This window comes from Streptomyces sp. NPDC104313 (assembly GCF_055583985.1).
This window is the reverse complement of record NZ_JBVJMW010000001.1, coordinates 114,191-170,524: the sequence shown is the minus strand read 5'-3', so window position 1 is coordinate 170,524 and position 56,334 is coordinate 114,191. Positions and strand designations below refer to the sequence as shown.

General features: G+C 72.1%; 55 protein-coding genes and 1 pseudogene (2 of these 56 only partly in view). 36 read left to right on the top strand and 20 right to left on the bottom strand.

Features of this window, described 5'->3' with window-relative positions; translation table 11 throughout:
• The 3 genes from ACZ60Q_RS00780 to ACZ60Q_RS00770 all read right to left on the bottom strand — a co-directional run.
• Positions 1 to 424, bottom strand: partial view of a DsbA family protein gene (locus ACZ60Q_RS00780; protein WP_469626374.1) — the 5' portion only. It extends 392 nt beyond the left edge of the window; only the first 424 of its 816 coding nucleotides appear in the window; its start codon is at positions 422 to 424; its stop codon lies beyond the left edge, outside the window.
• Between the two features lie 67 nt (positions 425 to 491).
• On the bottom strand, positions 492 to 1,217 hold the full coding sequence (locus tag ACZ60Q_RS00775; protein WP_469627942.1) for a hypothetical protein: 726 nt from the start codon (positions 1,215 to 1,217) through the stop codon (positions 492 to 494).
• A 98-nt stretch (positions 1,218 to 1,315) separates the two neighbouring features.
• On the bottom strand, positions 1,316 to 2,641 hold the full coding sequence (locus ACZ60Q_RS00770) for a DUF2252 domain-containing protein (protein ID WP_469626372.1): 1,326 nt from the start codon (positions 2,639 to 2,641) through the stop codon (positions 1,316 to 1,318).
• Positions 2,642 to 2,855: 214 nt separating this feature from the next.
• On the opposite strand from ACZ60Q_RS00770, the gene dnaE reads away from it, so the two are divergent.
• Entirely contained in the window at positions 2,856 to 6,392 is a 3,537-nt protein-coding gene (gene dnaE, locus ACZ60Q_RS00765; protein ID WP_469626369.1) for a DNA polymerase III subunit alpha, read from the top strand.
• Positions 6,393 to 6,490: 98 nt separating this feature from the next.
• Here the strand turns inward: dnaE and ACZ60Q_RS00760 are convergent, their stop codons facing one another.
• The gene (locus ACZ60Q_RS00760) at positions 6,491 to 6,670 is read right to left on the bottom strand and encodes a hypothetical protein (protein WP_469626366.1); all 180 of its coding nucleotides are present in this window, start codon (positions 6,668 to 6,670) and stop codon (positions 6,491 to 6,493) included.
• Positions 6,671 to 7,008: 338 nt separating this feature from the next.
• Between ACZ60Q_RS00760 and ACZ60Q_RS00755 the strand changes: the two genes are divergently transcribed.
• The 4 genes from ACZ60Q_RS00755 (at position 7,009) to ACZ60Q_RS00740 (ending at position 11,164) form a co-directional block, all read left to right on the top strand.
• Entirely contained in the window at positions 7,009 to 8,283 is a 1,275-nt protein-coding gene (locus tag ACZ60Q_RS00755; protein ID WP_469626363.1) for an NYN domain-containing protein, read from the top strand.
• Between the two features lie 117 nt (positions 8,284 to 8,400).
• On the top strand, positions 8,401 to 9,384 hold the full coding sequence (locus tag ACZ60Q_RS00750; protein WP_469627939.1) for an ABC transporter ATP-binding protein: 984 nt from the start codon (positions 8,401 to 8,403) through the stop codon (positions 9,382 to 9,384).
• A gap of 106 nt (positions 9,385 to 9,490) precedes the next feature.
• The gene (locus ACZ60Q_RS00745; RefSeq protein WP_469626360.1) at positions 9,491 to 10,333 is read left to right on the top strand and encodes an ABC transporter permease; all 843 of its coding nucleotides are present in this window, start codon (positions 9,491 to 9,493) and stop codon (positions 10,331 to 10,333) included.
• 90 nt (positions 10,334 to 10,423) lie between these two features.
• Complete coding sequence (locus ACZ60Q_RS00740) at positions 10,424 to 11,164, top strand: ABC transporter permease (protein ID WP_469626358.1); 741 nt, start codon at positions 10,424 to 10,426, stop codon at positions 11,162 to 11,164.
• Between the two features lie 106 nt (positions 11,165 to 11,270).
• Here ACZ60Q_RS00740 and ybaK read toward each other — a convergent pair whose 3' ends face one another.
• From ybaK to ACZ60Q_RS00720, 4 genes are all read right to left on the bottom strand, one after another.
• A complete protein-coding gene (gene ybaK, locus ACZ60Q_RS00735) occupies positions 11,271 to 11,771 on the bottom strand; it encodes a Cys-tRNA(Pro) deacylase (protein ID WP_469626355.1) in 501 nt (166 codons plus the stop codon).
• Positions 11,772 to 11,787: 16 nt separating this feature from the next.
• The gene (locus ACZ60Q_RS00730; protein WP_469626353.1) at positions 11,788 to 12,552 is read right to left on the bottom strand and encodes an LON peptidase substrate-binding domain-containing protein; all 765 of its coding nucleotides are present in this window, start codon (positions 12,550 to 12,552) and stop codon (positions 11,788 to 11,790) included.
• A 5-nt stretch (positions 12,553 to 12,557) separates the two neighbouring features.
• Positions 12,558 to 13,598 (bottom strand): hypothetical protein, encoded by a 1,041-nt coding sequence (locus tag ACZ60Q_RS00725; protein ID WP_469626350.1) that lies wholly within the window; start codon positions 13,596 to 13,598, stop codon positions 12,558 to 12,560.
• Between the two features lie 219 nt (positions 13,599 to 13,817).
• Complete coding sequence (locus tag ACZ60Q_RS00720) at positions 13,818 to 15,419, bottom strand: oxidoreductase (RefSeq protein ID WP_469626348.1); 1,602 nt, start codon at positions 15,417 to 15,419, stop codon at positions 13,818 to 13,820.
• Between the two features lie 185 nt (positions 15,420 to 15,604).
• Between ACZ60Q_RS00720 and hisD the strand changes: the two genes are divergently transcribed.
• Genes hisD through hisF form a run of 8 tightly spaced genes read left to right on the top strand, consistent with a single transcriptional unit; the run spans position 15,605 to position 21,437 of the window.
• Complete coding sequence (gene hisD / locus ACZ60Q_RS00715) at positions 15,605 to 16,927, top strand: histidinol dehydrogenase (RefSeq protein ID WP_469626345.1); 1,323 nt, start codon at positions 15,605 to 15,607, stop codon at positions 16,925 to 16,927.
• On the top strand, positions 16,924 to 18,123 hold the full coding sequence (locus ACZ60Q_RS00710) for a histidinol-phosphate transaminase (RefSeq protein ID WP_469626343.1): 1,200 nt from the start codon (positions 16,924 to 16,926) through the stop codon (positions 18,121 to 18,123). The genes hisD and ACZ60Q_RS00710 overlap by 4 nt, the downstream gene beginning before the upstream one ends.
• Positions 18,120 to 18,716 carry an imidazoleglycerol-phosphate dehydratase HisB gene (hisB, locus tag ACZ60Q_RS00705; protein WP_093686685.1) on the top strand — a complete coding sequence of 199 codons (597 nt, stop codon included), beginning with the start codon at positions 18,120 to 18,122 and terminating at the stop codon, positions 18,714 to 18,716. Before ACZ60Q_RS00710 ends, hisB begins: the two co-directional genes overlap by 4 nt.
• The gene (locus tag ACZ60Q_RS00700) at positions 18,713 to 18,880 is read left to right on the top strand and encodes a hypothetical protein (protein WP_003969742.1); all 168 of its coding nucleotides are present in this window, start codon (positions 18,713 to 18,715) and stop codon (positions 18,878 to 18,880) included. Before hisB ends, ACZ60Q_RS00700 begins: the two co-directional genes overlap by 4 nt.
• Before the next feature lie 10 nt (positions 18,881 to 18,890).
• A complete protein-coding gene (gene hisH, locus ACZ60Q_RS00695) occupies positions 18,891 to 19,532 on the top strand; it encodes an imidazole glycerol phosphate synthase subunit HisH (RefSeq protein WP_469626340.1) in 642 nt (213 codons plus the stop codon).
• A complete protein-coding gene (priA, locus tag ACZ60Q_RS00690) occupies positions 19,532 to 20,257 on the top strand; it encodes a bifunctional 1-(5-phosphoribosyl)-5-((5-phosphoribosylamino)methylideneamino)imidazole-4-carboxamide isomerase/phosphoribosylanthranilate isomerase PriA (RefSeq protein WP_469626337.1) in 726 nt (241 codons plus the stop codon). The genes hisH and priA overlap by 1 nt, the downstream gene beginning before the upstream one ends.
• Positions 20,254 to 20,685 carry a RidA family protein gene (locus ACZ60Q_RS00685; protein ID WP_469626334.1) on the top strand — a complete coding sequence of 144 codons (432 nt, stop codon included), beginning with the start codon at positions 20,254 to 20,256 and terminating at the stop codon, positions 20,683 to 20,685. The genes priA and ACZ60Q_RS00685 overlap by 4 nt, the downstream gene beginning before the upstream one ends.
• Positions 20,682 to 21,437 carry an imidazole glycerol phosphate synthase subunit HisF gene (gene hisF / locus ACZ60Q_RS00680; protein WP_469626332.1) on the top strand — a complete coding sequence of 252 codons (756 nt, stop codon included), beginning with the start codon at positions 20,682 to 20,684 and terminating at the stop codon, positions 21,435 to 21,437. Before ACZ60Q_RS00685 ends, hisF begins: the two co-directional genes overlap by 4 nt.
• 575 nt (positions 21,438 to 22,012) lie before the next feature.
• Here hisF and ACZ60Q_RS00675 read toward each other — a convergent pair.
• Both ACZ60Q_RS00675 and ACZ60Q_RS00670 read right to left on the bottom strand, forming a co-directional pair.
• On the bottom strand, positions 22,013 to 22,252 hold the full coding sequence (locus ACZ60Q_RS00675) for a hypothetical protein (RefSeq protein WP_469626329.1): 240 nt from the start codon (positions 22,250 to 22,252) through the stop codon (positions 22,013 to 22,015).
• Positions 22,249 to 22,452, bottom strand: coding sequence for a hypothetical protein (locus ACZ60Q_RS00670; protein ID WP_469626326.1), 204 nt, complete (start codon positions 22,450 to 22,452; stop codon positions 22,249 to 22,251). Before ACZ60Q_RS00670 ends, ACZ60Q_RS00675 begins: the two co-directional genes overlap by 4 nt.
• Positions 22,453 to 22,621: 169 nt before the next feature.
• Here ACZ60Q_RS00670 and ACZ60Q_RS00665 point away from each other — a divergent pair, with 169 nt between their 5' ends.
• The 5 genes and pseudogenes from ACZ60Q_RS00665 to ACZ60Q_RS00645 all read left to right on the top strand — a co-directional run bounded on the left by ACZ60Q_RS00665 (position 22,622) and on the right by ACZ60Q_RS00645 (position 26,611).
• Positions 22,622 to 23,368, top strand: coding sequence for a DUF6879 family protein (locus tag ACZ60Q_RS00665; protein ID WP_469626323.1), 747 nt, complete (start codon positions 22,622 to 22,624; stop codon positions 23,366 to 23,368).
• 12 nt (positions 23,369 to 23,380) lie between these two features.
• A complete protein-coding gene (locus ACZ60Q_RS00660; protein ID WP_469626320.1) occupies positions 23,381 to 24,232 on the top strand; it encodes a helix-turn-helix domain-containing protein in 852 nt (283 codons plus the stop codon).
• Positions 24,233 to 24,340: 108 nt separating this feature from the next.
• Positions 24,341 to 24,583, top strand: a pseudogene (locus tag ACZ60Q_RS00655) (helix-turn-helix domain-containing protein); the annotation flags it as partial.
• Positions 24,584 to 24,712: 129 nt separating this feature from the next.
• A complete protein-coding gene (locus tag ACZ60Q_RS00650) occupies positions 24,713 to 25,300 on the top strand; it encodes an ArsR/SmtB family transcription factor (RefSeq protein WP_469626317.1) in 588 nt (195 codons plus the stop codon).
• A 30-nt stretch (positions 25,301 to 25,330) separates the two neighbouring features.
• Entirely contained in the window at positions 25,331 to 26,611 is a 1,281-nt protein-coding gene (locus ACZ60Q_RS00645; protein WP_469626314.1) for an MFS transporter, read from the top strand.
• A gap of 24 nt (positions 26,612 to 26,635) precedes the next feature.
• Here the strand turns inward: ACZ60Q_RS00645 and ACZ60Q_RS00640 are convergent, their stop codons facing one another.
• Complete coding sequence (locus ACZ60Q_RS00640; protein ID WP_469626311.1) at positions 26,636 to 27,268, bottom strand: TIGR03085 family metal-binding protein; 633 nt, start codon at positions 27,266 to 27,268, stop codon at positions 26,636 to 26,638.
• An 84-nt stretch (positions 27,269 to 27,352) separates the two neighbouring features.
• Between ACZ60Q_RS00640 and hisI the strand changes: the two genes are divergently transcribed.
• The 11 genes from hisI (at position 27,353) to lgt (ending at position 36,474) form a co-directional block, all read left to right on the top strand.
• Complete coding sequence (gene hisI / locus ACZ60Q_RS00635) at positions 27,353 to 27,733, top strand: phosphoribosyl-AMP cyclohydrolase (protein WP_469626308.1); 381 nt, start codon at positions 27,353 to 27,355, stop codon at positions 27,731 to 27,733.
• 9 nt (positions 27,734 to 27,742) lie between these two features.
• Entirely contained in the window at positions 27,743 to 29,236 is a 1,494-nt protein-coding gene (locus ACZ60Q_RS00630) for an anthranilate synthase component I (protein WP_469626306.1), read from the top strand.
• Between the two features lie 14 nt (positions 29,237 to 29,250).
• Positions 29,251 to 29,925, top strand: coding sequence for a TIGR02234 family membrane protein (locus tag ACZ60Q_RS00625; protein WP_469626303.1), 675 nt, complete (start codon positions 29,251 to 29,253; stop codon positions 29,923 to 29,925).
• Positions 29,926 to 30,035: 110 nt separating this feature from the next.
• A complete protein-coding gene (locus ACZ60Q_RS00620) occupies positions 30,036 to 30,287 on the top strand; it encodes an HGxxPAAW family protein (RefSeq protein WP_469626299.1) in 252 nt (83 codons plus the stop codon).
• 95 nt (positions 30,288 to 30,382) lie between these two features.
• Positions 30,383 to 31,057 (top strand): DUF2752 domain-containing protein, encoded by a 675-nt coding sequence (locus ACZ60Q_RS00615; protein ID WP_469626295.1) that lies wholly within the window; start codon positions 30,383 to 30,385, stop codon positions 31,055 to 31,057.
• Positions 31,058 to 31,192: 135 nt separating this feature from the next.
• Positions 31,193 to 32,002, top strand: coding sequence for an indole-3-glycerol phosphate synthase TrpC (gene trpC / locus ACZ60Q_RS00610; protein WP_469626292.1), 810 nt, complete (start codon positions 31,193 to 31,195; stop codon positions 32,000 to 32,002).
• A gap of 18 nt (positions 32,003 to 32,020) precedes the next feature.
• Positions 32,021 to 32,233 carry a tryptophan biosynthesis modulator TrpM gene (gene trpM, locus ACZ60Q_RS00605; RefSeq protein WP_469626288.1) on the top strand — a complete coding sequence of 71 codons (213 nt, stop codon included), beginning with the start codon at positions 32,021 to 32,023 and terminating at the stop codon, positions 32,231 to 32,233.
• Positions 32,234 to 32,378: 145 nt separating this feature from the next.
• Positions 32,379 to 33,665: a tryptophan synthase subunit beta gene (gene trpB, locus ACZ60Q_RS00600; protein ID WP_469626285.1), complete on the top strand. Its 1,287-nt coding sequence runs from the start codon at positions 32,379 to 32,381 to the stop codon at positions 33,663 to 33,665.
• A complete protein-coding gene (gene trpA / locus ACZ60Q_RS00595) occupies positions 33,662 to 34,474 on the top strand; it encodes a tryptophan synthase subunit alpha (RefSeq protein WP_469626282.1) in 813 nt (270 codons plus the stop codon). Before trpB ends, trpA begins: the two co-directional genes overlap by 4 nt.
• Positions 34,475 to 34,548: 74 nt before the next feature.
• The gene (locus ACZ60Q_RS00590) at positions 34,549 to 35,397 is read left to right on the top strand and encodes a DsbA family protein (RefSeq protein WP_469626279.1); all 849 of its coding nucleotides are present in this window, start codon (positions 34,549 to 34,551) and stop codon (positions 35,395 to 35,397) included.
• A gap of 96 nt (positions 35,398 to 35,493) precedes the next feature.
• Positions 35,494 to 36,474, top strand: a complete 981-nt coding sequence (gene lgt, locus ACZ60Q_RS00585) for a prolipoprotein diacylglyceryl transferase (protein WP_469626277.1) — start codon at positions 35,494 to 35,496, stop codon at positions 36,472 to 36,474.
• A gap of 59 nt (positions 36,475 to 36,533) precedes the next feature.
• Here lgt and ACZ60Q_RS00580 read toward each other — a convergent pair whose 3' ends face one another.
• Genes ACZ60Q_RS00580 through ACZ60Q_RS00550 form a run of 7 tightly spaced genes read right to left on the bottom strand, consistent with a single transcriptional unit; the run spans position 36,534 to position 44,416 of the window.
• Positions 36,534 to 37,400, bottom strand: coding sequence for an HpcH/HpaI aldolase/citrate lyase family protein (locus tag ACZ60Q_RS00580; protein WP_469626274.1), 867 nt, complete (start codon positions 37,398 to 37,400; stop codon positions 36,534 to 36,536).
• Positions 37,397 to 38,596: a CaiB/BaiF CoA transferase family protein gene (locus ACZ60Q_RS00575; RefSeq protein WP_469626271.1), complete on the bottom strand. Its 1,200-nt coding sequence runs from the start codon at positions 38,594 to 38,596 to the stop codon at positions 37,397 to 37,399. Before ACZ60Q_RS00575 ends, ACZ60Q_RS00580 begins: the two co-directional genes overlap by 4 nt.
• Positions 38,593 to 39,477: a ribokinase gene (gene rbsK / locus ACZ60Q_RS00570; protein WP_469626269.1), complete on the bottom strand. Its 885-nt coding sequence runs from the start codon at positions 39,475 to 39,477 to the stop codon at positions 38,593 to 38,595. The genes ACZ60Q_RS00575 and rbsK overlap by 4 nt, the downstream gene beginning before the upstream one ends.
• A complete protein-coding gene (locus ACZ60Q_RS00565; protein ID WP_469626266.1) occupies positions 39,474 to 40,877 on the bottom strand; it encodes an ADP-ribosylglycohydrolase family protein in 1,404 nt (467 codons plus the stop codon). Before ACZ60Q_RS00565 ends, rbsK begins: the two co-directional genes overlap by 4 nt.
• A complete protein-coding gene (locus ACZ60Q_RS00560; RefSeq protein ID WP_469626263.1) occupies positions 40,874 to 42,067 on the bottom strand; it encodes an ADP-ribosylglycohydrolase family protein in 1,194 nt (397 codons plus the stop codon). Before ACZ60Q_RS00560 ends, ACZ60Q_RS00565 begins: the two co-directional genes overlap by 4 nt.
• A complete protein-coding gene (locus ACZ60Q_RS00555; protein WP_469626260.1) occupies positions 41,994 to 43,241 on the bottom strand; it encodes an ADP-ribosylglycohydrolase family protein in 1,248 nt (415 codons plus the stop codon). The genes ACZ60Q_RS00560 and ACZ60Q_RS00555 overlap by 74 nt, the downstream gene beginning before the upstream one ends.
• Positions 43,238 to 44,416, bottom strand: a complete 1,179-nt coding sequence (locus ACZ60Q_RS00550; protein ID WP_469626257.1) for an ADP-ribosylglycohydrolase family protein — start codon at positions 44,414 to 44,416, stop codon at positions 43,238 to 43,240. The genes ACZ60Q_RS00555 and ACZ60Q_RS00550 overlap by 4 nt, the downstream gene beginning before the upstream one ends.
• Before the next feature lie 323 nt (positions 44,417 to 44,739).
• Here ACZ60Q_RS00550 and ACZ60Q_RS00545 point away from each other — a divergent pair, with 323 nt between their 5' ends.
• From ACZ60Q_RS00545 to ACZ60Q_RS00535, 3 genes are all read left to right on the top strand, one after another.
• Positions 44,740 to 45,471, top strand: a complete 732-nt coding sequence (locus ACZ60Q_RS00545) for a VIT1/CCC1 transporter family protein (protein ID WP_469626254.1) — start codon at positions 44,740 to 44,742, stop codon at positions 45,469 to 45,471.
• A 584-nt stretch (positions 45,472 to 46,055) separates the two neighbouring features.
• Entirely contained in the window at positions 46,056 to 50,615 is a 4,560-nt protein-coding gene (gene gltB, locus ACZ60Q_RS00540; protein ID WP_469626251.1) for a glutamate synthase large subunit, read from the top strand.
• Complete coding sequence (locus ACZ60Q_RS00535) at positions 50,608 to 52,068, top strand: glutamate synthase subunit beta (RefSeq protein WP_469626250.1); 1,461 nt, start codon at positions 50,608 to 50,610, stop codon at positions 52,066 to 52,068. Before gltB ends, ACZ60Q_RS00535 begins: the two co-directional genes overlap by 8 nt.
• Positions 52,069 to 52,249: 181 nt before the next feature.
• Here the strand turns inward: ACZ60Q_RS00535 and ACZ60Q_RS00530 are convergent, their stop codons facing one another.
• Positions 52,250 to 53,161: a rhomboid family intramembrane serine protease gene (locus ACZ60Q_RS00530; RefSeq protein ID WP_469626248.1), complete on the bottom strand. Its 912-nt coding sequence runs from the start codon at positions 53,159 to 53,161 to the stop codon at positions 52,250 to 52,252.
• Between the two features lie 143 nt (positions 53,162 to 53,304).
• Here ACZ60Q_RS00530 and ACZ60Q_RS00525 point away from each other — a divergent pair, with 143 nt between their 5' ends.
• From ACZ60Q_RS00525 to ACZ60Q_RS00510, 4 genes are all read left to right on the top strand, one after another.
• Complete coding sequence (locus tag ACZ60Q_RS00525; RefSeq protein WP_469626245.1) at positions 53,305 to 54,054, top strand: vWA domain-containing protein; 750 nt, start codon at positions 53,305 to 53,307, stop codon at positions 54,052 to 54,054.
• The gene (locus ACZ60Q_RS00520) at positions 54,051 to 54,614 is read left to right on the top strand and encodes a HutD/Ves family protein (RefSeq protein ID WP_469626243.1); all 564 of its coding nucleotides are present in this window, start codon (positions 54,051 to 54,053) and stop codon (positions 54,612 to 54,614) included. Before ACZ60Q_RS00525 ends, ACZ60Q_RS00520 begins: the two co-directional genes overlap by 4 nt.
• A gap of 99 nt (positions 54,615 to 54,713) precedes the next feature.
• Entirely contained in the window at positions 54,714 to 55,187 is a 474-nt protein-coding gene (locus ACZ60Q_RS00515) for a GNAT family N-acetyltransferase (protein ID WP_469626240.1), read from the top strand.
• A gap of 128 nt (positions 55,188 to 55,315) precedes the next feature.
• Positions 55,316 to 55,849 (top strand): pyridoxamine 5'-phosphate oxidase family protein, encoded by a 534-nt coding sequence (locus tag ACZ60Q_RS00510; protein WP_469626237.1) that lies wholly within the window; start codon positions 55,316 to 55,318, stop codon positions 55,847 to 55,849.
• Between the two features lie 23 nt (positions 55,850 to 55,872).
• On the opposite strand, the gene ACZ60Q_RS00505 is transcribed toward ACZ60Q_RS00510, so the two are convergent.
• Positions 55,873 to 56,334, bottom strand: the end of a protein-coding gene (locus ACZ60Q_RS00505) for an acyl-CoA dehydrogenase family protein (RefSeq protein ID WP_469626235.1). Its footprint extends 525 nt past the window's final position; only the last 462 of its 987 coding nucleotides appear in the window; its start codon lies beyond the right edge, outside the window; the stop codon is at positions 55,873 to 55,875.

Here is a 56,334-nt window from a genome sequence, read left to right as displayed (position 1 = left end):
CGGTGTTGTCGATGAAGGTCGCGCCGACGTACTTGACCTTGTACTTGCCGGCCTCGACGTCCTTCGAGAGGGTCTCGCCGATGCCCTGCTCGAAGGTGGCGCAGACCGGGCAGCGCGAGTCCTCGTACAGCTCCAGGGTCTTCTTCGCGCTCGGCTCGCCGATCACCACGGTGGTGCCGTCGTCGCCCGAGGTGTTCTTCGGCGCGGTGACGTTCTTCGCGTCGGCGGCCGCCTCCCAGGCGTCCGGCTTGTTGAGCTGCGTCACGCCGTAGCTGATGCCGCCGACCACGGCGAGGGCGGCGACGACCGAGACCGCCACGACGACCTGCTTGCGGGTGCGGTCCTTCTTCGCCTGACGCTCGCGCTCGACGCGCAGCCGCTCGCGGGCCGCTGCCTTGTTCGCCTGGTTGTTGCGCTTGCTCATGTTCGTTCTCCGTGAGTACGTGTGTGGGGAGTGGGCGGGGTGCTGCCGTCGTCGCGTCGCCGTGCCCTCAGGCAGCGGCGTACGTCGCGGGCGGCGGGCCCCTGCGTCCCACACAGTGCACGAGGAAACGCGCGGTCAGCGGCGGGTGCGGACGCCCGGCGGGCCGGGAGCGGCGGGCCGCGGCCCGGACGCCCGCGCGCACCACGGCGACCGCGGTCAGCAGCGGCCGGAACGCCAGCAGGGCCGCCGCGCGCAGCAGCCCGGCCAGGGCCGCCTCGCCGCGCCGCAGCCAGGCCGCGGCGAGCAGCCCGACCGCCACATGGGCGACGAGCAGCAGCCAGGGCACGGCCGGTGCCGGCTGCGCCAGCAGCGCCGCCGCACGGTCGCCCGCACCGGTGATATCGGCCGGCGGGGTGCCCACCGCGCCGATGCCCGCGATCCGGGCTCCGCCCGTGCCCACCTCCCCGCCGCACAGGACGTCGAAGCCCACCGCGCGCAGCGTGCCCGCGACCGGGCCGCCGGCCGCCCCGTAACAGAGGTGCTGGCCCGTGGTGAAGAGCGTGTCGGCGGCCAGCTCCAGCGGGACCAGCAGGCCCGCGATCGCCCCGAAGCCGCGCTCTCGCCCGGCCAGCGCGTACGCCACCGCGAAGACCGCGGCGGCGAGCAGCGCGACCGCGGTCAACGGCAGAGGGACCCGGGAGAGGAGCACATGGGACGCCGTGGACAGGGTCACGACGAGCGCGGTGAAGACCGCCGCGCGCGCGACCCTGAGCTGCGTCCCTGAGATGTCCATCGCCGGAAAGTGTGTCATGCGCCGAGGTAAGCGGACCTTAAAAGAGGCTGAGAGCCCCCGCCGGGCACGGCCCGGGGACCCCTCTCGGCTCCTGGGCCCTACAGCCCGGGGATCCGGCCGTTGCGGAAGAGGTCCACGAAGATCTGGTGGTCCGCGCGGGCCCTCGCCCCGTAGCTGTGGGCGAAGTCGACCAGCATCGGCGCGAAGCTCTCCTCGTCGGCCGCTATGGCTGCGTCGATCGCCCGCTCGGTGGAGAACGGCACCAGCGAGTGCCCGCTCTCGTCGTCGGCCGCCGCGTGCATCGTGGCCGTCGCCCGGCCCAGATCCGCGACGACCGCCGCTATCTCCTCCACCTCGTCGATGTCGGACCAGTCCAGGTCGACCGCGTACGGCGAGACCTCGGCGACCAGCTGACCCGAGCCGTCCAGCTCGGTCCAGCCCAGCCACGGGTCCGCGTGCGCCTGGAGCGCCCGCTGGGAGATCACCGTGCGGTGCCCCTCGTGCTGGAAGTACTCCCGCACGGCGGCGTCCGTGATGTGCCGGGAGACCGCCGGGGTCTGCGCCTGCTTGAGGTAGATCACCACATCGTTCTCCAGGGCGTCGCTGTTGCCCTCCAGAAGGATGTTGTACGAGGGCAGCCCGGCGGACCCGATGCCGATGCCCCGGCGGCCCACCACGTCCTTGACCCGGTAGGAGTCGGGACGGGTCAGGCTGGACTCCGGCAGCGTCTCCAGATAGCCGTCGAACGCGGCCAGCACCTTGTAGCGCGTCGCCGCGTCCAGGTCGATCGACCCGCCGCCGTCCGCGAACCGGCGCTCGAAGTCCCGGATCACCGTCATCGAGTCGAGCAGCGAGAAACGCGTGCGCGACCGGGCGGCGCGCAGCGCGCCCAGCAGCGGTCCGTCCGCGGTGTCCAGCGTGAACGGCGGCACCTCGTCGTTCTTCGCGCCCGTCGCCAGTGCGCGGATCCGCTCGCGGTAGGAGACAGCGAAGACCGTCACCAGCTCGCTGATCTGCTCGTCGGCCAGCGCCTTCGCGTAGCCGATCAGTGCCACGGAGGCGGCGAAGCGCTTCAGGTCCCAGGTGAAGGGGCCCACGTACGCCTCGTCGAAGTCGTTGACGTTGAAGACGAGGCGGCCGTTGGCGTCCATGTAGGTGCCGAAGTTCTCCGCGTGCAGATCGCCGTGGATCCACACCCGGCCGGTGCGCTCGTCCAGGAACGGGCCGCCGTGCCGCTCCCGCTCCAGGTCGCCGTAGAACAGGCAGGCCGTGCCCCGGTAGAAGGCGAAGGCCGAGCCCGCCATCTTGCGGAACTTGACCCGGAAAGCGGCCGGATCGGCGGCCAGCAGCTCCCCGAAGGCGGTGTCGAAAACGGCGAGAATCTGCTCCCCGCGCCGCGCTGCGCCGGTCTGCGGTTCCGACATTTCTTGCTGCCTCCTGCTGTAGCTGCTGTGTCTGGCCGAACCCGGGGCCCACGTGGCCGGGCCCTGACCGAGTGCATGACAAAACGGACACGTGTCCCGTCCTCTCCAACGCTCGGCGGAAGCCGGGAGTGCCCGTCGTCCGACTCCGTCACGTCGTAGACTTCCACGCTGTCCCCCCGTCCGTCATCGCCCGACATCCCGGAGGCCCGACGCCGTGACCAAGCCGCCCTTCACGCACCTGCACGTTCACACCCAGTACTCGCTGCTGGACGGTGCGGCGCGGCTCAAGGACATGTTCGAGGCCTGCAACGAGATGGGCATGTCGCACATCGCGATGACGGACCACGGCAACCTCCACGGTGCCTACGACTTCTTCCACTCGGCGACGAAGGCGGGCGTCACGCCGATCATCGGCATCGAGGCGTATGTCGCCCCGGAGTCGCGCAAACACAAGCGCAAGGTGCAGTGGGGGCAGCCGCACCAGAAGCGCGACGATGTGTCCGGATCCGGTGGTTACACCCACAAGACGATCTGGGCGTCCAACAAGACCGGACTGCACAACCTCTTCCGGCTCTCCTCCGACGCGTACGCCGAGGGCTGGCTCCAGAAGTGGCCCCGGATGGACAAGGAGACCATCTCCCAGTGGTCCGAGGGCCTCATCGCCTCCACCGGCTGTCCCTCGGGCGAGGTGCAGACCCGGCTGCGGCTCGGCCAGTTCGACGAGGCGGTCCAGGCGGCCTCCGACTACAAGGACATCTTCGGGGCGGACAAGTACTTCCTGGAGCTGATGGACCACGGCATCGAGATCGAGCGCCGGGTCCGCGACGGGCTGCTGGAGATCGGCAAGAAGCTCGACATCCCGCCGCTCGTGACGAACGACTCCCATTACACGTACGCCAACGAGGCCACCGCCCACGACGCCCTGCTCTGCATCCAGACCGGCAAGAACCTCTCGGACCCCGACCGCTTCCGCTTCGACGGCACGGGCTACTACCTCAAGACGACGGACGAGATGTACGCCGTCGACTCCTCCGACGCCTGGCAGCAGGGGTGCGCCAACACCCTTCTGGTGGCCCAGCAGATCGATACCGCCGGCATGTTCGAGGCGAAGAACCTCATGCCGCAGTTCGAGATCCCGGACGGCTTCACGGAGATCACCTGGTTCCAGGAGGAGGTCCGGGTCGGCATGGGCCGCCGCTTCCCGAACGGCGTCCCCGACGACCGGCAGAAGCAGGTCGAGTACGAGATGGACATCATCATCCAGATGGGGTTCCCGGGGTACTTCCTGGTCGTCGCCGACTTCATCATGTGGGCCAAGAACAACGGCATCGCGGTGGGCCCCGGCCGTGGTTCCGCGGCCGGGTCGATCGTCTCGTACGCGATGGGCATCACCGACCTCGACCCGATCGAGCACGGGCTGATCTTCGAGCGGTTCCTCAACCCCGAGCGCGTCTCCATGCCCGACGTCGACATCGACTTCGACGAGCGCCGGCGCGTCGAGGTGATCCGGTACGTGACCGAGAAGTACGGCGCCGACAAGGTCGCCATGATCGGCACCTACGGCAAGATCAAGGCCAAGAACGCCATCAAGGACTCCGCCCGCGTCCTCGGCTACCCCTACGCGATGGGCGACCGGCTCACCAAGGCCATGCCCGCCGACGTCCTCGGCAAGGGCATCGACCTCAACGGCATCACCGACCCCAAGCACCCGCGCTACGGCGAGGCGGGCGAGATCCGGGGGATGTACGAGAGCGAACCGGACGTCAAGAAGGTCATCGACACCGCCAAGGGCGTCGAGGGCCTGGTCCGGCAGATGGGCGTGCACGCCGCCGGCGTCATCATGTCCAGCGAGCCGATCGTCGACCACGCGCCGCTCTGGACGCGACACACCGACGGCGTCACCATCACGCAGTGGGACTACCCGCAGTGCGAGTCGCTCGGCCTGCTGAAGATGGACTTCCTCGGCCTGCGCAACCTGACGATCATGGACGACGCCATCAAGATGGTGAAGTCCAACAAGGGCATCGACCTGGAGATGCTCTCCCTCCCGCTGGACGACCCCAAGACCTACGAACTGCTCTGCCGCGGCGACACGCTCGGCGTCTTCCAGTTCGACGGCGGGCCGATGCGCTCCCTGCTGCGCCAGATGCAGCCCGACAACTTCGAGGACATCTCCGCCGTCTCGGCCCTCTACCGGCCGGGCCCGATGGGCATGAACTCGCACACGAACTACGCGGAGCGCAAGAACGGCCGCCAGGAGATCACCCCGATCCACCCGGAGCTGGAGGAGCCCCTCAAGGAGGTCCTCGGCCTCACCTACGGCCTGATCGTCTACCAGGAGCAGGTCCAGAAGGCCGCCCAGATCGTCGCCGGTTACTCGCTGGGCGAGGCCGACATCCTGCGCCGCGTGATGGGCAAGAAGAAGCCCGAGGAACTGGCGAAGAACTTCGTCCTCTTCGAGGCCGGCGCCAAGAAGAACGGCTTCTCCGACGCCGCGATCAAGGCGCTGTGGGACGTGCTGGTCCCGTTCGCCGGGTACGCCTTCAACAAGGCGCACTCCTCCGCGTACGGGCTGGTCACCTACTGGACCGGATACCTCAAGGCGAACTACCCCGCCGAGTACATGGCCGCCCTGCTGACCTCGGTCAAGGACGACAAGGACAAGTCCGCCGTCTACCTCAACGAGTGCCGCCGCATGGGCATCAAGGTGCTCCCGCCCAACGTCAACGAGTCGCTGTCCAACTTCGCAGCCCAGGGCGACGACGTGATCCTCTTCGGCCTGACCGCCATCCGCAACGTCGGCCAGAACGTCGTCGACTCGATCATCCGGTCCCGCAAGGCGAAGGGGAAGTACAGCACCTTCCCCGACTTCCTCGACAAGGTCGAGGCGGTCGTCTGCAACAAGCGCACCGTGGAGTCGCTCATCAAGGCCGGCGCGTTCGACGAGATGGGACACACCCGCAAGGGCCTCGTCGCCCACCACGAGCCGATGATCGACAACGTGGTGCAGGTCAAGCGAAAGGAGGCCGAGGGGCAGTTCGACCTCTTCGGCGGCGGCGAGGAGGAGAGCGGCGAGCCCGGCTTCGGTCTCGACGTGGAGTTCTCCGACATCGAGTGGGAGAAGGCCTACCTGCTCGCCCAGGAACGGGAGATGCTCGGCCTGTACGTCTCCGACCACCCGCTGTTCGGCCTGGAGCACGTGCTGTCCGACAAGGCCGACTCCTCGATCTCCCAGCTCATGAGCGGGGACTACGGTGACGGCGCCATCGTCACCGTCGGCGGCATCATCTCCGGCCTCCAGCGCAAGATGACCAAGCAGGGCAACGCCTGGGCCATCGCCACCGTGGAGGACCTGGCGGGCTCCATCGAGTGCATGTTCTTCCCCGCCACCTACCAGCTGGTCTCCACCCAGCTGGTCGAGGACACCGTCGTCTTCGTGAAGGGGCGGCTCGACAAGCGCGAGGACGTGCCCCGGCTGGTCGCCATGGAGATGCAGGTCCCCGACATCTCCAACGCCGGGACCAACGCGCCCGTCGTCCTCACCATCCCCACCGTGAAGATCACCCCGCCCATGGTCACCCGGCTCGGTGAGGTGCTCAGCCACCACCGGGGCGACACCGAGGTGCGGATCAAGCTCCAGGGTCCCCGCAAGACCACGGTGCTCCGGCTCGACCGGCACCGGGTCAAGGCCGATTCGGCTCTCTTCGGCGACCTGAAGGTGCTGCTCGGCCCTGCCTGCCTGGCCGGCTGAGCGCGCGGCACCGAGAACGGCAGGAGGGGCGTCCCGCACATGCGGGACGCCCCTCTCGCTGTCCTCAACGCCTGTCTCTACCGCGTGTGGCCGACGGGTTAGTTGTGGCCGAAGCGTCGCTGATGCTTGCGCGCCACGTCGGACGGGCTGCCCTGGGGCTGCGCCTGCGGCTGGTTCTGCGACTCGTACGCCGTCGACTTGGCCTGCTCCGCGCTCCGCTCCGACGCGGACGCGCGGTCGTGCTGGCTGCCCTGCTTGCGGTTCTTGTTCTTGGCCATGGTGAATGCCTCCTGTGGGGAATCCTGGGGGGCCAGGACCGCTGTCAGATTCACATAGCGCCGCAAACACCGCATGTTGGATCATTACCGTGTGTAGTGGTTCCACCGTGGGGCCCCGTTCCGCCGCCTCCCCCCGGCCTTTCCGCGTCCTGTCCGTCCCTCCTCCCTTTCCTTTCCCTCTCCCTTCTTCCCCTCGTTTCTTTCCGGATCCGCCACGCCGATGATCCAGTTCCGGCCGTTAACCCCCGCACGGTCGGGCAGACTCGAAGGAAACCCTGGGGAAGCGGACCCGGTCATCGAGGAGCGGGCCGCTGAACCGTTCCCGAATTCGGAAGAGGGTGGAACGCGTGGACCGTTGCGTCGTCCTGGTGGACGCCGGCTACTTGCTGGGCGCAGCCGCGAGTCTGCTGGCCGGAGAGCCCGCCCGTTCCCGCATCACCGTCGACCACGCGGCCCTCATCCAGGGGCTGCGCGAGCGCGCCGAGGCCGACACCCAACAGCCCCTGCTGCGCATCTACTGGTTCGACGGCGCCCCCGACCGGGTGCCCCAGCCCGAGCACCGCCGGCTCCGCGTGATGCCCCGCGTGACCGTCCGGCTCGGCGCCCTGACCCGCAGCGACGGACGCTGGGCGCAGAAGGGCGTCGACGCGGCCATGCACGCCGAGCTGACCGAACTGGCCAGGAACCGGGCCTGCTCGGATGTGGTCCTGGTGACCGGTGACGGCGATCTGCTGCCCGGTCTGATGTCCGCCAAGGAACACGGGGTCGCCGTCCACCTCTGGGCCGTGCAGGCCGCCGACGGCGACTACAACCAGTCCGAGGACCTCGTCGCCGAGGCCGACGAACGGCGGGTCCTCGACCGGGCCTGGATCACCAAGGCCGTACGCGCCAAGGACCTCGGCGGCACCTGCGCCCCGCCGCCCGTCCCGCGCCCCGACATCGCCGCGATCCTCTCCGCACCGCTGCCGGAGGCTGCCCTCGCCGCCTCCGCCGAACGCGCCCTGGAGGCCCAGGCCGCCGCGGCCCGGGGCGGCGCCGCCCCCGCCGAGAACACCGCGGTCGCCCCGTCCGACACCCCGTCCGACGCCCAGTCCGCCTCCGGCCACAAGGGCGTTCCCACCCCCAAGGACCTGGCCGCACTGCGAGCCCACGCCACCCACCCGGACCGTCAGCACCCGCCCCAGCCCGCGACCGCCACGCTGCGCTGGTCCTCCGACAGGGGCTGGGTGGAGCGCGGCGGCCCCCTCGGCGAGCCGGCGGAGACCGCGTCCCTGCCGACCCTCGCCCAGGTCACCAGCGCCGAACAGCGCTGGGCGGACCGGGAGGAGGACATCACCACCGTCGGTGGCGACCCCTTCGAGGTGGGCCAGGTCTTCGCCCGCCGCTGGATGGAGCGCCTGCCGGAAACCGTTCACCTGCAGAAACTCTCCACCATGTACCCGCGCATCCCGCACCGGATCGACGGCGAACTGCTGCGGTACGCCGCCCGCTTCGGGCTCCTGGCCCACAAGGACGACCAGATCGACGAGCACGACCGTTATGCGATCCGGGCCGGCTTCTGGCGGGAGATCGATGTCCGGGCCGCCGCCGAGCACGTACCGGCGGGGGAGTAGCCGGCCGCGCCGCCCGGCGCCGCGGGGTGGCCCCGGACGCGAACCGGGGCGTGTGACCCCGTACTCTCGTACCTCGTGAGTACGGGCACAGCACAGGCGCAGAGGGACACCGGCACCGTGTGTGCGGTGCGCGATCTGGTCAAGACCTATCCCGCCGTCCGGGGCCGCCGGGGCACTCCCGCGACGCCCGAGATCCGAGCCACGGACAGCATCAGTCTGGACGTCGAGCGCGGTGAGATCTTCGGCCTGCTCGGCCCCAACGGGGCCGGCAAGTCCACACTGGTCCGCCAGCTCACCGGGCTGATGCGGCCCGACTCCGGCAGCGTCGAGGTGCTGGGCCACGACCTCGTACGCCACCCCGAGCGGGCCTCCCGGCTGATCGGCTACCTCGGGCAGGAATCCACCGCCCTCGACGAGCTGACGGTCTCGCTCGCCGCGGAGACCACCGGACGGCTGCGTGGTCTCGGCGCCCGGGAGGCGCGCGCCGAGCGCGACGCCGTCCTGGAGGAACTGGGCCTCACCGCGATCGCCGGGCGGCCACTGAAGAAGCTCTCCGGCGGTCAGCGCCGGCTCGCCTGTTTCGCCGCCACCCTGGTCGGCGACCGGCCCGTCCTCGTCCTCGACGAACCGACCACCGGAATGGACCCGGTCGCCCGCCGCGCCGTCTGGGCCGCCGTCGACCGCCGCCGGGCGGAGCGCGGGGCCACGGTCCTGCTGGTCACCCACAACGTGATCGAGGCCGAGACCGTCCTCGACCGGGTCGCCGTCCTCGAACGCGGCCGGGTCATCGCCTGCGACACCCCCGCCGGGCTCAAGGAACAGGTCGCCGGGGAGGTCCGCGTCGAGCTGGTGTGGCGTGAACGGGCCCCGCTGGACGTCCCCGAGGTGGCGGCTCTGCGGCCGTCCGCCCAGGAGTCCGGGCGGCGCTGGGTGCTGCGGCTCGGGCCGGACGAGGCGCGGGCCGCGGTCGCCGCGGTGACGGGCGGCGCGGCCTTCGCCGCGCTCGACGATTTCACCCTGACCACGCCCAGCCTGGAGGATGTCTATCTCGCGCTCGGGGGAGACGCGGCCAATGCGACCAAGGGGCTGGTTAAGGCGTGAGGGGCGTGGGAAGTGTGAACGCGGTGAGTGCGGTGAACGTACGCGGCAGGTTGGACGTGTTGGACGTGTTGGACGTGTTGGACGTGTTTCAGGGGGGCGGCCGCAGGTGACGAGCATCATTCCGGCCAGGACCGCACCGCCGTGCCCCCGGCCCGCGCCCGGCCCCTCCGGTACGGGCCCCGCCCGTACCGTCGCCGCGCCCCTCGCGCCGCGCGCCCGGCTGCTGCCCTCGCTGGCCGCCGTCTACCGCGCCCAGCTCTCCCGGGCGCGCGTCGCCCGGATCCCGCTGCTCTTCGTGGCGACCTTCCAGTCCGTCGGGATCATGGTCCTGATGCGGGGCGTCGTGGACGGCGGCGCGGAGGCCCGCGCGGTGGTCGCGGGATCCACCGTCCTGGTCGTCGCGTTCGTCGCGCTCAATCTGCTCGCCCAGTACTTCGGGCAGCTGCGTGCGGGCGGCGGGCTCGACCACTACGCCACCCTGCCCGTGCCGCCCGCCGCTGTGGTGCTCGGCGCGGCTGCCGCCTATGCCTCGTTCACCGTGCCCGGCACGGTCTTCACCGCGATCACCGGAAGCGTGCTGTTCCAGCTGCCGATGACCCATCTGTGGGTCCTGGTGGCCGTCGTCCCGCTCTCCGGCGCGGCCCTGGCCGGTCTCGGCGCCGCCCTCGGGCTGCTCGCCCCGCGCCCGGAGCTGGCGACCCTGCTGGGCCAGCTGGGGATGTCAGCCGCCCTGCTCCTCGGGGTGCTGCCGGCCGACCGGCTGCCGGAGCCGGTGGGGTGGGCGCGCGACCTGCTGCCCTCGACGTACGGGGTCGAGGCGCTGGCCCGGTCCTTCGACGCCCGCCCGGACTGGGGGCTCATCGCCTTCTTCCTCGCGATCTGCGCGGCGGTGGGGGTTCTCTCGCTGGCCGTGGCGACGTGGGCGTACCGGCGGGCCGCCGTACGGTAGTGGCCCCCGGCCACCCAGGACTTCCCGGGTCCGCCGGGCCGGCGGGCACGGGTGCGGCCGGGTGCGGCATCCGGTGAGGCGCCTCACAGGGTGGCCTGGCACGATGGCACGGTGACCGCACCTCTGACGCCGCCCCACCAGCCCGGCCCCCACGACCCGTGGCAGGCCCCGCCTTCGGGCTCCCACCCCGCGCCCCCGGTGGGCGATCCGGACGCCCCGGACGCGGCCACGGAGCTCCGTCAGGCCGCCGTCGTCGTCGTCCTGGTCGCGCTCGCGGGCATCGCGCTCGGGCTGTTGTGGCTGTGGCTCGCGCCGCGCGTTCCGCTGGTCTCCGACGACACGGCGGTCTTCCTCAAGAACAGCGAGGGCGAGGAGGCGATCGGGGCGGATGGAACGTTTGTCCTGCTGGCCATCGGCTTCGGCGTGCTCTCGGCCGCCGCCGTCTTCTGGCGGCTGCGCCGCGGGGGTGTCCTCGTGGTCGCGGGACTGGCGCTGGGCGCGCTGCTCGCCTCGCTGGTGGCGTGGCGGGTCGGCGTCTGGCTGGGACCTTCGCCCGATGTGGTGGGGCGGGCCCGGGAGGCCGGCCAGGGTGTGACGTTCGACGCGCCGCTGGAGCTGCACTCGGTGTGGGTGGCGGTGCTGGCGTGGCCGTTCGCGGCGATGGGGATCCATCTGCTGCTCACGGCGGCGTTCGGGCCGCGGGACGTGGAGCCGGACTGGTCGGGGTACGCGGAGTATCACGGAGGGCCGGTGCAGGGGCCCCTGGCGGGGCCGGGGTCTTCGTCGTCGGGGCCGACGGCCGGGACGGGCACGGGGGACGGGCGCGTCTAGGGTCGCCCGCGGCGGGCTTGTTCCCCCCGCCCGCCTCTTCCCGGTACCGGGGCGCCGCCCCGGAGCCGGCTCATCGAGCGCCGGAAAGGCTGAGCCGTGGGCCCACTCAGCCCGTACGCGCGATCTCCGCGAACGTCGCCCCCGTCAGCTCCGCCAGGTCCGTCGCCGCCAGTTCGACCTCCAGGCCTCGGCGGCCCGCCGACACACAGATCGTGGCGTGGGCGCGCGCCGACGCGTCCAGCACCGTGCGCAGCCGCTTGCGCTGGCCCAGAGGGGAGATACCGCCGCGTACGTAGCCCGTGGCGCGTTCGGCGGCGGCCGGGTCCGCCATCGCGGCGCGCTTGCCGCCCACCGCGGAGGCCAGGGCCTTGAGGTCCAGGGAGCCGGCCACCGGGACCACCGCGACCGTCAGAGCGCCGTCCACGTCCGCCACCAGGGTTTTGAAGACCCGGTCGGGGGAGACGCCCAGGGCCTCGGCGGCTTCCTCCCCGTAGGAGGGGGAGGCCGGATCGTGGTCGTAGGCGTGGACCGTGAAGGCGGTACCCGCCGCGGTCAGGGCGACCGTGGCGGGGGTGCCGCCCGACTGCTTCTTGGGCTTCTTCGCCACCGGGAGGGGTCCTCGATCAGTTGGGGTGGGTGGGGGCCCGGGTCAGGTCGGTCGCGGGCAGCGAGGGCAGGTGCCGGATGACCGCGGTCTCCTTGCGCAGCAGGGTCAGCTCCTCGCGCAGTCGGGTCGCCGTGTCCGGGGCCTGGAGCAGGCGCTGCTTGGTCGGGACGTCCAGGACCGTGGCCGCCGCGACCAGGTAGGAGATCACGGACGGGTCGTCGGGGAGGTCGGCGCCGGTCGCCAGCGACCGTTCGCTCGCCCCGGCCAGCCGCTTCTGATAGGCGCGGAAGGCCCGCAGGACGCCCTCGGCGAGCGCTCCCGCCTCGTCGGCCTCGTCCTCGCCCGGCGGTTCCTCGGCCAGCTCCTCGACCTCGGCGGTCAGATAGGGGCCGCTCGCCTCGACGGACAGCAGCCTGACCCGGGTGGTGCCGGTGGCCAGGACCTCGAAGCTGCCGTCGGCGCGCTCGCGGACCGTCGCCGCGTCGGCGACGCAGCCGACCCGGTGGAAGGTCTGGATCGGGTCGGGGCCGAAGCCCTCCGCCGGAGCGCGCTCGGGGGGCGGGGCGGCCGCGACGGTCTCCGGCATACCGGTGGCCGTCGGGGCGATCTCGCGGCCGTCGCGGATCGCGACCACGACGAAGCGGCGAGGTTCGTCCTCGTCGCTCTTCAGCAGCTCCCGCATCATGGCGCGATATCGCTCTTCGAAGACGTTGAGCGGCAGCACCAGGCCGGGGAACAGCACCGCGTTGAGCGGGAAAAGGGGAAGGCGGGCGGTGGTCACAACGGTCAAGCGTAATGGCCCCGGGGGCGGCCGTGGTCGGCCCGGTCGCCAGGCGGGGGCAGGGAGGCCGTCCGGAGCCGTGCGCTGTCCCGCGCTTCCAGGAACCGGCCGAGCGCGTCCTCGGACACCGACGACCACGGGAACGACGTCGCGTGCAGGCCGATCAGGTTGAACTGGTGCAGGGCCTCCGCCCACCGGCCCCGGGCGAGCAGGACGTACGCGAGGAGATTGCGGACCTCGGCCGGCCAGGGATCGCCGGGCCGGTAGGCGGCGGAGAGCCTGATCGCCAGGTCGGACGCCGTGTCGATCCGTTCCTCCAGTACGGAGGTGGTGCGGCCCGCCGCCGGGGTGTCCAGGAGCAGCGCGAAGGCCGCCCGGACCGGGAGGGCCTGCACCAGGGAGTCGGGCAGCGCGTCCTCGGCGGCCTGCTCGGCGAAGTCGAAGCACTCGCGGTGCGAGCCGTACCAGGCGGCGGAGAGGTAGCGCAGAGCCGCCACATGGCAGCCGTAATGGTGCGCGGAGCGCCGTACGGCCTGCTCCCACAACGCTTCGAAGGCGGTGTGCGTGGCGTGGGTGCCGCGTGCGTGGTCCAGGGCCAGCCGCCACGGCACGGGGTCGCGCGGGTCCGCGTCGGCGGCGGCGGTGATCAGCGGGCCGACCTCGCGGAGCCGTTCCGCGCGGGCGGGCGACTCCCAGGCCCGGTGGACCGACAGCTCCGCCTTGACCAGCAGCGCGTCCGGATCGCGTGGGGCGGCGGCCAGCCAGTCGACGAGCCAGCCGTCCCGGCCGCGGGCGAAGACGACGAGCCGGCCGAGGTAGCGGTCCCGGTTCTCCCAGTCGGCGGCGTCCCGGGTGGTGGCGAGCAGCTTGGCGGCCGGTTCGTAGTCGCCCAGGGCAGCGGAGACCAGCGCGGGGGAGAGCCGCTCGTCGGGGGCGTCGAGCAGCACCGCGTCATCCGCGGGCAGTCCGGCGGACAGCGGAGGGCTGTGCCGGATCATGCGCGCGGTACTGAGCAGAGCGCGAAGGAATGCCATGGTGCAGACCATTGAAAAGCGCTGGTGAGGGCCGCGCCAGAGATGTGCTGTGAAGCTTCTGTGCCGAGTGGATGGGTTGTATCGGACCAGGTCAAGAAAGGGCAAAGGAAATGCCCTTCGCTGGCTTGATCGCACCCTCCCGTGATGATCGCCCCTCCCTCCGGTCGCGCGGTGCGGGCGGCCGGGTCCCTGTCCCCGACCGCCCACGGCCGGATGGAGAGCCCTTCGGGGTCAGCCCCTGCGCAGCATCCGGGACGCCCCCGCTGCCACGGTGGTGGCCAGAACCCACCCCACCAGTACCAGACCGGCCGCGGCCCACTGCCAGGCGTCCTCCATCCGCCAGTACCCGTCCTGCCCGAGGTTGATCACCGGAATCAGCAGATCCAGCGCGTACAGGGCGGGATTCCACTGCGGATGCTCCTCGCCCTTGATGGAGGACGGAACGTGCTGTGCGAACGCCGCCGTGCCCGCCGCCCACAGCACCGCCATCCACACCGCGGCCCGCCCAGGCCGGTAGCCGTACGCCACCGTCCAGTCCTGGAGATAGCCCCAGGCCTTCGCGGCGGGCGGCAGTGTCTCGCGGCGGCGACGCTGCTTGGCCAGCAGCACCTCGCGCGCGTCCGCGTCCTCGCCGCAGCTGCGCATCACCGTGGCCAGCCGCTCGTACGGCTCGGGGACGTACTCCGGGGTCGCGGCGAGCACCCATTCCAGCCGCCGGGAGAGCGGGAAGTGGCCGTAGGGGACGAGGTTCTCGTAGACGAAGCCGCCCATCGCCAGACCGCCCGGGCCCGGCCAGCTCGTCGACAGGTCGATCAGGGTCACCACCTTCGCGCCGTTCAGGACGACCCGGCCCTCCTCCGGGCGCTCCGCGTTGAACCGCAGCTCCGGCGTCACGATCCGGCGCAGCGACAGCTCCTCCTGCCGGGTCATGGTGAACCGGGCCTTGTGCAGGTCCACCGCGTCCCCGAACCGCCCGTCGTCCAGCCGCACCCCGCCCCGGCACTCGAAGATCTGCGAGCGGGTGCCGCGGGCCGGCGTCGGGGCGTAGACCACGCCGTACGGGGGAGTGGTGCCCTGGTTCCCCGTGTCGACGCTCACCCACGCCTCGGTCATGTAGAGCGTGCGCTCGACCGTCAGCTGCGGGGCGTTCAGCGCGCGACGGTCCTCCGCGGCCCGCAGCCGGCTGCCGCGCAGGCTCAGCGAACCGCCCACCTTCGCCCCGCGCAGGCTCAGCTCGCCGAGCGTCTCGATCATCTCGGCCTGGAGGTCCTGGGCGACCGCCATACCGTCCCCGACGACGGCCCGCCCGTGCCGGTCCGGGCCGACACTGAGCTGGTTGATCAGCAGGTCCGTGCCGATCTGGGCGTCGGTCAGCCGGATTCCCCGGTCGATCCGGCAGCGCGGCAGATGCAGATCGCCCTCCGTGCGCAGCCGCGCGGCCTCCAGCCGGGGCAGCGCGCACCCCACCAGCCGCAGGGTCGTGAAGTGGCACTCGGGGAGCACCACCTCCTGCTCGAAGCGGCAGCCGGTCAGCTCCACGTACGGAGCCACCCGGCCGCCCGCCAGATCCAGCTTCCCGGTGATCCGCACCCCCCGGAGCTTCAGCGCCGCCACCCGGCCGGGCCGGGCCGGCGGACCGCTCAGCAGCAGCCGCGCCACCGTGCGCGCGCCGACACTCCGCTCGGGCCCCCACACCTGCGGGGCGAACGGATCGTTGTGGGCCGGGTCGTAACTGCGTAGGTCGTAGGTGGTCCCATTGCGGAAGGACTGCCACATGCCCAGCTCCGCTGCGCTGAGGCCGTCCGGGATGTCGCCTTCGTGCGGCTCGGTCACGGCCGCTCCCTCCGTGCACACATGCTGTAGTGCTGTTCTTCCCTCCGTGTGACGCCATGAAAGCTAGTGGTCAGCAGTGACAGCCGGACATGGCCGAGACGCGTATCGGCCAGTGGTGCGGGCGACCGGTATCAGCCAGTGATACGGGCGACCGGCCGCTCGGAGCGGTCTGAGAGAATTGCGGTGTGATCTCTCGAATCGATCTGCGCGGTGACGTCCTCCCCGAGGGCGCCGCCCTGCGCGACCTGCTGCCCCGTGCCGAGTTCGACGTGGAAGCCGCCCTGGAGACGGTGCGGCCCATCTGCGAGGACGTACGCCATCGCGGCACCGCGGCAGTGATCGACTGGGGGGAGAAACTGGACGGTGTCCGGATCGAGTCGGTCCGGGTGCCCGCCGACTCCATCTCCCGTGCCCTGAAGGAGCTGGACCCGGCCGTCCGGGCGGCCCTGGAGGAGTCGGTCCGCCGCGCCCGCCTCGTCCACCGCGAGCAGCGCCGCACCACGCACACCACCCAGGTCGTCCCCGGCGGCACCGTCACCGAGAAGTGGGTGCCCGTCGAGCGCGTCGGGCTGTACGTCCCCGGCGGCCGCTCGGTCTACCCCTCCTCCGTCGTGATGAACGTCGTCCCGGCCCAGGAGGCGGGCGTCGAGGGCATCGCTGTGGCCTCCCCGCCGCAGAAGGACTTCGGCGGGCTGCCGCACCCCACGATCCTCGCCGCCTGCGCCCTGCTCGGCGTCGACGAGGTGTACGCCGCCGGCGGCTCCCAGGCCGTCGCGATGTTCGCGTACGGCACCGAGGACTGCCTCCCGGTCAACCTGGTCACCGGCCCCGGCAACATCTACGTCGCCGCCGCCAAGCGCCTCCTCAAGGGCCGCATCGGCATCGACGCCGAGGCCGGGCCCACCGAGATCGCGATCCTCGCCGACGCCACCGCCGACCCGGTGCACGTGGCCGCCGACCTGATCAGCCAGGCCGAGCACGACCCGATGGCCGCCGCCGTCCTGGTCACCGACTCCGAGGAGCTGGCCGCCGCCACCGAGGCCGAGCTGGTCCCCCAGGTCGCCGCCACCAAGCACATCAAGGACCGGGTCGAGCCCGCCCTCGCCGGCCGCCAGTCCCGAATCGTCCTGGTCTCCTCCCTCGACGACGGACTCAAGGTCGTCGACGCGTACGGCGCCGAGCACCTGGAGATCCAGACCGCCGACGCCGCGGCCGTCGCCGACCGGGTCCGCAACGCCGGAGCGATCTTCGTCGGCCCCTTCTCGCCCGTCTCGCTCGGCGACTACTGCGCCGGCTCCAACCACGTCCTGCCCACCGGCGGCTGCGCCTGCCACTCCTCGGGCCTGTCCGTGCAGTCCTTCCTGCGCGGTATCCACATCGTCGACTACAGCCGCGACGCGCTCGCCGAGGTCACCCACCACGTCGTGACCCTCGCCGAGGCGGAGGACCTCCCCGCCCACGGCGCGGCCCTCAAGGCAAGGTTCGGCTGGAAGGTTCCACAGCAGTGACGTACGACAGCACCTCCCGCGACTCCGGGGACTCCCGTGACTCCCGCGACTCCGGGGACTCCCGCGACTCCGGGGACGGGCTTCCCACCCGCAACCCCTGGGACGAGCTCCCCATCCGCGACGAACTGCGCGGCCAGTCCCCGTACGGAGCCCCCCAGCTCGACGTCCCCGTACGCCTCAACACCAACGAGAACCCCTACCCGCTCCCCGAGGCACTGGTCGACCGGATCGCCGAGCGGGTCCGCGAGGCCGCCCGCGGCCTCAACCGCTACCCCGACCGGGACGCCATCGAGCTCCGCACCGAACTGGCCCGCTACCTGACCCGCACGGCGGGACACGAGGTCAGCACCGCCCACGTGTGGGCCGCCAACGGCTCCAACGAGGTCCTCCAGCAGCTGCTCCAGACCTTCGGCGGACCCGGCCGCACCGCGCTCGGCTTCGAACCCTCCTACTCCATGCACGCCCTGATCTCCCGGTCCACCGGCACCGGCTGGATCTCCGGACCGCGCGACGACGACTTCACCATCGACGTCGAGGCCGCCCGCGCCGCCATCGCCGAGCACCGCCCCGAGGTCGTCTTCATCACCTCGCCCAACAACCCCACCGGCACCGCCGTCGACGCGGAGACCGTCCTCGCCCTGTACGAGGCCGCACAGGCCTTTGGGCCCTCGATGGTCGTCGTCGACGAGGCCTACGGCGAGTTCAGCCACCACCCCTCGCTGCTCCCGCTGATCGAGGGCCGGCGCAACCTGGTCCTCTCCCGGACCATGTCCAAGGCGTTCGGCGCGGCAGGCCTCCGCCTCGGCTACCTCGCCGCCGACCCGGCCGTGGTCGACGCGGTCCAACTGGTGCGGCTGCCGTACCACCTCTCCTCCGTCACCCAGGCCACCGCGCTCGCAGCCCTGGAGCACACCGATACGCTGCTCGGATACGTCGCGCAGCTCAAGAGCGAGCGCGACCGGCTGGTGGACGAGCTGCGCGCCACCGGGTACGAGGTCACCGACTCGGACGCCAACTTCGTCCAGTTCGGCCGCTTCGACGACAGCCACGCCGTCTGGCGGCGGATCCTCGACCGGGGCGTCCTGGTCCGGGACAACGGCGTACCGGGATGGCTGCGGGTCTCCGCGGGAACACCGGCAGAGAACGACGCGTTCCTCGATGCGGTACGCGAACTGAAGAAGGAGCACGACGCATGAGCCCCCGCGTAGGCCGCGTGGAACGCACCACGAAGGAAACATCCGTGCTCGTCGAGATCAACCTCGACGGCACCGGCAAGGTCGATGTCGCCACCGGGGTCGGCTTCTACGACCACATGCTCGACCAGCTCGGCCGCCACGGCCTCTTCGACCTCACGGTCAAGACCGAGGGCGACCTGCACATCGACAGCCACCACACCATCGAGGACACCGCCCTCGCGCTCGGCGCCGCCTTCAAGCAGGCCCTCGGCGACAAGGTCGGCATCTACCGCTTCGGCAACTGCACCGTCCCGCTGGACGAGTCGCTCGCCCAGGTCACCGTCGACCTCTCCGGCCGCCCCTACCTCGTGCACACCGAGCCCGAGAAGATGGCGCCGATGATCGGCGAGTACGACACGACGATGACCCGGCACATCCTGGAGTCCTTCGTCGCCCAGGCGCAGATCGCCCTGCACGTCCACGTGCCGTACGGGCGCAACGCCCACCACATCGTCGAGTGCCAGTTCAAGGCCCTCGCCCGCGCCCTGCGCTACGCCTGCGAGCACGACCCGCGCGCCGCCGGCATCCTGCCTTCCACGAAGGGCGCCCTGTGACCGGCCTCAACACCATCCTGATCGTCGTCGGCCTCTTCCTGGCCGGCGGCGTCTACTCCTTCGCGAAGCAGGGGATGCCCAAGGGCGTCATCGTGCTGCTGTCGATCGGCTCCGTGATGTGCCTGGTGGCGGGCATCCTGCGGATCCAGGGACTGTGGGACTGAGAGGCACGCTGTGACAGACACCAAGAAGGTCGTCGTCTTCGACTACGGCTTCGGCAACGTCCGATCCGCCGAGCGGGCCCTCGCCCATGTCGGCGCGGACGTCGAGATCACCCGCGACTACGACCGCGCGATGAACGCCGACGGGCTCCTCGTCCCCGGCGTCGGCGCGTTCTCCGCCTGCATGGACGGCCTCAAGAGGGCCCGCGGCGACTGGATCGTCGGCCGCAGGCTCTCCGGCGGGCGCCCCGTCATGGGCATCTGCGTCGGGATGCAGATCCTGTTCGAGCGCGGCATCGAGCACGGCGTGGAGACCGAGGGCCTGGACGAATGGCCCGGTACCGTCGGTCCCCTGAAGGCCGATGTCGTCCCGCACATGGGGTGGAACACCGTCGAGGCACCCGAGGACTCCCGGCTCTTCGCGGGCCTGGACGCCGACGCGCGGTACTACTTCGTGCACTCCTACGCGGCCCACGACTGGTCCCTCGAAGTGACCAACGCCAAGATCCGTGCCCCCAAGGTCACCTGGGCGACGCACGGCGAACGGTTCGTGGCCGCCGTGGAGAACGGTGCGCTGTGGGCCACCCAGTTCCACCCCGAGAAGTCCGGCGACGCCGGCGCCCAGCTGCTGACCAACTGGATCGAGACGCTGTAATGCCGAAGCTTGAACTGCTCCCCGCCGTCGACGTCCGCGACGGCCGGGCCGTCCGTCTCGTGCACGGCGAATCCGGCTCCGAGACCTCCTACGGCTCCCCGCTGGAGGCCGCCCTCGCCTGGCAGCGCGCCGGCGCCGAGTGGCTGCACCTCGTCGACCTGGACGCCGCCTTCGGCACCGGCGACAACCGCGCCCTGATCGCCGAGGTCGCCGGGGCCATGGATATCAAGGTCGAGCTGTCCGGCGGCATCCGCGACGACGCCTCGCTCGCCGCCGCCCTCGCCACCGGCTGCCGCCGGGTCAACCTCGGCACCGCCGCCCTGGAGACCCCCGAGTGGGTCGCCAAGGTCATCGCCGAGCACGGCGACAAGATCGCCGTCGGCCTGGACGTCCGCGGCACCACCCTGCGCGGCCGGGGCTGGACCCGCGACGGCGGCGACCTCTACGAGACCCTCGCCCGCCTCGACGCCGAGGGCTGTGCCCGCTACGTCGTCACCGACATCGCCAAGGACGGCACCCTGGAGGGCCCGAACCTCGGCCTGCTGCGGGACGTCTGCGCCGCCACCGACCGCCCGGTCGTCGCCTCCGGCGGGGTCTCCTCGCTCGACGATCTCCGCGCGATCTCCCTCCTCGTCCCCGAGGGCGTCGAGGGCGCGATCGTCGGCAAGGCGCTGTACGCGAAGGCGTTCACGATGGAAGAGGCTCTCAGGGCGGTCGCCGCATGACCGATTCCCCCGACACGGCAGGCGCTGCCGCTGGATCCGCCGTACGCCGGATCTCCACCGGCGCGCCCTGGGAGGAGAAGTTCGGCTACTCGCGCGCGGTCGAGCTCCCCAACGGCCTCGTCCTGGTGGCCGGCTGCACCTCCATGATCAACGGCCAGATCTCCGCAGGCTCCCCCTACGAGCAGGCGATCACCTCCTTCGACGTCGCGTTCGCGGCGCTGGAGCAGGTCGGCCTCACCCGCGACGACGTCGTCCGCACCCGGATGTACATCACGCACGCCCGGGACGTGGAGGACGTCGGCCGCGCCCACAAGGAGCTGTTCGACGCCGTGCGCCCCGCCGCCTCCATGATCATCGTGTCCGGTTTCGTGGACCCGAGCCTGGTCGTCGAGGTCGAGGTCGAGGCCTACCGGGGAGGCGCGAAGTGAGCCTCGCCGTACGGGTCATCCCCTGCCTGGACGTCGACAACGGCCGGGTCGTCAAGGGCGTCAACTTCCAGAATCTGCGGGATGCGGGCGACCCCGTGGAGATGGCCAAGCTGTACGACGCCGAGGGCGCGGACGAGCTGACCTTCCTCGACATCACCGCCTCCAGCGGCGACCGCGAGACGACGTACGACGTGGTCCGCCGCACCGCCGAGCAGGTCTTCATCCCGCTCACCGTCGGCGGCGGCGTCCGCACTCCGGACGACGTCGACAGGCTGCTGCGTGCCGGGGCCGACAAGGTCGGCGTCAACACCGCCGCCATCGCCCGTCCCGACCTCATCCGCGAGATCGCCGAACGCTTCGGACGCCAGGTCCTGGTGCTCTCGGTGGACGCCCGACGCACCCCCCGGGGCACGTTCGAGGTGACCACGCACGGCGGCCGCAAGGGCACCGGCATCGACGCCGTCGAGTGGGCCCACCGGGCCGCCGAGCTGGGCGCGGGCGAGATCCTGCTCAACTCGATGGACGCCGACGGCACGAAGGACGGCTACGACACGGAGATGATCGAGGCGGTACGGGGGCACGTCACCGTCCCCGTCATCGCCTCCGGTGGCGCGGGCCGGCTCGCCGACTTCGCCCCGGCGATCGAGGCGGGGGCCGACGCGGTGCTCGCCGCCTCCGTCTTCCACTTCGGCGACCTGCGGATCTCCGAGGTCAAGGGCGCGCTGCGGGAAGCGGGCCACCCGGTCCGCTGAGCCCTTACGGCGGTATCACCGGTCCGCCCCCACCTCTTTCCGGAGGTGCCTCCCTGGCTCCGATCCGCTTCCGCGTCGCCGCTTGACACCCGCACAGCCCCGGAGAGTCGTCTCTCCGGGGCTGTCGCGTGTGCACCGGGCGTCGATGGCCGTCAGCGCCGTCAGCGCCGTCAGCGCCGTCAGCGCCGTCAGCGCGAGGAGCATGGACCCGGCGAACGTACCGCCCCCGTACAGGACGGCAGTGGCCTTGGGTGCGCCTGGCGTGTGGATGAGGAGCCCAGCCACCATGGCGACGATCACTGAAAGCAGGCACAGATGGGGACTCCGAAGCTCCAACGGGGCTCTGCGTCCTGGTTCCCGGCGTGGCCGGGCCCCCAGGTGCGAAGCGCCAACTGTGATCCTCAGGCACTGTTGCAGCGCGACCGCGCCCGCTGCTTCGTGGGTTGAGTGACGGGCGCGGGAGAAGCGCGTGCTACGCGGACAACTCCGGCAGCGTGAGCAGCAGTTCATTCCCTGCCCCTCGTAGTCAATCCGGTCTCCCGGACCGACGGGGGCGGCCACCTCGGTCGGCGTCATCACTTCGGCTTCTCGGCCCGCTTGATGCGCTCCAGCGGCACGTCCCATTCGATGCCGCCGCCTTCCGGCACCATGAACGCCTGGCTCTTGTGCAGCTTGCCGTTCGACTTGTAGCGCTCCTCGATCACGCCCACCAGCAGGCCGGTTCGCTCCGAGACCGTGTCCATCACGAGGGTTCCGCGCGGGTAGGGCAGCGCGCCGTGGCTGAGGGTCGTCGTTGGCTTCTTGTGCTGGGTCACTCTCGGCCTCCTCGCTTAAGCGCTTCGGCCAGGCGGGCGGCCACGTCGGAGTGCACGCGCCCCGGCTCGACGAGCTTCGGCGTGGGGGATGCGGGGTCTGCTCGCAGCGAGGGAAAAACGATCCCGACTCCGGTCAGCGCTGCCCGCAGAGACTCCATCGCCACCAAGGGGTCGATGTCCTGCTGTTCCTTGATGGCCATGAACCGACGTTAGAAGTGTGCTGTTGCCCGGCGGTATGCTGTTTGCTCGAATTTGCTCGGTAGGTCATGAAGATTGCTGATGTTTTCTCACGTACCTCGCCTGATCCCGTAGAACCGAGCTGGGGCTCCGGCCATGCTGTTGATCAACACCCCTGGAAAGGAGAGCGTCATGGCTCGTCAGTTGCGCTTTACCGGCACAGACAGCAAGGTCGACGGTTGCCCCGCCCTGCACACGGATGAGGGCACCGGTGAGATCATTGTTCAAGGCGCGCCCGTCACTGACCCCGGAGACATCGCACAGCTCCAGCACTTCGGGCCGGACGATGCGGCGGTGGTCGTGCCGCGCGAACTGCTCGTGAACTGGGGGCCGAAGGAGATGGAGCGGGTGCCGGAGTTTGTCGACCGGGCCACCTTCCGGTGTCTTTTCGAGGCCTTCAAGCACACCGCTTGGCGACTGGAGACGCGGCGCGGTTACGCGTCCGACCGGCAGGACCCCGACTTCCAAGAATTCTTGGCCACTGGCTCCTCGCCCTGTGACCCCAACGAGCCGTGGTTCGTCAACATCAAGGCGCAGACAGACGGGGGCAAAACGGTCGGTCGTGTCCGCATCGCCGACAACCCGCCCACCACCGAGCAGCGGTTCCTACTCGACTACGCCCGGCACAACGCGGCGGTCGGCGAGGACATGCGCTACCTGTGGCGCGAGGACACTGCCGACCTGCCCGCCGAGGATTTCTGGATCTTCGACTCGCGCATCGTCGCCCTGCTGCACTTCGACGACCAGGACAACATGCTCGACATTGAGCTGATCACCGAACCGGCTGAGGTCGTGCGGTACGCCATCGTCCGCGACGCAGCCATGCACCACGCGGTCCCGTTCGACCAGTTCGCGGCGCAGGTGGCCGCGACCGAATAGAGCGCGTGGCCGGTGAGCACTGACTATCAGCAGGCACGGGAAGCCCTGGGGGTGCGACTCCGCGAACTCCGCTTCTCGTGCCCCGGTGGTCGACTCACCGGTCGGCAGCTCGCCCAGCGGCTCGGCTGGCAGGGCTCCAAGGTCAGCAAGCTGGAGAACGGCAAACAGACGGCCACTCCCGAGGACCTGAGGGCATGGGCCGACGCGACGGAGCAGCCGGGCGTGTACGCCGAGCTTGCCGCCCGGCTGGCCGGGTTCGAGTCGCACATCAGGTCATGGCGCAGAGCGCTGTCGAACGGGTTCAAGCCGCTGCACGAGGGCTTGAGCGCGGAGATCGATCGCACGTCACAGATGTGGATCTGGGAAGAATCGGTAATCCCCGGTCTGTTGCAGACCCCCGAGTACGCCCGCCATGTCGTCCAGCGCTATGCGGAGCTGCTCGGCGGAGCCAGCGACATCGAGGCCGCCGTGCGCTCCAGGGCACAGCGGCAGGAGTGGCTGTACCGCCCTGGTGGCAAGCTGCACGTGTTGATGTGGGAAGCCGCGTTGCGGTCGCTGATCTGCCCGCCCTCCGTGCTGGTCGCCCAGCTCGACCGCCTCACCGGAATGATCGGCATGGACACGGTGGAGCTGGGCGTGATCCCGTTCACGGCGTCGGTCAAGATCGTGCCCGCCAACGGTTTCTGGGTCCTTGATGACCGCCTGGTGGTCGCGGAGGACTGGCACGCCGAGATGTGGTTGGACGATGCAGACAACATCGACTTGTACGTGAAGGTCTGGAAGACCCTTCGGGAGTCGGCCGTGTACGTGGCCGATGCCCACAACGTCATCAACGCAGCCAGGCGCGCGCTGAACTCGCGTTGACGCGACGTGTCCGGTCCAGGTCGGTCGGGGGAGTCTGTACGCCATGCATCTCTTACACATGGAGGTCTGGATCGGCGACAGATGGCACCGGGGCACGCTGCATGATGGGTGCTGGGGCCGCTGGACCGGCTGGGCCCCGCCGACCGGGACGTCATCGTCAAGACCCTCACCGCCTGGCTGGACGCGGACGGCTCGGCGCAACGGGCGGGCGCGAGGCCCTACTGCCACCGCGACACCGTCCTCAACCGTCTCCGACGCTTCGAGCAGCTCACCGGCCGCTGCCTCACCCGCCTCCGGGACGCGGTCGAGGTCTCCCTCGCCCTGGCGGTGCGGCTGCTGCTCGGCAACTGAAGGGTTCCGCAACGAGGGAAGAGTTCCGCCACAGCGAAGCGGAAGAGGCCCGCTGCGACCGGAGAATCACGAAACAAATATTGCGCAATTAATCTTGCGCAACTTTTCCTGTGCGTCTACGGTCCTGTCATGCCCCATGAAGAACGACGCCGCGTCTCCGACCTCGACACCCTCAAGGCGATCGGCCACCCCCTGCGCCTGAAGCTCTACCGAGCCCTGCACATCAAGCGCACCGCCACCGCCTCCCAGCTCGCCGACCAGGTCGACGAGGCGGTCTCCCTCGTCAGCTACCACCTGCGCAAGCTCGCCGACCACGGGCTGATCGAACCGGCCGAGGGCCAGGGCACCGACGGCCGGGAGCGCTGGTGGCAGCCGTCCTCCCGAGGGCTGACCTTCAGCGACACGGACTTCGACGACGCGCCGGAGAAGGCGGCCGTCTACGCCGCCGCCGGCCGGATGTCCTTCGACCAGCACGTCGAGCTCTACCGGGCCCACCAGGACGCACGGCACACCTGGGACGCGAAATGGCGCGGCGCCTCCTGGAGCGCGGAGAACCTCCTGCGCCTCACCGCGGAGGAACTGGCCGCCCTCGGACGGGAGATGGGCGCGCTGATCGACCGTTACGAGGAGGCGGGCCGCGCCCGCGAGGAGGCGAGCGACACGGAGGGCCGGGAGAGCGTCGCCCTGCACACGTACGGATTCCCCTTCCGCCCCTGAGCCCGCCACCCCTCCCGGAAGGACGAACCCATGACCGTCAGCGCCGTGGAAGCGCCCGAACACCCCGCCCACCGCGACCCCAACGTGCTGCGCTGGCTCGGCGCGTACAGCGCGTCGATGATCGGCGACAGCATCTACTTCATGGCTCTCGCCTGGGCCGCCGCCCGCACCGGCAGCGCCTCGGGCACCGGCCTGGTCCTCGCCGCCGGCTCGATACCCCGGGCGCTCCTGATGCTCGGCGGGGGAGTGCTCGCCGACCGGATCGGGCCCCGCCGCGTCGTCATCGGCAGCGACGCCGCCCGCGCGGTCCTGGTTCTCACACTCGCCGCGACCCTGGTCCTCACCGCGCCCACCGTCGGCGTCCTGGTGGCCGTCGCCCTGCTCTTCGGCGCGGTCGACGCCCTGTTCCTGCCCGCCGTCGGAGCCCTGCCGCCCCGGATCAGCCCTCCGGGCCAGCTCGCCCGGATCCAGGGCCTGCGCGGACTCGCCGCACGCGGCGCCTCCATCGTGGGCGCGCCGCTGGGCGGGGTCGCCGTGGCCACGGGCGGGCCCGCGCTCGCCTTCGCCGCCGCAGGTCTGCTCTTCACCCTCTCGCTGCCGCTGCTCCTGCGCCTGCGGATCGGACCGCTGCCCGCGCCCGTGCGGCACGGTGGGACGCCGGCCGGGGACCGCGGGACACAGCCGGCCACCGGGGAGACGCCGACCGCCCGGCAGGACCTCGTCGACGGGCTGCGGCACATCCGCCGCCACCCCGTGCTCGGCCCGCTGATGATCGTCATCGGCCTCAGCGAACTCGGCTTCGTCGGACCGCTCAACCTCGGGCTGATCCTGCTCTCCGAGCAGCGCGGCTGGGGTGCGGCCGGCATGGGCTGGATCGTCGCCGGATTCGCCTCCGGCGCGGCCGGGTCCGCCCTCCTCCTCGCCGTCCGGGGCCGGGTGCCGCAGGCGGGCCGGGTGATGTGCCTGACGGTCCTCGTCGGCGCGACGGGCATCGCCGGCCTGGCCCAGGCCCCCTCGGTCGCCCTCGCCGCCGCGACCGCCGCGTTCGTCGGCCTCTCCATCGGGCTGGCCGGTGCGCTGGGCGCCGCCCTCGTCCAGACCGCCGCCGCCCCGGCGTACCTGGGCCGGGTCACCTCCGTGTCGACGCTCTTCACCTACGCGCTCATCCCGCTGAGCTACCCCGCCACCGGGGCCGCCGCGGCCCTCTGGGGCACCGGGCCGGTCTACGCCGTCAGCGCCGCGGTGTGCGCGGCGGGCGGCGCGGTGGGCCTCGCCTTCACCGAACTCCGCCGCGCCGAACTGCCCCGCTGACCCGGCACCCCCGGAGCCCCGGGCCTACATCCCCAGCTCGGCCGCCCCCAGCCGCTCCACCGCCGCCTGGTCGCCCTCCACCTCGACATGCGCCGCGCCCTGCCGGCCGAACGCGTACAGCAGCAGCTCGGCGGGCTCCCCGGTCACCGTCACCACCGGGGCCCCCTTGTGGGCCACCGCCGTCTGGCCGTCCGGGCGGCGCAGCACCAGGCCCACCGGGGACCTGCGGCCCAGCAGGCGGGCCGTCTTCTCGGTCCGTGACCACAGCACGTCGGAGAAGACCGGGTCCAGCTCGCGGCGCGACCAGTCGGGCTGGGCCCGGCGCACGTCCTCCGCGTGGACGAAGAACTCGACGGTGTTCGCCGCCTCGTCGATCTGCTTGAGGGACATCGGGGAGAACCGGGGCGGACCGGTGCGGATCAGCTGGATCAGTTCCTCGTACGGTTTCGCCGCGAACTCCGCCTGCACCCGTTCCAGCCGGGCCTTCAGCGCGCTCACCAGCAGCCCGCCCGCCGCGTCCGCGCGGCGTTCGCGGACCACCACATGGGCGGCCAGATCGCGGGTCTTCCAGCCGTCGCACAGGGTCAGGGCCTCGGGGCCGGCCGCTTCCAACAGATCGGCGAGCAGAAGACGTTCACGCTTCGCATGGGTCGACATGCCCGCCAGCGTACGACCGTCACCCGGGGTCCGCCCAGTGGACGTCCGCCGGGAAAGGCCTCGCGGTCACGGCACAATGGGCCCATGACCAGCACGCCCGGCGCCCCGCCGCCCCCCAGCAGCCTCGATCCGGCCGTCGCCGCCCGCCTCAAGCGCGGCGCCGACGGTCTGGTCCCGGCCATCGCCCAGCAGTACGACACCGGCGAGGTGCTGATGCTCGGCTGGATGGATGACGAGGCGCTGCACCGCACCCTCACCACGGGCCGCTGCACCTACTGGTCCCGCAGCCGCCAGGAGTACTGGGTCAAGGGCGACACCTCCGGTCACGTCCAGCACGTGAAGTCCGTGGCCCTGGACTGCGACGCCGACACCGTGCTGGTCAAGGTCGACCAGACGGGCGCCGCCTGCCACACGGGAGACCGCACCTGCTTCGACGCCGACCTCCTGCACCTCCTCGACAGCTAAGGTCCGGCCATGGATCTCGACACCTTCCGCAAACTGGCCGTCGACCGGCGCGTCGTCCCCGTCAGCCGCCGTCTCCTCGCGGACGGCGACACCCCGGTCGGCCTGTACCGCAAGCTCGCCGCCGAACGCACCGGCACCTTCCTCCTGGAGTCCGCCGAGAACGGCCGGACCTGGTCGCGCTACTCCTTCATCGGCGTCCGCAGCGATGCCACCCTCACCGCCCGCGACGGCGAGGCCCACTGGCTCGGCACCCCGCCTGTCGGCGTCCCCGCGACCGGCGACCCGCTGGACGCGCTGCGCGCCACCGTCGAGACCCTGCACACCCCGCGCGACCTGGTCGGCGACGCGGGCCTGCCGCCGTTCACCGGCGGCATGGTCGGCTACCTCGGCTACGACGTCGTCCGCCGCCTGGAGAGGATCGGCGAGCACGGCGGCGACGACCTGAAGCTGCCCGAGCTGACCATGCTCCTCACCTCGGACCTCGCCGTCCTCGACCACCGGAACGGCACCGTCCTGCTGATCGCCAACGCGATCAACCACAACGACCTCGACACCGGCGTCGACGAGGCGCACGCGGACGCCGTCGCCCGCCTCGACGCGATGGAGCGGGACCTGCGCCGCCCGGTCGAGAACGCCCCCGCCGTCCTGCCCCCGTCCGAGCTGCCGCCGTACACCGCGCTGTGGGGCGGCGAGGCCTACAGGGACGCCGTCGTGGACATCAAGGAGCGGATCAGGGCGGGCGAGGCCTTCCAGGTCGTCCCCTCCCAGCGCTTCGAGACCCCGTGCACGGCGAGCGCCCTGGACGTCTACCGGGTACTGCGGGCCACCAACCCGTCCCCGTACATGTACCTCTTCCGCTTCGACGGGTTCGACGTCGTCGGCTCCAGCCCCGAGGCCCTGGTCAAGGTCGAGGACGGCCGGGCCACGGTCCACCCGATCGCCGGGACCCGGCACCGGGGCGCCACCCCGCAGGAGGACCAGGCGCTCGCCGACGAGCTCCTCGCCGACCCCAAGGAGCGCGCCGAGCACCTGATGCTCGTCGACCTCGGCCGCAACGACCTGGGCCGGGTCTGCGAACCGGGCAGCGTCGAGGTCGTCGACTTCATGTCGATCGAGCGCTACTCCCACGTGATGCACATCGTCTCCACCGTCACCGGCCGCGTCACGGAGGACCTCACCGCCTTCGACGTCCTCACCGCCTGCTTCCCCGCGGGCACCCTCTCCGGTGCCCCCAAACCCCGGGCCATGCAGATCATCGAGGAGCTGGAGCCGAGCCGCCGCGGACTGTACGGGGGCTGCGTCGGCTACCTCGACTTCGCCGGGGACTCCGACACCGCCATCGCCATCCGGACCGCCCTGCTCCGCGACGGCACCGCGTACGTCCAGGCCGGGGCCGGGGTCGTCGCCGACTCCGACCCGGTCTCCGAGGACACCGAGTGCCGCAACAAGGCGGCGGCCGTGCTCCGCGCCGTCCATACCGCCAACCGGCTCCACGACCGTTGAACCGGTAGGGGATAGTGGAGGGCGTGAGCGCCGTACCCGTACCCCAGCCCCGTGCCCGAACCGCCGACTCCGCGTCCGGCGCCGCGCCCGACTCCGCGAGGAACCGCCGCAGCCTCGCGGCCGGTCTGCTCCTCGGCGCGGCCGGTGCGACCGTCGTCCTCCTCGCCTCCGGGCAGACCTGGGCCGAGGGCGAAGCGGCGACCGGCGGCGGCGCGCTTCCGCTGGCCGTCGACGGCCAGGACGTCACCGGCGTCCCGGCCGCCCTGGCCGTCGTCGGACTGGCCGCGCTCGTCGCCGTCTTCGCCGTACGCGGCGCCGGCCGACGGATCGTCGCCACCCTCCTCGCCCTCAGCGGCCTCGGAGCCACCATCGGCGCCTGGGCCGGCGCGTCCGACAACACGGCCCTCGACGAGGAGGCGGCCAGGACGACCGGCGACGCGGCGGCCACCATCCACGCCATCGGCCACACCGCCTGGCCCTACGTCACCGCCGCCGGCGGCCTGCTGATCCTGCTGGCCGGGCTCCTCGCGCTGCGCTACGGCAGCCGCTGGCCCGCCATGTCCGGAAAGTACGAGCGCGACGGCACCCCCCGCCCCGGCAGGGCGCCCCGCACCGCCCCCGACCCGGACCGGCCCGAGGACCTGTGGAAGGCCCTGGACCGCGGCGAGGACCCGACGCGCGAGGCCTGACCCCACGCTCACCTCCCGCAGTCCCGTACGGGACAATGAGACCGAGCCGTCCCCGGGCGGCGGCCACACGTACAGCGTCACCCACAGGGCAACACCACGAGGAGCAACTCATGGCGGGCAACAGCCACGGACACACCCCGGCCGCCTGGACCGGTGTCATCATCGCGTTCATCGGCTTCTGCGTCGCAGGCGTCTTCATGGTCGCGGCCAACCCGCTCGGCTTCTGGGCCGGTATCGCCGTCATCTTCGCCGGCGGTCTCGTGGGCCTCGCCATGAAGGTGGCCGGCCTCGGCATGCCGAAGGAGTCGGCCGAGATGCTCGAGGCCAGGGAGCGCGCCGGGCGGGCGCAGATCTCCCACTGACCCGGACGCCGGCCCGGCCCGGCGACCGACACGCCGACAGGCGCAGCCCTCACCCGGGGCTGCGCCTTTTCGCGTCGGCGGGGGACAATCAGCGGGTGGACGCCTCGCCTGCCCCCTCCGCCGCCCAGCCGCCGGACCCGGAAACGGAGCCGCCGCCGCCGGGTCCCGGCCCCGACCCGGCCCGCCCGGAAGCGGCGCCGCACGGCGTCGGCCCCCGGAACATGCCGCTGACGGTCCGCCCGGCCCCGGACACGGCCCCGCCCGCTTCGGCCCGTCCGGCGTTCGAGGACGGAACCCTCGCCGGGGTGGGCCCGGAGCTCACAGGTCCCTCGGGCGGGAGAGCCTCGCCGGTGCCCACCCGCCCCGCGCCGCCCACCCGCCCGCGCCGCCTCCTCACCCCGCTCGGCGTCCTCGCCGCCGTCGCGGGCGCCTTCGCCTACGTCGGCACCGTCGACCCCAACGAGTCCGGCCACTACCCGCTCTGCCCGCTCCTCAAGCTGACCGGGGTCCTCTGCCCCGGCTGTGGCGGGCTGCGCAGCGCCCACGCCTTCATCCACGGCGATCTCGGCGCGGCGTTCTCCGCGAACGCGATCGCCACCGCCGGCTACTTCCTCTTCGCCGCGGTCTGGGTCCTCTGGCTGGTCCGGGCCTGGCGCGGACAGCCCCTGCGCATCGGTCTGGCGCCCCTCTGGTGGTGGGGTGTGGGCGCCGTCCTGCTGATCTTCACCGTGGTCCGGAATCTGCCGTTCGGCTCGGCGCTCGCTCCCTGAATCAGCGGGCCGGCCCGCTGAATGACCAGGAAGTGGGACGCGACGTGGCCGGATGCGAGCCCCGGGGCATCCTGCGGATACCATCGGCAGGGCTGATCCTGTTCACCGTCAACCGTTCGGAAGGGGGCCTCTCGCGTGAGTGTGCTCGACGAGATCATCGACGGCGTTCGCGCCGACCTCGCGGAGCGGCAGGCGCGCGTCAGCCTCGACCAGCTGAAGGAGCGCGCGGCCCGTGCTCCCCAGGCCAAGGACGGAGTCGCCGCCCTGCGCGGTGAAGGCGTGACCGTCATCTGCGAGGTCAAGCGCTCGTCCCCGTCCAAGGGGGCCCTGGCCGCCATCGCCGACCCGGCCGCGCTCGCCGCGGACTACGAGGCGGGCGGCGCGTCCGTCATCTCGGTCCTCACCGAGGAGCGCCGCTTCGGCGGGTCGCTCGCCGACCTGGAGGCCGTCCGCGCCAAGGTCGACACCCCGATCCTGCGCAAGGACTTCATCGTCACCTCGTACCAGCTGTGGGAGGCCCGCGCCTACGGCGCCGACCTCGCCCTGCTGATCGTCGCCGCCCTCGACCAGGAGGCCCTGGTCTCCCTCATCGAGCGCGCCGAGTCGATCGGGCTCACCCCGCTCGTCGAGGTGCACGACGAGGAGGAGGCGGAGCGGGCCGTGGACGCCGGAGCCAAGATCATCGGCGTCAACGCGCGCAACCTGAAGGACCTCAAGGTCGACCGCTCCACCTTCGAGCGCGTCGCCCCCGAGATCCCCGACCACATCGTCAAGGTCGCCGAGTCCGGTGTCCGGGGCCCGCACGACCTGATCGCGTACGCCAACGCGGGCGCCGACGCCGTCCTGGTCGGCGAGTCGCTGGTCACCGGCCGCGACCCGCGCGCCGCCGTCGCCGACCTCGTCGCCGCGGGCGCCCACCCGGCGCTCCGCCACGGCCGCGGCTGACCGGGGGACGCAACGACCATGACCGGACGTCCCGTGCCCCGCACCCGGCCGGGCCTCGGCCCCGCCGGGTCTTCGGCCCGGGACCCGCACGCCCCGCTGGCGCGAGGCTGCCGCCCCCGCGGCTGCCGCGCCCCCGCCCGGCGCGTGCACGGCCGGCGCGTCCGGTACGTCATCGGCGACGAGCCCGGCCAGGTGAACGGCATGCGATGGCGCGCGGGGTCCGCGCTGTAGGCGAGCCCCGGCCGACGTACCGCACCAGACACCGTTCTTCTCGTACGTACGACCGCACCGCTGTGACCGCACGCCGGTCGCGGTGGCGCTCGCCGCTCCGCGCATACGGTGCATCCATCCGTTGCCATGCCAAGGAGCACGTCGTATGTCGTCCGACTTCTTCATTCCGGACCCCGAGGGTCTGATTCCCAGCGCCGAGGGCTATTTCGGCGCGTACGGCGGCAAGTTCATCCCGGAGGCGCTGGTCGCCGCCGTGGACGAGGTCGCTGTCGAGTACGACAAGGCCAAGGCCGACCCCGCCTTCGCCGCCGAGCTCGACGAGCTCATGGTCCACTACACGGGCAGGCCCAGCGCGCTGACCGAGGTCCCGCGCTTCGCCGAGCACGCGGGCGGCGCCCGGATCTTCCTCAAGCGCGAGGACCTGAACCACACCGGCTCGCACAAGATCAACAACGTGCTGGGCCAGGCCCTCCTCACCAGGCGCATGGGCAAGACCCGTGTCATCGCCGAGACCGGGGCCGGCCAGCACGGCGTCGCCACCGCGACCGCCTGTGCCCTCTTCGGCCTCGAATGCACCATCTACATGGGTGAGATCGACACCGAGCGCCAGGCGCTGAACGTGGCCCGGATGCGGATGCTCGGCGCCGAGGTCGTCGCCGTGAAGTCCGGCTCGCGGACGCTGAAGGACGCCATCAACGAGGCGTTCCGCGACTGGGTCGCCAACGTGGACCGCACGCACTACCTCTTCGGTACGGTCGCGGGCCCGCACCCCTTCCCGGCGATGGTCCGCGACTTCCACCGCGTCATCGGCGTCGAGGCCCGCCGCCAGATCCTGGAGCGCGCGGGCCGCCTCCCGGACGCGGCGGTCGCCTGCGTCGGCGGCGGCTCCAACGCCATCGGCCTCTTCCACGCCTTCATCCCCGACGCCGATGTCCGCCTGGTGGGCTGCGAGCCCGCCGGGCACGGGGTGGAGACCGGCGAGCACGCGGCGACCCTCACCGCGGGGGAGCCCGGCATCCTGCACGGTTCGCGCTCCTACGTCCTCCAGGACGACGAGGGCCAGATCACCGAGCCGTACTCCATCTCGGCGGGACTGGACTACCCCGGCATCGGCCCGGAACACGCGTACCTCAAGGACGTCGGGCGCGGCGAGTACCGCGCCGTCACCGACGACGCGGCCATGCGGGCCCTGCGCCTGCTGTCGCGCACCGAGGGCATCATCCCGGCCATCGAGAGCGCCCACGCGCTCGCCGGTGCGCTGGACCTCGGCAAGGAGCTCGGCAAGGACGGGCTGATCCTCATCAACCTGTCCGGCCGCGGCGACAAGGACATGGACACCGCCGCCCGCTACTTCGGGCTCTACGACACCGACGCCGCCGTCGAGGCGGACGCCGACAGCGACCGCGCCGAGATCGAGGGGGACGCCAAGTGAGCGGCAACATCGAGCTGTTGAACACCACCCTGGCCGCCACCAGGGCCGCGGACCGAGCGGCGCTCATCGCCTACCTCCCGGCGGGATTCCCGACCGTCGACGGCGGCATCGAAGCGGTCAAGGCCGTCATCGCGGGCGGCGCGGACATCGTCGAGATCGGGCTCCCGCACAGCGACCCGGTCCTGGACGGGCCGGTCATCCAGACCGCCGACGACATCGCCCTGCGGGGCGGCGTCCGGATCGCCGACGTGATGCGTACGGTCCGCGAGGCGTACGAGGCCACCGGTGTCCCGATCCTGGTCATGACGTACTGGAACCCCATCGACCGCTACGGCGTCGAGCGCTTCACCGCCGAGCTCGCCGAGGCGGGCGGCGCCGGGTGCATCCTGCCCGACCTGCCGGTCCAGGAGTCCGCGCTGTGGCGCGAGCACGCCGACAAGCACGGCCTCGCGACCGTGTTCGTCGTCGCCCCCAGCAGCCAGGACGCCCGCCTCGCCACCATCACGGCGGCCGGGAGCGGCTTCGTCTACGCCGCGTCCCTGATGGGCGTCACCGGCACCCGCGCCTCCGTCGGAGCCCAGGCCCAGGACCTGGTGGGACGCACCCGCGCCACCACCGATCTCCCGGTCTGCGTCGGCCTCGGTGTCTCCAACGCGGCGCAGGCCGCCGAGGTCGCGGGGTTCGCGGACGGCGTGATCGTCGGCTCGGCCTTCGTCAAGGCCATGCTGGACGCCCCCGACGAGGCCGCCGGTCTCGCCGCCGTCCGCGCCCTGGCGGGCGAACTGGCCGAAGGTGTTCGAAAGGGCTGAGCCCTGAATCACCCGAATGGGTGGATTATGGATCGGGGAGGCGCGCAGATGCCTCCCCGGTTCGTTCCCCGGGTGTGAGCGACAAGATCCCTGAGGGAAACAGAAGCGCGCGCGAGCGCCTGGCACAGCAGCGCGAGCGGGAGAAGGGGCGCGAGAAGCGCCGCCGGACCCTGATCGTCGCCACGGCGGTGGTCGGGGTGCTCGCCCTGGCCGCCGTGGTCGGCCTGATCGCGGCCAACGCGGGCAAGGACGACGACGGTGGCACGGCCTCCGGCCCGGCGGTCGCCCCTTCGGGCGCGATCGGCGAGGACGCCCTGACCGTGCCGGTCGGCGCCGCCGACGCCCCGTCCACCCTCACGATCTGGGAGGACTTCCGCTGCCCCGTCTGCGCCCAGTTCGAGACCGCCTTCCGGGACACCATCACGGAGCTGGCGGACGACGGCCTGGTCAAGGTGGAGTACCACCTGGCCACGATCATCGACGGCAACCTCGGCGGCACCGGGTCGCTGCGCGCCGCCAACGCCGCGGCCTGCGCCCAGGACGCCGGCAAGTTCGCGCCGTACCACGACGTGCTTTTCGGCAACCAGCCTCCGGAGCCGGACGACGCCTTCGGCAAGAACAGCCGGCTGATCGAGCTGGCCGGCGAGGTCGGGGGACTCGACACGCCGGGCTTCCGCAGCTGTGTGGAGGACGGCGAGCACGACAGCTGGGTGAAGAAGTCCGACACGGCGTTCCGCGAGGGCGGCTTCCAGGGCACGCCGACGGTGCTGCTCAACGGGGAGTCCGTCTTCCCGGCCAAGGGCGAGGAGCAGATCTCCCCGGAGAACCTGAAGAAGTGGGTCGCCGCGGCCAACAAGGGCAAGAAGCCGGGCACCGCCACCCCGTCGGACCCGGCCGGACCGTCGTCGGCCCCCGCTTCCTGAGCGCGCCCCACCCGCCCGTGGGGCGGTCCTCGTTACCCAGAAGTTGCCGGAGAGCTTGCCGTACCCACCACTCGGCAAGGTAGCGTCGACACCGCCATGAATCTTGCCTTCATCCCCAGTCCGTCGACCGGCGTGATCGAGCTCGGCCCGATCCCGCTCCGCGGCTACGCGTTCTGCATCATCATCGGTGTCTTCGTCGCCGTCTGGTTCGGCAACAAGCGCTGGGTAGCCCGGGGCGGCAAAGCCGGCACCGTGGCCGACGTCGCCGTCTGGGCGGTGCCCTTCGGCCTCGTCGGCGGCCGGCTCTACCATGTGATCACCGACTACCAGCTGTACTTCAGCGACGGTGAGGACTGGGTCGACGCCTTCAAGATCTGGGAGGGCGGCCTCGGTATCTGGGGCGCCATCGCGTTCGGCGCCGTCGGAGCCTGGATCGCCTGCCGCCGCCGGGGCATCCCCCTGCCCGCCTGGGCCGACGCGCTGGCCCCGGGCATCGCCATCGCCCAGGCCATCGGCCGCTGGGGCAACTGGTTCAACCAGGAGCTGTACGGCAAGCCCACCGACCTCCCCTGGGCGCTGGAGATCAGCGAGGGCCCGAACCGGGTCGCCGGGACCTACCACCCGACCTTCCTGTACGAGTCGCTGTGGTGCATCGGCGTCGCGCTCCTGGTCGTCTGGGCCGACCGCCGCTTCCGGCTCGGCCACGGACGGGCGTTCGCGCTGTACGTCGCCGCCTACTGCGCGGGACGCGGCTGGATCGAGTACCTGCGGGTCGACGAGGCCCACCACATCCTCGGTCTCCGGCTGAACGTGTGGACCGCGATCATCGTCTTCGTCCTCGCCGTCGTCTACATCGTGATCTCCGCGAAGACCCGACCGGGCCGCGAGGAGATCGTCGAGCCCGACCGGGACGCCGCCCCCGCGAAGAAGGACGGCGCCGACGAGGACGGCCCGGCCGACGAGGACGGCACCGCGAAGGCGGACGCCGCCGAGAAGGACCCGCTCACGAAGGACGAGCCCGGCAAGGACGCCACCGCCGAGAGCACCCAGGCGGCCGGAGCAGCGGAGAAGAGCTGACCGGCCGCCCCTCGGGCGCACCCCCGCACACCTCCCGCTCGCCGGGCGGGCCCGCAGTCTCAGGCCCGCCCGGCGAGCGCGATCGTTCTGCGGGCGGACGCCACCACCGCCGCGTCCACGAACCTCCCGTCCGGCAGCGCCAGCGCCCCCGCCTCCACCACCGAGGCCGCGACGATCTCCTCGGCCGCCTCGATCTCCTCGGCCGTGGGCAGGAATGCCCGCTCGATCACCGGCAGCTGACGCGGATGGATCGCCGCCCGGCCGAGCATCCCGAGCGCCCGCCCCCGCCGGCACGACGTCCACAGCCCGTCCAGATCCCGGACGTCCGGGAACACCGACTGGGCGGGCGGCGGAAGAGCCGCCGCGCGGGCCGCCACCACGACGCGGCTGCGCGGCCAGTCGAGCCCGGCATCCTCCCGTACGCCCAGATCAGCCCGCAGGTCCGCCTCGCCCAGGGCGATGCCGCGTACGGCGTGATGCGCCGAGGCGATCGAGTACGCGTGCTCGATCGCGAGCGCCGATTCCAGCAGCGGATACAGCGCCACGCCCGGGGCCACGGCCGCCACATGGTGCACCGAGACCGCATGGGTGATCTTCGGCAGCCGGAGCGCGGTCAGCCCCGGCAGCTCCGCCAGCGCCCGGATGTCGTCCTCGCCGTGCACCCGGACATGGACCGGCGCCGCGTCCGGGGCCGCCGTGCCCCGGTCCCCGAGGAGTTCGGCGGTGGCGGAGCGCGCGTACTCCTTACGGTCCGGGGCGACGGCGTCCTCGAGGTCGACGATCACCACATCCGCTCCGCAGCCCAGCGCCTTGGCCACCACCTCCGGCCGGTCCCCGGGCACGTACAGCCAGGTCAGCGGCGGGCGGCCGACGGGCGGCGGCGGGCCCTTCGGCAGCGGCGGGGCCGGGATCGGGCGGCCGGTCACAGCGCCCCCTGGTCCCGCAGCGCCGCGATCCGCGTCTCCGAGAGGCCGAGCCCGGCCAGGATCTCCTCGGTGTCCGCGCCGTGCGGGCGGCCCGCCCACCGGATCCCGCCGGGGGTCCCCGAGAGGCGGAAGAGGACGTTCTGCATCCGCAGCGGCCCCAGCTCCGGGTCGTCGACCTCGGCGATGGTCCCCAGCGCCCGGTACTGCGGGTCCTCCATCACCTCCCGCACGTCGTGGATCGGTGCGACGGCCGCCTCCGCCTTCTCGAAGCCGTCCAGCACCTCCTCGCGGCTGTGGCGGGAGATCCAGTGGCCCACGGCCCCGTCCAGCTCCTCGGTGTGTTCGGCCCGGGTGGTGCCCGCGCCGAACCAGGGCTCGTCGATCAGTTCCGGGCGGCCGACGAGGCGCATCACCCGCTCGGCGACGGACTGGGCCGAGGTGGAGACCGCGACCCAGTGGCCGTCGGCGGTGCGGTAGGTGTTGCGCGGGGCGTTGTTGCGGGAGCGGTTGCCGGTACGCGGCTGGACGTAGCCGAGCTGGTCGTACCAGAGTGGCTGGGGGCCCAGCACGGTGAGGATCGGCTCGATGATCGCCAGGTCCACCACCTGGCCCTCGCCGGTCTTCTCCCGCCCGGCGAGCGCGGCCATCACCGCGTACGCCGTGGCCAGCGCCGCGATGGAGTCGGCGAGCCCGAACGGCGGCAGCGTCGGCGGCCCGTCCGGCTCCCCGGTGATCGCCGCGAAGCCGCTCATCGCCTCGGCGAGCGTGCCGAAACCGGGGCGGTGGGCGTACGGCCCGAACTGGCCGAAACCGGTGACCCGGGCCAGCACCAGAGCCGGGTTGACGGCGTGCAGCTCCTCGGGGCCCAGGCCCCAGCGCTCCAGGGTCCCCGGCCGGAAGTTCTCGATGACCACATCGGTCCGAGCGGCGAGCTGGAGCAGCACGTCCCGGCCGCCGGGCGCGGACAGGTCGAGGGTCAGGGTGCGTTTGTTGCGGCCGAGCAGCTTCCACCACAGGCCGACCCCGTCCTTGGCGGGCCCGTGCCCGCGCGAGGGGTCGGGCCTACGGGGATGCTCGACCTTGATCACATCGGCGCCGAAGTCCCCGAGCATGGTGGCCGCGAGCGGTCCGGCGAAGAGGGTGGCCAGGTCGATGACCTTCAGCCCGGTCAGGGGGCCTGCCGCGGTGGCGCTCATGAGGCCTCGATCTCGCTGCGGTAGGGCATGGAGGTGGACGCGCCGGGTTTCTGGACGCAGAGCGCGGCGGCCGAGGAGGCGAACGCCACGGCCTCGGCCACCGGCCGCCCCTCGCCGAGCGCCACGGCCAGCGTCCCGACGAAGGTGTCCCCGGCCCCGGTCGTGTCGACGGCGGTCACCGAAGGGGCCTCGAAGAGCACCGGCTCGCCGCCCCGGGCCGCGTACAGGCAGCCCTTCGCGCCGAGGGTGATGACGACCTCGGGCACCCGGCGCAGCAGGATCTGGGCGGCGGCGTGTGGTTCGGCCTGCCCGGAAAGCTCGGCGGCCTCGTGCTCGTTGGGTACCAACAGGTCGATGTGGTCAAGGAGTTCATCGGGCAGAGCTTGCGCCGGGGAGGGGGTGAGGATGGTCCGTACGCCGTGGTCGCGGGCCGCGCGGGCGCCCTCCACGACGGCGGACAGGGGCAGTTCGAGCTGCGTCAGCAGCAGATCGGCGGCGGTGATCGCGGCGATCTCGCCGGGCCCGAGCGCGGTGAGGACGCCGTTCGCGCCGGGTACCACCACGATCGAGTTGGCTCCGGTGTCGTCCACCACGATGTGCGCGGTGCCGCTGGGGCCCTCGGCGGTGTGCAGGAGGTCGGTGTCCACCCCCGCGTGTTCGAGGGTGTCGCGCAACAGGGCGCCGTAGGCGTCGTCGCCGACCGCGCCGACCATCGTCACCTCCCCGCCCGCGCGGGCCGCGGCGACGGCCTGGTTGGCGCCCTTGCCGCCGGGGACCGTCCGGAACTCCCCTCCGGTGACGGTCTCGCCGCGTCCGGGGGCGCGGGCGGTGTAGGCGACGAGGTCCATATGGGTGCTGCCGAGCACCGCGATGCGGGTCATGGGCGCAGAGCCTCCTGGTGGGTCAGTGCGGCGAGGGTGTCGAACCCGATCCGGTCGAAGCCGGGTACGGAGGTGGCGAGCCGGTTCTTCAGCGGAGCCGTCCAGTGCTCGGGCAGGGCGTCCGGCCCACCCGCGAGGAGCCCGGCCAGCGATCCGGCGGTCGCCCCGTTGGAGTCGGTGTCCCAGCCGCCGGAGACGGCGTGGCCGATCGACCGGGTGAAGTCGCCGTCGGCGTGGGTGAGGGCGGCGGCCAGCAGCGCGGCGTTGGGCAGCACGTGCACCCAGTGGTGGGTGCCCGCGTAGACGGCGTGCAGACGGTCCACGACGGCGTCGAACTCCCCTTCCCCACGGGCTGTTTCGATGCCGAGGCGGATCGCGCGGGCATAGCGCGACCGCGGCGGCACCACCCGCAGCCCGGCGGCCAGGCAGCCGTGCACATCGCTCTCGCCGCCGGCCGCGACGGCGAGCGCGGCGGCCGTGAACATCGCGCCGTACACCCCGTTGCCGGTGTGGGTGAGGACCGCGTCGCGGTGGGCCTGGGCGGCGGCCCCGGCCGGGTCGCCCGGGTGGGTCCAGCCGTGCGCGTCGGCCCGGATCTGCGCGCCGATCCACTCCCGGAACGGGTTGCGGCGGCGGGCGGTCTCCGGCGGCTCGACGCCCGCCAGGAGGTTGCCGTACGCGATGCGCTCGGCGGTGAAGGTCCGCCCGGCCGGCAGTTCGTCGAGCCAGAGGCGGGCCAGGTCGGCGGTGCTGAAGGAGCGGCCGTGCCGCTGGAGCAGCAGCAGGGTCAGCAGAGGGTGGTTGAGGTCGTCGTCCTCCGGCATGCCATCGATGTTCTCGGCCAGGGACGTGGGGGCCGAGCGGCGGTTCCAGGGGTGGGCGGCCAGCAGTTCGGCCGGTACGCCGCGTGCGGTGAACCAGGTGGTGAGCGGCCAGTTGCCGGTGGCGCGGGCCAGGGCGCGAACGCCCTCCAGCGGCAGTTTCTCGACCGGCTTGCCGAGCAGGCAGCCCACCGCGCGGCCGAGCCACGCGGCGTGCAGCCGGTCCCGGCCGGCCACGGGCGCGGCGTCCACCGGCCCGGGCCAGTGCGGGCAGGCGGCCACGATCTCATCGAGCCCGGTCGGCTCGTCGGCGGCCAACGGCGATTCCAGCAGCGCGAGTTCGTCGAGGAGTCGGCCGGCCAGCGCGCGCAGTCGCGGCGATGCGGGCGGCTCGGAGGCGCCTGCCCGGACCGGGGCAGGAGCGCCCCCGGCCGCGTACCACCGCTCCTCGATCTCCCGGGCGTCCCGGCCGTCCTGCGCGGCCTGCCGCAGCTCGTGCCCTACCAGGTCCTCGGGCTGCACCCAGGTGAGGCGGACCGGCGGGGCCTGGGGCCGTGCCCGGGGAGGGCGGACGTTCACCGCTCACCGGCCAGCACGCCGAACGCCTCCTCGTGGGCCCGGCGGCGCTCCAGGTCCCGGGCGAAGACCTCCCGGGCCACCCGCGCCAGCACCACCGCCGGTCCATCCAGGTCCAGCCGGCTCGCCGCCGCGACCGTGGCGGTCCAGTCGGCGGGGGCCTCGCCGCCCAGCGCGCCCACGATCGCCCCGCCCATCGTCGCGATGGAGTCGCAGTCCCGCCCGTAGTTCACCGAACCGAGCACCGTACGCCGGTAGTCACCGCCCCCGACCAGCAACATCCCCAGCGCGATGGGAAGTTCCTCGATGGCGTGCAGCCGGGAGGGGCGCCGCGCACCGAGCGAGGGGCTCCGGTAGTCGGGGCCGACCGTGTCGAAGGGCTCCACCGCCGCCCGCATCGGGACGAGCGCGGACTCGAAGTCCTCGTGGCGCACGGCCACTTCGGCGACCGCCTCGATCGCGGACCGGGTGCCGTCCTTGGCCAGGCAGAGAGCCGCGTCGACCACGGTGCCGGGGGTGGCGCCCGGGCGGCAGGCGGCGGCGACGGCTGCCGCGAAGACCCCGGCTGCCTCCCGCCCGTAGGAGGACTGGTGGGGGGCCGCGACCTCCAGCGCCTCGGCGTACGCGGCCTCCGGGTGGCCGGCGTTGACCAGGCCGACCGGGGCCATGTACATCGCCGCCCCGCAGTTGACGATGTTGCCCGCGCCGGCCTCGCGCGGGTCCATGTGCCCGTAGTGCAGCCGGGCCACGATCCACTTCTCGGCCAGGAAGATCCGCTGGAGGGGGAGAGCCTCCGCCTCCAGCTCCGGGATCCAGCGGGGCGACAGCAGGTCCGGGACGAGGTGGTCCGCGACGGCGTACGCGTCGAGGTGGTCGCGGACCCGGTCGTAGACCCGGATCAGCGCATGGGTCATCAGAGTGTCATCGGTGACGTTCCCGTCGCCCTTGTGGTACGGGGCGATGGGGCGCGCGGTGCGCCAGTCCTCGCCGTACCAGGGGCCGACGATCCCGGTCACCCGGCCGCCGTGGCGCTCGGCGATCTGCTCGGGGGTCCAGCCCTCGACCGGGCCGCCGAGGGCGTCGCCGACGGCGGCTCCGACGATGGCCCGGGTGACGCGTTCATCGAGTCCGGGCGTAGTGGGGGAGGGGCGTGGTGTCGAGATGACCGACTCCATGGCCGTTGTAGGCGTCATGTCGGAATTGTCTACCCGGGGAGGCCGGTTCCGTGGCTGCCAGCAGCCCGGCGAGTTCGATCAGGTCCGTGCCCGCGAGCCGGGGCAGCGCACAGCCCGCCAGCGTCCGGCATGCCTCGCGCCAGCCCGCCGGCACGGCGCTGACCGAGCCGATCGCCCCGGTCAGCGCCCCGGCCAGGGCGGGCGCGGAGTCCGCGACCCGGGACAGGCAGGCGGCGGCCGGGATCGCCTGGGCGATCTCTCCCCGGGCCGCGGTGGTGAGGGCCAGCGCGACCGGTACGGTCTCCGCCGCCGCGATCCCGTAGCTGTAGACATGGTCCACGATCTGGTGTTCCAACACCGGGACCAGGGCGAACGCCCCGGCGGGCTCGTCCGCGAACTCCCGGGCCAGGCGGACCGCGTGCGCGGCGTTTCGGGCGATCTCGGTGCCCTCGGGGAGTTGGCCGAGAGCCGCGTCCACCACGGTGTCGACATCCGCCCCGGCCAGCGCCACGGCGATCGCGGCGGCCACGGCCCGTGCCCCGTGCACCCCGTCGCCGTCCTGGGTGTAGCGGGCGTCGAACTCGGCGAGCGCGGCGGCCTCCTCCGGGTCACCCGGGTGGACCACGGCGAGCACGGCGGCCCGCACGCAGGCGGCGTCGTCGAAGTAGTGCGGGTTGTCGTGCCCGGTGGCGGGGGGCCGCAGCCCGGCGGCCAGATTGCCGAGCCCGGCCCGCACCGAGATCCGGGCCCGTAGCGGGAGCACCACGGCCTCGACCTCGGGGGCCCGGGCGCTGGCGGCGGCGACGGTGGCGGCGAGCGCGTTCCAGGCCCGGTCGACCGCGTCCCGCATCCGGCGGCCGGGGGAGAGGTCCACCGCCTCGTCGGCCGCCGCCGCCAGCACCGTACGGGCGGCGAACGCGGCCCACTCGGCGTCGTCGGAGGGGCCGAGCCGCAGTGGCTCGGGCGGCTGGTTGAGGGCGATGGGCACCGGGAGTGTGGTGGTGGCGTTCTGCTCGGCGAAGGTGTCCAGCTCCCGGGTGAGCCGCCGGGTCCACTCGGGCATCCGGGCCGCCCGGTGCCGGGCGGCGGGCCACCCGGCGGCGTCGCCAGCCGCGAGACCGAGCAGCAGCCCCTCGATCCGGGCGCGGCGGGAGGGGGCGGGGGTCCCGGCCCTCTCGGTCGACGTCGTCATCGCCGGTCCTCCCGTGGGGGTTCGAAGGGGGCTGTCACGGAAGCCGTGTTCCGTGCGGGTTCGAAGGAAGGTGACACCGACGCCACGCCCTGTACGGGTTCGAAGGAGGCCGCCATCGATGCCATGTCCCGTGCGGCCGACGGCGCGCGACCGCCGCCGCGTTCCTGCGGGGTCCCCGCAGGTCCGGTCCCGTCCGGGGCCTCCGGGGTCAGCAGTTCCGCGATGTCCAGCACGTGGTAGCCGCGCATCGAGGGCAGGCAGCTGCCCCGGACCGGGCCGATCGCGGCCGCCCAGTCCGGCGGGATGGCGCTCTCCCCGTTCAGCGCCCCGGCGAGGGCGCCCGCCACCGCCGCCGTCGTGTCCGCGTCGCGGCCCATGTTGACGGCCGTGAGCACCGCCGTCGGGAAGTCCCCGCGCGCCGCTGTGAACGCCCCGAACGCCAGGCCGACCGCCTCCGGCGCGAGGTCCGTCCACGGGTAGCCGGCGATCACCACCGCCGAGCGCACCGCCCGCTCCATCGTGAGCCGGTCGGGGTAGGGCCGCTGGGCCGCCGTCACCGCCCGGCGCAGCGACCGGGCCGTCCAGGAGTCCATCGGGACCACCGAGAGCGCGGCGGCGATCACCGAGGCGAGGCCCGAGCCGACCATGGCCGCCGCGACCCCGGCCGCGACTGCCTGGCCCCCGTAGATCCCCTCGCCCTCGTGGCTGACCCGGCCGTCCACCGCGACCAGCCGGGCCGCCTCGGCGGGGCGGCCCGCCGCGAAGACCCCGAAGGGGGCCGCCCGCATCGCGAGCCCGTCGCTCCAGGCGTGCCGGTGCTGGGCGGAGATGGGGGCGGCCAGGCCCCGGCGCAGGTTCTCCAGTGTGCCGCGCTCGCTGAACCCGGCCCCCCGGAAGGGGCCCTCGTCCAGATCGGCGATCCAGTGGTGCCAGGCCCGCTCCACATGGGAGACGTCGAGCGCCGAGCCGTGCCGGGCCAGCAGCAGCCCGGAGAAGATCGCGTACTCCGTGTCATCGGTGCCCGCCGGATCATCGCTCACGAAGCCCTCGATCCGCCCCCAGCGGCGGCGGATCTCGGAGGGCCGCAGGTTCTCCGCCGGGGCGCCGAGCGCGTCTCCGACCGCCAGTCCCAGCAGCGCACCCCTGGCCCGGTCATTGCCGACGGCCGTGTTCATCGCGTCGCCTTTCGCTCGTCCGGCGATGTGCGTCCACATCCGGGTCCACATCCGGGTCCACATCCGGGTCCATCCGGGCCCTGTCCGCATCTGTGCCACGCGGAGGGCGAAGGGAGGCGGGAAACACTGGGAAAGGGGCCAGGCGGATGACTGGCGGAGATAGCTGAGGCTGTCCTTTCTTCGCAGGTCAGAGGGGTGGTAAGCCAGGCCTGGCTTGCTGGCGGCGGTCATCTGGGCGGCGTAGTTTGGACTGTGTCAAAAGTTGTATTCCATGGGGAAGCGGTGGGGTGACGGCCCGCCGGAGCAAAGGGGAGAAGCGCGCCGTGGCCATCATCGAGACCGAAGCCGTCCTGCACGAGGCGCACCGGGACAACCACACCCACCGGGATGTGAACGGCGGCTGGCTGCGCCCCGCCGTCTTCGGCGCGATGGACGGTCTGGTCTCCAACCTCGCCCTGATGACCGGGGTCGCGGGCGGCGCGGTCTCCCAGCAGACCATCGTGATCACCGGCCTGGCGGGGCTCGCGGCCGGGGCCTTCTCCATGGCGGCCGGCGAATACACCTCCGTCGCCTCGCAGCGCGAGCTGGTCGAGGCCGAGCTCGACGTCGAGCGTCGTGAGCTCCGCAAGCACCCCAAGGACGAGATGGCCGAGCTGGCCGCCCTCTACGAATCCCGCGGCGTGGACGCCCCGCTGGCCCGCGAGGTCGCCCGGCAGCTGTCGCGCGACCCGGAGCAGGCGCTGGAGATCCACGCCCGCGAGGAGCTCGGCATCGACCCGGGTGACCTGCCCTCGCCGCTCGTGGCCGCCGTCTCCTCGTTCGGCGCGTTCGCGCTCGGCGCCCTGCTGCCCGTCCTGCCCTACCTCCTCGGGGCGAGCGCCCTGTGGCCCTCGGTGCTCCTCGCGCTGTTCGGTCTCTTCGGCTGCGGCGCGGTAGTGGCCCGGGTGACGGCCCGCAGCTGGTGGTTCAGCGGACTGCGCCAGCTCGCCCTCGGTGGCGCGGCGGCGGCGCTGACCTACGGACTCGGCACCCTGTTCGGTGTGGCGGCCGGCTGAGGGAGCGCCTCCCTCGGTGGTACGGCCGTACCGGGCCGGCCTGGTACGGCCCGCAGGGTGCGGAGTGCGGGATTCCGGCGCGTACGGGATTCCGCGGTGTACGGGTTGCTCCGGCGTACACGTTTCACCGGTGCTGAGCTTCTCCGGCCCACGACGAAGGCGCGGCCCGCCTCACCGGGGCCTGTGCCGACGCCCCGGTGTGACGTACGTCGTGACGCACACCTCTGGGCGGGGGGCGCGGGACGGCCGTAAAGTGGGACGTTATGCAGCGCTACACATAAGTAGCCATTTCCCGGCGGTTTCGATTCTGTGCCTGCCGGGAAAGAGCCGTAGACACCGCAGGCAACGACGCCTGCTCTCTGCGGGTCCCCGGGCGCCGATCGTTCCGACAGCGACCCACCCCCCCCTGGCCGGGCCGGTCACCTCTGGTCACCCAGTCACTTCCGGTCACTACGGTGTCCGCATGTTGGAACATGCCTTCCGCTTCTTGAGAAGCGCCCCATCATGTAACCTGCACGAAATTTCGCAGAGGGCCAACGTCGTCCCTCGGCACCGCAAATGCCACGACGACGACGGGAGAGCCGATGCGTATCGACGCCTGGTCGCCCATGGACGGTCGCCCCGCCCAGCAGGGGATGTACGACCCCCGTAACGAACACGACGCCTGTGGTGTCGGGTTCGTGGCCACTCTGACCGGTGTGGCCAGCCATGAGCTGGTCGAGCAGGCGCTGACCGTACTGCGCAACCTCGAACACCGCGGCGCCACCGGCTCCGAGCCCGACTCCGGCGATGGTGCCGGCATTCTCTGCCAGGTCCCGGACGCCTTCCTCCGCGCCGATACCTCTTTTGAGCTTCCCGAGGCCGGCTCGTATGCCGTGGGCATCGCCTTCCTCCCCGCGGACGACTCCACCGAGGCCGTCCGGACGATCGAGAAGATCGCCACGCAGGAGGGCCTGAAGGTCCTCGGCTGGCGCGACGTCCCGGTCACCCCCGCACTTCTCGGCAAGGGCGCCCGCGCCACCATGCCCGAGTTCCGCCAGGTCTTCGTCGCCGACGGCGAGTCCACCGGCATCGTCCTGGACCGCAAGGCCTTCGTCCTGCGCAAGCGTGCCGAGCGTGAGGCCGGGGTGTACTTCCCCTCGCTCTCCGCCCGCACCATCGTCTACAAGGGCATGCTCACCACCGGGCAGCTGGAGCCGTTCTTCCCGGACCTCTCCGACCGCCGCTTCGCCTCCACGGTCGCGCTGGTCCACTCCCGCTTCTCCACCAACACCTTCCCCAGCTGGCCGCTGGCCCACCCGTACCGCTTCGTCGCCCACAACGGCGAGATCAACACGGTCAAGGGCAACCGCAACTGGATGAAGGCCCGCGAGTCCCAGCTCGCCTCCGAACTCTTCGGCCAGGCGCAGCTGAGCCGGATCTTCCCCGTCTGCACCCCGGACGCCTCCGACTCGGCCTCCTTCGACGAGGTCCTGGAACTGCTCCACCTCGGCGGACGCTCGCTGCCGCACTCGGTGCTGATGATGGTCCCCGAGGCGTGGGAGAACCATGACTCCATGGACCCAGCCCGGCGCGCGTTCTACCAGTACCACGCCACGATGATGGAACCCTGGGACGGCCCGGCCTGCGTCACCTTCACCGACGGCGTCCAGGTCGGCGCGGTCCTCGACCGCAACGGTCTGCGCCCCGGCCGCTACTGGGTCACCGACGACGGCCTCGTCGTGCTCTCCTCCGAGGTCGGCGTCCTGGACATCGACCCCGCGAAGGTCGTCCGCAAGGGCCGCCTCCAGCCCGGCAGGATGTTCCTCGTCGACACCGCCGAGCACCGCATCATCGAGGACGACGAGATCAAGGCGTCCCTCGCCGCCGAGCAGCCCTACCAGGAGTGGCTGGAGACCGGCGAGATCGAGCTGGGCGACCTGCCCGAGCGTGAACACATCGTGCACACCCACGCCTCGGTCACCCGCCGCCAGCAGACCTTCGGCTACACCGAGGAAGAGCTTCGCGTCATCCTCGCGCCGATGGCCCGCACCGCCGGCGAACCGCTCGGCTCCATGGGCACCGACTCGCCGATCGCCGCGCTCTCCGAGCGCCCCCGGCTGCTCTTCGACTACTTCACCCAGCTCTTCGCCCAGGTCACCAACCCGCCGCTGGACGCCATCCGCGAGGAACTCGTCACCTCGCTGCGCTCCTCGTTGGGCCCCCAGGGCAACATCCTGGAGCCGACCGCCGCCGCGTGCCGCAGCGTCACCCTGCCCTTCCCGGTGATCGACAACGACGAGCTCGCCAAGCTGATACACATCAACGCCGACGGCGACATGCCGGGCATGACGGCCGTCACCCTCTCCGGTCTCTACCGGGTGAGCGGCGGCGGCGACACGCTGGCCGCGCGCATCGAGGAGATCTGCACCGAGGTCGACGCCGCCATAGAGGACGGCGCCCGTCTGATCGTCCTCTCCGACCGGCACTCCGACGCCGAACACGCACCGATCCCCTCGCTGCTGCTCACCTCCGCCGTCCACCACCACCTCATCCGCACCAAGCAGCGCACCCAGGTGGGCCTGCTGGTCGAGGCCGGGGACGTCCGCGAGGTCCACCACGTCGCGCTGCTCATCGGCTACGGCGCCGCCGCGGTCAACCCGTACCTCGCCATGGAGTCCGTCGAGGACCTGGTCCGCGCCGGCACCTTCATCGAGAACATCGAGTCCGAGCAGGCCATCCGGAACCTGATCTACGCGCTCGGCAAGGGCGTCCTGAAGGTCATGTCCAAGATGGGCATCTCCACCGTCGCCTCCTACCGCGGCGCCCAGGTCTTCGAGGCTGTCGGCCTGGACGAGGCCTTCGTCGCGACGTACTTCAACGGCACCGCCACCAAGATCGGCGGCGCCGGTCTGGACGTCGTCGCCAAGGAGGTCGCCGCCCGGCACACCAAGGCGTACCCCGCCTCCGGGATCGCGGCCTCGCACCGCGCGCTGGAGATCGGCGGCGAGTACCAGTGGCGGCGCGAGGGCGAACCGCACCTGTTCGACCCGGAGACGGTCTTCCGCCTCCAGCACGCCACCCGCAACCGGCGCTACGACATCTTCAAGCAGTACACGGAGCGGGTGAACGAGCAGTCCGAGCGCCTCATGACGCTCCGCGGCCTCTTCGGCTTCGACTCCGGCCGCGAGCCGATCTCCCTCGACGAGGTCGAGCCCGCCTCCGAGATCGTCAAGCGCTTCTCCACCGGCGCCATGTCCTACGGCTCCATCTCCCGCGAGGCGCACGAGACGCTCGCCATCGCGATGAACCAGCTCGGCGGCAAGTCCAACACCGGCGAGGGCGGCGAGGACCCGGACCGCCTGTACGACCCGGCGCGCCGCTCCTCCATCAAGCAGGTCGCCTCCGGCCGCTTCGGTGTGACCAGCGAATACCTGGTCAACGCGGACGACATCCAGATCAAGATGGCCCAGGGCGCCAAGCCCGGCGAGGGCGGCCAGCTGCCTGGCCACAAGGTCTACCCGTGGGTCGCCAGGACACGTCACTCGACGCCCGGCGTCGGTCTCATCTCGCCGCCGCCGCACCACGACATCTACTCCATCGAAGACCTCGCCCAGCTGATCCACGATCTGAAGAACGCGAACCCGCGGGCGCGGATCCACGTGAAGCTGGTCTCCGAGGTCGGCGTCGGCACCGTCGCCGCCGGTGTCTCCAAGGCCCACGCGGACGTCGTCCTCATCTCCGGCCACGACGGCGGAACGGGCGCCTCCCCGCTCACCTCGCTCAAGCACGCGGGCGGCCCCTGGGAGCTCGGCCTCGCCGAGACCCAGCAGACCCTGCTGCTCAACGGCCTGCGCGACCGCATCGTCGTGCAGACCGACGGCCAGCTCAAGACCGGCCGCGACGTCGTCATCGCCGCGCTGCTGGGCGCCGAGGAGTTCGGTTTCGCGACCGCGCCGCTCGTCGTCTCCGGCTGCGTCATGATGCGCGTCTGCCACCTGGACACCTGCCCGGTCGGCATCGCCACCCAGAACCCGGTGCTCCGCGACCGCTTCTCCGGCAAGGCCGAGTACATCGTCAACTTCTTCGAGTTCATCGCCGAAGAGGTCCGCGAGATCCTCGCCGAGCTGGGCTTTCGCACCATCGAGGAGGCCGTCGGCCACGCCGAACTCCTCGACACCGACCGGGCCGTCACCCACTGGAAGGCGCAGGGCCTGGACCTGGCTCCGCTCTTCTTCGTCCCCGAGCTGCCCGAGGGAGCGGTCCGCCACCGCATCGTCGAGCAGGACCACGGTCTGACGAAGGCGCTCGACAACCAGCTGATCAAGCTGGCCGCCGACGCGCTCGGGGCCGAGACCCCCGAGGCCGCCCGGCCGGTCCGCGCCCAGGTCGCGATCCGCAACATCAACCGCACCGTCGGCACGATGCTCGGCCACGAGGTGACCAAGAAGTTCGGCGGTCCCGGCCTGCCCGAGAACACCATCGACATCACCTTCACCGGCTCGGCCGGCCAGTCCTTCGGCGCGTTCCTGCCGCGTGGGGTGACCCTGCGCCTGGAGGGCGACGCCAACGACTACGTCGGCAAGGGCCTCTCCGGCGGCCGGGTGATCGTCCGCCCGGACCGGGGCGCCGACCACCTCGCGGAGTACTCCACCATCGCCGGCAACACCATCGGCTACGGCGCGACCGGCGGCGAGGTCTTCCTGCGCGGCCGTACCGGCGAACGCTTCTGCGTCCGCAACTCCGGTGCGCTCGTCGTCTCCGAAGGCGTCGGCGACCACGGCTGCGAGTACATGACCGGCGGCCGGGCCGTCGTCCTCGGCGAGACCGGCCGCAACTTCGCCGCCGGTATGTCGGGCGGTGTCGCCTACGTCATCGACCTGAACCGCGACAACGTCAACGTCGGCAACCTCGGCGCGGTCGAGGAACCGGACGACACCGACAAGCAGTGGCTGCACGACGTCGTGCGCCGCCACCACGAGGAGACCGGCTCCACCGTCGCCGAGAAGCTCCTCGCCGAGTGGGACACCGCCGTGAGGCGCTTCAGCAAGATCATCCCGTCCACGTACAAGGCAGTGCTCGCCGCCAAGGACGCCGCTGAGCTCGCCGGTCTCTCCGAGCAGGAGACCACCGAGAAGATGATGGAGGCGGCGACCCATGGCTGACCCCAAGGGCTTCCTGACCACCGGACGCGAGGTCGCCCAGACCCGCCCCGTGGCCGAGCGCGTCAAGGACTGGAACGAGGTCTACGTTCCGGGCTCGCTGCTCCCGATCATCAGCAAGCAGGCCGGCCGCTGCATGGACTGCGGCATCCCGTTCTGCCACAACGGCTGTCCGCTCGGAAACCTCATCCCCGAGTGGAACGACTACGCCTACCGCGAGGACTGGACCGCCGCCTCCGAGCGGCTGCACGCCACGAACAACTTCCCGGAGTTCACCGGGCGGCTGTGCCCGGCCCCCTGCGAGTCGGCGTGCGTGCTCGGCATCAACCAGCCCGCCGTCACCATCAAGAACGTCGAAGTCTCCATCATCGACAAGGCGTGGGACAGCGGCGACGTCACCCCGCAGCCGCCCGAGCGCCTCTCCGGCAAGACCGTCGCGGTCATCGGCTCGGGCCCGGCGGGGCTCGCCGCCGCCCAGCAGCTGACCCGGGCCGGTCACACCGTCGCCGTCTACGAGCGCGCTGACCGCATCGGGGGCCTCATGCGCTACGGCATCCCCGAGTTCAAGATGGAGAAGTCGCACATCAACCGCCGCATCGAGCAGATGCGCCTGGAAGGCACCAAGTTCCGTACGGAGGTGGAGATCGGCAAGGACATCGACGCCGCGAAGCTCCGTCGCCGCTACGACGCGGTCGTCATCGCGGCCGGTGCCACCGTCTCCCGCGACCTGCCCGTCCCCGGCCGTGAGCTGGGCGGCATCCACTTCGCGATGGAGTACCTGCCGCTCGCCAACAAGGTGCAGGAGGGCGACCTGACCGTCGCCCCGATCCACGCCGGCGGCAAGCACGTCGTCGTCATCGGCGGCGGCGACACCGGTGCGGACTGCGTGGGCACCGCCCACCGCCAGGGTGCGGCCTCCGTCACCCAGCTGGAGATCATGCCGAAGCCGGGCGAGGAGCGGAACCCGGGCCAGCCCTGGCCGACCTTCCCGATGCTCTACAAGGTCACCTCCGCGCACGAGGAGGGCGGCGAACGGGTCTACTCCGTCTCCACCACCCACTTCGAGGGAGACGAGGACGGAAACGTCGCGGCCCTCCACCTGGTCGAGGTCGAGTTCAAGGGCGGTAAGCTGGAGCAGAAGCCCGGCACGGAGCGGCGCATCCCCGCGCAGCTCGTCACCCTCGCCATGGGCTTCACCGGAACCGACCAGTCCAACGGTCTGGTCCAGCAGTTCGGTCTGGAGCTCGACCAGCGCGGCAACGTCGCCCGCGACGAGCACTACGCGACCAACGTCGACGGCGTCTATGTCGCCGGAGACGCGGGACGCGGCCAGTCGCTGATCGTCTGGGCGATCGCCGAGGGCCGCTCCGCCGCCCGCGGGGTGGACCGCTTCCTGACCGGGACCAGCGCCCTGCCGGCGCCGATCCGCCCGACGGACCGTTCACTGCTGGTCTGAGCACCACCCGGATTCCCCCTGGGCCACGCGGCCCGGGGGAGCCCCCACAAGACGTCCCGTACAACGGCGTACGGAACTGAACGCGGCGCCTGCCTGTCCCCGACCGGACTCAAGCGGGCGCCGTGGCGCGTCCGGGGCCGGGTCCTTCCACGGTGCCCGGCCCGGCGGCGTCCGCCCGGCCTCAGCCGCCCGTCAGAGCCGAGGTCCGCACGCCCACCACCACCGCGAACAGGCCCGCCAGCACCAACCCGCCCGCGAGCTGCACCGGCCACACCCGCAGCTTCGCCGGCGCGAAGGCGAGCCCGTACGTCACCAGCGCCCCGGTCAGCAGCCCGCCCAGGTGCCCCTGCCACGAGGTGAACGCGGCCGAGATCAGCATCCAGAGCAGGAATCCGGCCATGAAGCGGTTGACGGCCGCCATGTCACGGCCGAGCCGCCGGTGGATGACCCAGTACGCGGCCGCCAGCCCGAAGACCGCGCCGGAGGCGCCGACCGTCGAGGTGTCCGGGGCCAGCAGGTACACCAGGACCGAACCGCCCACCGCCGACAGCAGATACAACGCGGAGAAGCGGGCCCGCCCGAGCTGATCCTCCACCGCCCGGCCGATGTTCCACAGCGCGAACATGTTGAACACCAGGTGCATCACCCCGAACGAGGCATCCGGAGGAAGGTGCAGGAAGGCCCCGGTCACCAGCCGGTACCACTCCCCGTCCGCGATGCCCGTCAGCTCGTACCCGGGATAGGTGTCACCCCGGTAGTAGTACCGCTCACCGTCCGGCCCGGTGAGCGCCGCCCCGAGCACCGCGAACCGGTCCACGATCTCCGGTCTGACCACCTCGCCGATGTAGACCAGGACATTGAGCGCCATCAGGATGTACGTCATGATCGGCGCCGTTGCCCGGGACACCGCACCGCCGAAGACCGTACGGGCCTGGCGCACCGAGCGCTGCCCCTCCTTCACGCACTCCACGCAGTGGTGGCCGACAGCGGCCTCCCGCATGCAGTCCGGGCAGATGTAGCGGTCGCAACGGGTGCAGCGGACGTATGTCTCGTAGGACGGGTGGCGGTAACACGCGGTGGCGGCGGCCTCCATGGCCGGCTCCTTCACTGGGGATGTGTAACGGGGCCGGTGGGGGCGGCGGCGATCAAGATAGCGAACCGGTGCGGTGGCCCGTGTGCCCGGGGCCCGGCCGTGGCCTACGCTCAAGGTCCGCGGAGCACGGAACGGGGGCCGTCATGCAGGGTGTGAACACGGTCGTGGGCTCCGGCCCGGCCATCGGTCTCACCAAGGTGCGCGAGACGGCTCCGGCCCTGGTCGGCCACTACAGGAGCGCCGGGATCTCGCTGGAGAAGCACGGTCTGGGCGGTCACCGCGCGGCCGTCTACCTCGTTATCGACCACTCCGGTTCGATGAGGCCCTACTACAACGACGGCAGCGTCCAGGCACTGGCCGACCGGGTGCTGGGTCTGTCGGCCCATCTCGACGACGACGGCACGGTGCCCGTCGTCTTCTTCTCCACTGACGTCGACGCGGTCACCGATATCGCCCTCGGCAACCACCGCGGCCGGATCGAGACGATCGTGGCGGGCCTCGGGCACATGGGGAGGACCAGCTACCACCTGGCGATGGACGCGGTCATCGACCACTACCTCGACAGCGGCTCCACCGCGCCCGCCCTGGTCGTCTTCCAGACGGACGGCGGGCCGGTCAACAAGCTCGCCGCCGAACGCTATCTCTGCAAGGCCGCGAAGCTGCCCCTGTTCTGGCAGTTCGTCGGCTTCGGCAACACCCGCGGCAGCCAGTTCGACTTCCTGCGGCGGCTCGACGAGCTGGCCGTCCCCGCCAAGCGGACCGTCGACAACGCCGGGTACTTCCACGCCGGCCAGGACCCCCGGAAGGTTCCGGACCCCGAGCTGTACGACCGGCTCGTCGCCGAGTTCCCGCGCTGGCTGGCCGCCGCCCGGGAGCAGGGGATCGTCCGATGACGGTACGGATCCTGCGCGCCGCCGACCGCGCGCCCGTCCCGTGGAGGAACGGCGGCGGGACCGTCCGCGAGATCGCCACCGGCCCCGAGGGCGCGGGCACCGACGCCTTCGACTGGCGGGTGAGCCTGGCGGACGTCACCGCCGACGGGCCGTTCTCCGCCTTCCCCGGTGTGGAGCGCGTCCTGACCGTGGTCGAGGGTGCGGGCATGGACCTCGTCGTCGGCGGCGAGCACCACATCGTCGACGAGCCGCTGTGGCCGTACGGCTTCCCCGGCGACCTGCCCACCGAGGGCTTCCTGCTGGCGGGCCCCGTCGTCAATCTCAACGTCATGTACCGCAGGGACCGTACGCGGGCGGAGACCGCCGTCGTCTGCGGCACGGTCCGACTGCTGCCACCGGAGTGCGGCGCCGTGCTGGCCGTCTCCCTGGACGACGGCGCGGAGCTGGAGGGCGCGGGCGTCCGGCTGGACCGCTACGACGCGGTGCTGGCGGCCGGGGTGTCGCCCGGGGTCCTGCGGACGATGGGCCGGGCGGTGCTGATCACGTTCTCCGGCGTGTGACGGGCCTGCCCGACGGGCCCCGGCGGGCCTCCCCGATGGGCCCCCGACGGGCGGGAAACCCGGATGCCGATCGCCCCGTCGCGGGATACGGTCGCACGCATGCCCGAGAACGTATCCGTACCCGGAAGCACCGTGATCCGCCGCTACACCTCCGCGGACGAGGACGCCTCGATGGACGTCTGGTCCCGCGCCGGCAGCCTGGCCCACCCCTTCATCCCCGGCGAGGGCGAGGGCGAGCGCGCCCGAGAGATGCGCGAGACCTACCTCGTCCACGCCGAGAACTGGGTCGGCGAGACGGACGGCCGTGTGGTGGCTCTCCTCGGTCTCCTGGACGCCGAGATCGGCGGCCTCTTCGTGGCTCCGGAAGCACAGGGCACCGGGGTGGGCCGGCGCCTGGTCGAACACGCGGCGGCGCTGCGCGGTGCGTTGACCCTCGACGTGTACGAGAAGAACACCCGGGCCCGGAGCTTCTACGGCCGGATGGGCTTCGTGGAGGAGAGCCGCCGCGTCGACGAGGAGTACGACGAGGTCATGCTGAGGCTCATCCGGCCGGCTCCGGAGAACCGCGCCTGAGGCGCTCGGCGGCGGCGTCCTGGGCGAGAGACCGCGCGTCGGCGTCCCACGGAGAGCGTCCGGCCCGGTGAATTCGCCTGCCTGTCGCGTTCGAATACCGACAGAAGATGTCTGGTATCCGGTGTTCCATGGCACCCATGACCTCCTCATCGCCTTCGTCCGCCCCGGTCTCCTGGGAAGGCTTCGCCGCCGCCGAGCCCGATTTCGCCGCCACCGTGCGAGCCCGCTTCCGGCTCTACAAGCACCACGTCCTGGCCACCCTGCGGAAGGACGGATCGCCCCGGGTCACCGGCCTGGAGGCCGACTTCCGCTTCGGTGAGCTGCTGTTCGGCATGATGCCGAACTCCCTCAAGGCCCTGGACCTGCGGCGCGATCCGCGCTTCGCGCTCCAGGCCAACCCCGGGCCGGACGCCGAACTCAACGACGGGGACGTCCGGGTCAGCGGCCGGGCCGTGGAGATCACGGACCCGCGGCTGATCGCCCGCTTCATCGAGGAGGCGAGCCCACCGGAGCCCTTCCATCTCTTCCGGGCGGAGCTGACCGAGGTGGTCCGCATCGGGCTCGACGGCGAGGCGCTGGTCATCCGGTCCTGGCGTCCCGGGCAGCCGCCGCGCACCGTGCGCCGCACCGGCGACGACACCCCGCCGACCGAGGTGTCCTGAACAGGAGTGGCGACCGGCGGTCCTCAGCCCGCCAGTACCCGGGCCCGGCAGGCGGACGGCGTTCCCCAGGCGTCCCGCAGCGGCCGGGCCCGGCGGAGCCACCACGCGAGGTCCAGCTCCTCGGTGTAGCCGACCGCGCCGTGCGACTGGAGCGCGGTGCGGGCCGCCGCGTACCCCGCCTCGCCCGCCGCCGCCTTCGCCGCGGCGACCGCCGCCCCCGACCCGGCCGGGTCCCCGGCCAGCTCCACCGCCGCCCCGTACAGCAGCGGGCGCGCGAACTCCAGTCCGAGCAGGGTGTCCGCCAGCCGGTGCTTGACCGCCTGGAAGGACCCGACGGGCACCCCGAACTGGGTGCGCTGCTTCACGTACGCCACGGTCGCCCGCAGCAGCTCCTCCCCACAGCCCAGCGCCAGGGCCGCCGTGGCGAAGGAGGCCCAGTCGCCCGCCGACCGTGCCGCCTCACGTACCCCGGGGCCGGTCGCCGC

Coding starts and splice junctions, on each gene's coding strand:
- ACZ60Q_RS00650 (WP_469626317.1), top strand. CDS start 24,713: ATGCCCCATGAAGAACGACGCCGCGTCTCCGACCTCGACACCCTCAAG.
- ACZ60Q_RS00685 (WP_469626334.1), top strand. CDS start 20,254: ATGACCGATTCCCCCGACACGGCAGGCGCTGCCGCTGGATCCGCCGTA.
- ACZ60Q_RS00515 (WP_469626240.1), top strand. CDS start 54,714: ATGCCCGAGAACGTATCCGTACCCGGAAGCACCGTGATCCGCCGCTAC.
- ACZ60Q_RS00510 (WP_469626237.1), top strand. CDS start 55,316: ATGGCACCCATGACCTCCTCATCGCCTTCGTCCGCCCCGGTCTCCTGG.
- ACZ60Q_RS00640 (WP_469626311.1), bottom strand. CDS start 27,268: ATGTCGACCCATGCGAAGCGTGAACGTCTTCTGCTCGCCGATCTGTTG.
- lgt (WP_469626277.1), top strand. CDS start 35,494: ATGAATCTTGCCTTCATCCCCAGTCCGTCGACCGGCGTGATCGAGCTC.
- gltB (WP_469626251.1), top strand. CDS start 46,056: ATGCGTATCGACGCCTGGTCGCCCATGGACGGTCGCCCCGCCCAGCAG.
- ACZ60Q_RS00760 (WP_469626366.1), bottom strand. CDS start 6,670: ATGGCCAAGAACAAGAACCGCAAGCAGGGCAGCCAGCACGACCGCGCG.
- ACZ60Q_RS00620 (WP_469626299.1), top strand. CDS start 30,036: ATGGCGGGCAACAGCCACGGACACACCCCGGCCGCCTGGACCGGTGTC.
- ACZ60Q_RS00575 (WP_469626271.1), bottom strand. CDS start 38,596: ATGAGCGCCACCGCGGCAGGCCCCCTGACCGGGCTGAAGGTCATCGAC.
- ACZ60Q_RS00525 (WP_469626245.1), top strand. CDS start 53,305: ATGCAGGGTGTGAACACGGTCGTGGGCTCCGGCCCGGCCATCGGTCTC.
- ACZ60Q_RS00775 (WP_469627942.1), bottom strand. CDS start 1,217: ATGGACATCTCAGGGACGCAGCTCAGGGTCGCGCGCGCGGCGGTCTTC.
- ACZ60Q_RS00535 (WP_469626250.1), top strand. CDS start 50,608: ATGGCTGACCCCAAGGGCTTCCTGACCACCGGACGCGAGGTCGCCCAG.
- ACZ60Q_RS00560 (WP_469626263.1), bottom strand. CDS start 42,067: ATGACGCCTACAACGGCCATGGAGTCGGTCATCTCGACACCACGCCCC.
- trpB (WP_469626285.1), top strand. CDS start 32,379: ATGTCGTCCGACTTCTTCATTCCGGACCCCGAGGGTCTGATTCCCAGC.
- ACZ60Q_RS00630 (WP_469626306.1), top strand. CDS start 27,743: ATGGATCTCGACACCTTCCGCAAACTGGCCGTCGACCGGCGCGTCGTC.
- ACZ60Q_RS00645 (WP_469626314.1), top strand. CDS start 25,331: ATGACCGTCAGCGCCGTGGAAGCGCCCGAACACCCCGCCCACCGCGAC.
- ACZ60Q_RS00770 (WP_469626372.1), bottom strand. CDS start 2,641: ATGTCGGAACCGCAGACCGGCGCAGCGCGGCGCGGGGAGCAGATTCTC.
- rbsK (WP_469626269.1), bottom strand. CDS start 39,477: ATGACCCGCATCGCGGTGCTCGGCAGCACCCATATGGACCTCGTCGCC.
- ACZ60Q_RS00520 (WP_469626243.1), top strand. CDS start 54,051: ATGACGGTACGGATCCTGCGCGCCGCCGACCGCGCGCCCGTCCCGTGG.
- ACZ60Q_RS00725 (WP_469626350.1), bottom strand. CDS start 13,598: ATGGTCTGCACCATGGCATTCCTTCGCGCTCTGCTCAGTACCGCGCGC.
- priA (WP_469626337.1), top strand. CDS start 19,532: ATGCCGAAGCTTGAACTGCTCCCCGCCGTCGACGTCCGCGACGGCCGG.
- trpM (WP_469626288.1), top strand. CDS start 32,021: ATGACCGGACGTCCCGTGCCCCGCACCCGGCCGGGCCTCGGCCCCGCC.
- ACZ60Q_RS00550 (WP_469626257.1), bottom strand. CDS start 44,416: ATGAACACGGCCGTCGGCAATGACCGGGCCAGGGGTGCGCTGCTGGGA.
- ACZ60Q_RS00555 (WP_469626260.1), bottom strand. CDS start 43,241: ATGACGACGTCGACCGAGAGGGCCGGGACCCCCGCCCCCTCCCGCCGC.
- ACZ60Q_RS00670 (WP_469626326.1), bottom strand. CDS start 22,452: ATGGCCATCAAGGAACAGCAGGACATCGACCCCTTGGTGGCGATGGAG.
- hisB (WP_093686685.1), top strand. CDS start 18,120: ATGAGCCCCCGCGTAGGCCGCGTGGAACGCACCACGAAGGAAACATCC.
- ACZ60Q_RS00665 (WP_469626323.1), top strand. CDS start 22,622: ATGGCTCGTCAGTTGCGCTTTACCGGCACAGACAGCAAGGTCGACGGT.
- ACZ60Q_RS00530 (WP_469626248.1), bottom strand. CDS start 53,161: ATGGAGGCCGCCGCCACCGCGTGTTACCGCCACCCGTCCTACGAGACA.
- hisI (WP_469626308.1), top strand. CDS start 27,353: ATGACCAGCACGCCCGGCGCCCCGCCGCCCCCCAGCAGCCTCGATCCG.